Raw genomic sequence first — 44,506 nt, 5'->3', positions numbered from 1 at the left:
CTTTTTGGTTACTTTTTGTCGCTCGGACAAAAAGTGACTCGCCGGCTACGCCGGCGAAACAGCAGCGCCCGCCCCGCCAAGCACGACGAGCCAGTCACAGCCACAAACCTCCCATCATTCCCGAAAGCGCCAGCACCGCCATAAAGGCCCGAACTGGCTCGGGTTTGTCTGGGCTTGCAGGGTAATGCAATAATGTCGGGGCTATGCCGCCCGGCCAGGTCCGGCCCAGCCGTGTGGCAATCCTCGTGCTTTCCCAGAATGGAGCGTACTTACCATGGCAAAGAAGAATGAGATGAGCGTGAATATCGGCATCTCCGACAAGGACCGCAAGAAGATCGCCGAAGGCCTATCCAAGCTGCTGGCCGACACCTACACCCTCTACCTCAAGACCCATAACTTCCACTGGAACGTGACGGGCCCCATGTTCAACACGCTGCATCTGATGTTCGAGACGCAGTACAACGAACTGGCGCTGGCCGTGGATTCCATCGCCGAGCGCATTCGCGCGCTGGGCTACCCGGCGCCGGGCACTTACAAGGAATATGCGCGCCTGTCGTCGATCCAGGAAGAAGACGGCGTGCCGGAAGCCACCGAGATGATCCGCAAGCTGGTCGAAGGCCAGGAGGCCGTGGTGCGCACCGCGCGCTCGATCTTCCCGCTGGTCGACGCCGCCAGCGACGAGCCGTCGGCCGACCTGCTGACCCAGCGCATGCAGACGCACGAAAAGACCGCGTGGATGCTGCGCTCGATGCTGGCCTGATCGTCGCCTGACTGCCATGCCGGCACGACGCGCCGCAACCGTCCTGGCTGCGGCGCGTTTTCGTTCAGTGCCTCGCTGTGCGCTGAACCCGTGCCCCTCCGATGACTCCTGCCCCCGCTGCTGCCGTGCTGCTTTCCTGTCCCCGAGCTCCCATGTCTGAACGCCTTGCCCTCTATGCGCGCCTGGTGCGCATCGACAAGCCCATCGGCACGCTGCTGCTGCTGTGGCCCACGCTGTGGGCGCTGTGGATGGCGGCTGGCGGCCCGCCGGCCCTGAGCGTGTTCTGCATCTTCTTTGCCGGCACGTTCCTGATGCGCTCCGCGGGCTGCGCGATCAACGACTACGCCGACCGGGACTTCGACAAGCACGTCAAGCGCACGAAGGAACGGCCGCTGACGGCTGGCAGGATTGCGGCATGGGAAGCGCTGGCGGTGGCGGCGGTGCTGGCGCTGCTTGCATTCGCGCTGATCTTGCCGCTCAACAGCCTGACCAAGTGGCTGGCCGTAGTGGCCGCGGTGGTCGCTGGCACCTATCCGTTCTTCAAGCGCTTTTTCGCGATTCCGCAGGCCTACCTGGGTATCGCTTTTGGTTTCGGCATTCCGATGGCGTTTGCCGCCGTGCAGGCCCAGGTGCCGCTGGTGGCGTGGGTGATGCTGCTGGGCAATGTCTTCTGGGCTATCGCCTATGACACGGCCTATGCCATGGTCGATCGCGACGATGACCTGCTGATCGGCATCAAGACCTCGGCCATCACGTTCGGCCGTTTCGATGTGGCTGCGATCATGGTTTGCTATGCGGCCTTCCTGGCGCTGATGGCGTGGGCCGGCGTGATGCTGTCGCTGGGGTGGCCGTATTGGGTGGGCCTGGCTGCCGCTGCGGTTTGCGCGGGCTATCACTACTCGCTGATCCGTGACCGCGACCGTATGCGGTGCTTTGCGGCGTTCCGCCATAACAACTGGCTTGGAGCGTGTGTGTTCGCGGGGACTGCGTTGGCCTACGCGATCCGCTAATGTTCCTCCCCTCTCCCATGCATGGGAGAGGGGAGCAAGCTTGCGGAATGGCAGGCGGCGTTGGCAGAACGCCGCTAACCACGCCGCCCGCTCAATCCTTCCCGAACTCTTCCCCCATTTCCTTCCCGCGTGCCGCCGCCGCATGCATGGCGCGCACAAACGCGTCAGCGATGCCGGCGCTTTGCATGGCCGTCAGCGCTGCATAGGTCGTACCGCCCTTGGACGTCACCCGTTCGCGCAATGTGGACACCGCTTCCGGCGACTGGCCGGCCAGCGTGGCGGCGCCCAGGAAGGTCTGTACGGCCAGTTCCCGTCCTTGCTGCGCGCTCAGGCCGAGTTCGGTGGCGGCGCGTTCCATCGCTTCGATGAAGAAGAACACATAGGCGGGGCCGCTGCCCGAAATGGCCGTGACGGCATCGATCTGGTCGTCGCCTTCGACCCACGCGCACTTGCCCACGGCTTCGGCCACCGCGGTGGCAATGGCGCGGTCCTGCGCCGACAAGCCGGCGGGTGAAGCCAGTCCCGTCATGCCCATGCCCGACAACGCCGGCGTATTGGGCATCGCCCGGACCAGCCGCGTGCGCCCGCCGAGCCAGCGCTGCATGTCCTGCAGGCGGATGCCGGCGGCCACGCTGATCACAAGGTTGCCGGCGCCGCTTGCGGGCAGGTACGGCAGCAGGCTGGCCGCGGCTTCGCGGAACTGCTGCGGCTTGACCGCCAGCACCAGCACGTCGGACGCGCCGAAGGCCGCATCCGGCGCGCCGGACGTGTGCACGCCCAGGTCGCGCGCCAGGCGCTGCTGTGCATCGGGGAACGGATCGACCACGCGGATCGAGGCGGCGGGCACGCCGCGCGCGATCAGGCCGCCGATCAGGGCGGTGGCCATATTGCCGCCACCAAGGAAGCCGAAGGTCAGGGTATCGAGCATGTCAGTCTCTGGCTGGAATGGGAGAGGGGGAATGCAGTCGCGGCGCTCACGCGCGCGCGCCGAAGATGGCCGTGCCGATGCGCACGATGGTCGCGCCTTCCGCGATGGCGGCATCCATGTCGCCGGACATGCCCATCGACAGCGTGTCGAGCGGCAGGCCCGCCGCTTGCAGCGACTGCAACAGTCCACGCATCGCCGCAAACGGCCGGCGCTGCGCGGCGGGGTCGCTCGCGGGCTCGGGAATCGCCATCAGTCCGCGCAGGCGAAGACCGGGCAGGACGGCGACGGCGCGGGCCAGTTCCGGCACGTCTTCAGGCGCGACGCCGCTCTTGCTGGCTTCGTCGCTGATATTCACCTGGATGCAGACCTGCAGCGGCGCCATGCCGGCTGGACGCTGCGCCGACAGCCGCTGCGCGGTCTTGAGCCGGTCAACCGCATGCACCCAGTCGAAATGCTCGGCCACCAGCCGTGTCTTGTTGCTTTGCAGCGGTCCGATGAAATGCCACGCGACCTGGCTGCGCAGGTCGGCCAGCGCAACGATCTTCTCCACGCCTTCCTGCACGTAATTTTCGCCAAAAGCGCGCTGCCCGGCCTCGATTGCCTCGCGCACAATGCCGGGTGCAACGGTCTTGGAAACAGCCAGCAAGGCCACGTCTTCCGGGACTCTTCCGGCTTGTTGTGCCGCCGCCGCGATGCCGCGGTGCACAGCTTGCAAGTTGGCGGCAATTACAGACATAATCCGGCGGACATACAGAAGAAGTAAAAAGAAGTACGAAAAGTACTAACAATTAATCGGGTGGGGTCATTATAGATGGACATCGCGCAGCTATTGGCTTTCGCAGTCAAGAACAAGGCGTCCGATCTACACCTCTCGGCGGACATGCCGCCGATGGTGCGTATTCACGGCGACATGCGGCGCATCAACGTCGCCCACATGGCGCACAAGGATGTCCACGCCATGGTGTACGACATCATGAGCGACTCCCAGCGCAAGAGCTACGAAGAGCGGCTGGAAATCGATTTCTCGTTTGAAATCGCCGGCCTGTCGCGTTTCCGGGTCAACGCCTACAACACGCAGCGCGGCGCGGCCGCGGTATTCCGTACGATTCCCTCCAAGGTTCTCACGCTCGAAGAACTGCGCGCGCCGGCGGTATTCGCCGACCTGTGCATGAAGCCACGCGGCCTGGTGCTGGTGACCGGGCCGACCGGCTCGGGCAAGTCCACCACGCTGGCGGCAATGGTGGACCACCGCAACGAAAACGACATGGGTCACATCCTCACGGTCGAGGACCCGATCGAATTCGTCCACAACTCCAAGAAGAGCCTGATCAACCAGCGCGAGCTGGGTCCGCACACGCACTCGTTCGCCAATGCGTTGCGCTCCGCGCTGCGTGAAGACCCGGACGTGATCCTGGTGGGCGAGTTGCGCGACCTGGAAACCATCCGCCTGGCGCTGACGGCGGCGGAAACCGGCCACCTGGTTTTCGGCACGCTGCACACCAGCTCCGCGGCCAAGACCATCGACCGTGTGGTCGACGTGTTCCCGCCCGAAGAGAAGGACATGGTGCGCACCATGCTGTCCGAATCGCTGGAGGCCGTGATCTCGCAGACGCTGCTGAAGACGCGTGACGGCAACGGCCGCACCGCCGCGCACGAGATCATGATCGCCACGCCCGCGATTCGCCACCTGATCCGCGAGAACAAGATCGCGCAGATGTACTCGATGATGCAGACCAGCAGCGGGCTGGGCATGCAGACCCTGGACCAGTGCCTGTCGGACCTGATCAAGCGCAGCATGATCAGCTACAGCGACGCACGGGCCATTGCCAAGAACCCCGACGCCTTCATGGGCTGAGGCCCGCGCCTCGCCCTCCGGCCGCGCCACCGGGGCGGCCTCTTCTTCGCAGGACCACGCCATGCTCGACCGCGAATCCGCCGCCAAGTACATCAACGACCTGCTCGAGCTCATGGTGAGCAACCGCGGGTCGGACCTGTTCATCACCTCGGACTTCCCGCCCGCCATCAAGGTCGACGGCAAGGTCACGCCGGTCTCGCAGCAGCCGCTCAATCCGACGCAGGCGCTGGGCCTGGTGCGCTCGATCATGAACGAGCGCCAGGTCAAGGAGTTCGACGACAGCCGCGAGTGCAACTTCGCCATCTCGGCGCCCAAGGCCGGGCGCTTCCGCGTCTCGGCATTTATCCAGCAGGGCAAGGCCGGCATGGTGGTGCGGACCATCAACACGCGCATCCCGTCGGTGGCGGACCTGGACCTGCCGCCGACGCTGCATGAGATTGTCATGTCCAAGCGCGGCCTGGTGATCGTGACCGGCGCCACGGGCTCGGGCAAGTCGACCACGCTCGCGGCCATGCTGGACCACCGCAACGCGAATTCCTACGGCCACATCATCACCATCGAGGACCCGATCGAATACGTGCATGCGCACCAGAACTGCGTGGTCACGCAGCGCGAGGTCGGCATCGACACCGAGTCCTGGCATATCGCGCTGAAGAACACGCTGCGCCAGGCGCCCGACGTGATCCTGATCGGCGAAATCCGCGACCGCGAGACCATGGAATACGCGATGCAGTACGCGGAGACCGGCCACCTGTGCCTGGCCACGCTGCACGCCAACAACGCCAACCAGGCCATCGACCGCATCGTCAACTTCTTCCCCGAGGAAAAGCGCCAGCAGCTGCTGATCGACCTGTCGCTGAACCTGAAGGCCATGGTCTCCCAGCGCCTGCTGCCGCGCGCGGGCCGCAAGGGGCGCGTGCCGGCCGTGGAAATCATGATCGGCACGCCGCTGGTGGCCGACCTGATCTTCAAGGGCGAGATCCACGAACTCAAGGAAGTGATCAAGAAATCGCGCGAGCAGGGCATGATTTCCTTCGACCAGGCATTGTTCGACCTGCACGAAAGCGGCAAGATCACGTATGAGGACGCGCTGCGCAATGCCGATTCGCTCAATGACCTGCGGCTGATGATCAAGCTGCACAGCGCCGCCAGCAAGGATGCCGACCTCGGTGCCGGTACCGAACACCTGAACGTAATCTGATCCGCGCGCGCGTCCGGTCCAGGAGCCAAGTCCGCCATGAGCAATGTCTACCAGTTCGAAGCCAAGTCCCTTGCCGGTCAGCCGGTGCCGCTGTCGCAGTTCCGCGGCAAGGTGCTGCTGATCGTCAACACCGCCAGCGAGTGCGGCTTTACCCCGCAGTACGCCGGCCTGCAGTCGCTGCATGACGCGTATGCAGCGCGCGGGCTGGAAGTGCTGGGTTTCCCGTGCAACCAGTTCGGCAAGCAGGAGCCCGGCGACGCGCAGCAGATCGGCCAGTTCTGCGAATCGCGCTTTGGCGTCACGTTCCCGATGTTTGCCAAGATCGACGTGAACGGCGCCGATGCGCATCCGCTGTACCAGTGGCTGACCAGCGAGAAGCGCGGCGTGCTCGGCACGCAGGCGATCAAGTGGAATTTCACCAAGTTCCTGCTGCGCCGCGATGGTACGGTCTACAAGCGCTACGGGTCGATGACCAAGCCGGAAGAGATCCGCGCGGACATCGAGACGCTGATCGCCGATCCCGGCGCGTGAAGCTTACGTGCCGCTGGCCCGTACCGCGCGCAGGAAGCCATTGAGCGAGCGGTCCGGCGTTTCGTGGAAATGGTCGTCGAGCATGCGGATTTCGCGGCAGCGGTCCAGCCGGAAGCTGCGGTAGTCGGTGCGCGTCGTGCACCATGCCGCCAGCAGCCACGCATTGCCCCAGAAGAACAATCCCAGCGGCTGCACCACGCGTTCGGTGATGCGCTGTTCCGCATCGCAATAGTCGAGCAGCAGCAGCTTCTGCGCGCCCAGCGCGCCGTGCACGACGTCAAAGGCCTCGCGCACCTGCGCGCGGTTGACATACTCCGGCGCGAACACGCGGCTTTGCTGCGCGGCCAGCCGGCGCGGCGGCGGCAGCGCGGCCATCAGCTTTTCCAGCGCGGGGTCGGCCGCAGCCGCTAGCGCGCCGCCGCCCCAGGCCTTGAGCAGGCGCAGGCCGGCCACCAGCGCTTCGACTTCCAGAGCGGTGAACATCAGCGGCGGTACATCGAAATCGGCGCGCAGGCGGTAGCCGATGCCGGCCTCGCCCTCGACCGGCACGCCCGACAGCGACAGTGCCTGGATGTCACGGTAGACGGTGCGTTCGGACACGCCGAGCCGCTGCGCGAGCAGCGCCGCCGTGGTCAGGCGGCGGCCGCGCAGGACCTGGACGATCTGGAACAGGCGGTCGGCGCGGCGGCTCACATGCCCTCCGGTTCAGCCCGTGAACGGCTCATGCAGGCCGATGCGGTTGCCCTCGCTGTCGGCGATATGCGCGATGCGGCCGATGTCGCCAGGCAGCTGCAGCGGGCCAAACACGGTCTTGCCGCCCGCATGGGCGACGCGCTGCAGCAGCGCGTCGAGCCCCGGGGCATGCAGGTAGGGCAGCGTGCCATAGTGCTGGCTGGGCCGGTAGTCTTCACCGGCCACCAGCGCGCCGCCCGGGTCGGGGTTCGGGAACACCGCCATGTCGACCTGGCTCATGGTTTCGCGCCTGAGCGTCGTTTCGAACACCTGCTCGTAGAAGTGGATCGCACGCTTCATATCGACAACGGGGATCTCCAGCCAGTTGATCAGACCATTGCTCATGATGGACTCCTGGGTCACGGGGAAAGGAGTCCGCATCTTGCGCGGGGGCTCCTGACAGCGTCCTGTCAGGAGCGTGGCAGCAGGATCAGTGCGGCATCCACGCTGCCAGCACTGGCACCATGATGGCCGTCAGCACGCCGTTCAGGCCCATGCCGAGAGCGGCGAAGGCGCCGGCTTCCTGGTTCACCTGAAATGCGCGCGCGGTACCGATGCCGTGCGCCGCCACGCCGGTGGCGAATCCGCGCACGGTGTAGTCGCGGATGCGCAGCAGGTTCAGCACGCTGGTCGCGCTCACGGCGCCGATGATGCCGGTGGCCATCACCAGCACCGCGGTCAGCGACGGCAGTCCGCCGATCTTCTCGGCCACGCCCATCGCGATCGGGATCGTCACCGACTTGGGCGCGAGCGACAGCACGGTCTCGCGCGAGGCGCCGAGCAACCATGCGATGCCGACGGCCGACACTACGGCCACCAGCGACCCGGCCACCAGCCCGACCAGCAGCGGGAATACGTGCGTGCGCAGCTTGGGCAGTTGCAGGTAGAGCGGCACGGCGAGCGCCACGGTGGCGGGGCCGAGCAGGAAGTGCACGAACTGCGCGCCGTCGAAATAGGTCTTGTATGGCGTGCCGGTGACGGTCAGGACGGTCACCAGCAGCGCGACGGCGATCATCACCGGGTTGGCAAGCGGCGAGAAGCGCGAGCGCTCATAGATGCGGAACGCGAACACATAGGCAAGCAGCGTGGCGGTCAGGCCGACCAGCGGGCTCGCGGCGAGGTAGACCCAGATCTCGTTGAGGCGGGGCGTCATCATGCCTGTTCTCCGCGGTTGTCCGCGGCGCCGGCTGCCTGCGGCGCCGGTTCCTTGGGCTTGCGCATCAGCATGCGCGTGACCACGGCGGTGGTGGCGATGGCCAGCCACGTCGAGACTACCAGCGCGATCAGGATCGGCAGCCATTCGCCTTCGATGCGGCTGGCGTGGACCATGATGCCGACGCCGGCCGGCACGAACAGCAGCGACAGGTGCTTGAGCAGTTCGCTGGTGGTGCCCTGGATGATGGGCAGCAGGCGGTCGTCGAAGACCAGCCAGCCGAACAGCATGATCATGCCCAGCACGGGGCCGGGCACCGGCAGGTGCAGCGCGTAGCTGATCACCTCGCCGACGGATTGGAATACCAGGAGGATGGCAAAGGTCTGGAGCATGGGGCGTCTTGGCTTGTACTGTTTCTCCCTCTCCCGATGGGAGAGGGACGACAACCACACCGCCCCGTCCGGAGCGGCTCAGCCCAGCATCTTGTCCACCAGTTCGATCCAGTGCATGACCGGCGTTTCGGTGCCGCCCTGCAGGTGGGAGATGCAGCCGATATTGGCAGAGACGATGGCTTCCGGCTGGGTGGCCTCCAGTTTGGCGAGCTTGTCGTCGCGCAGGCGGTAGGCCAGTTCCGGCTGCAGCACCGAATACGTGCCCGCCGAGCCGCAGCACAGGTGGCTGTCAGCGCAGAGTTTGACTTCCACGCCGAGGCCGGTCAAGAGCGCTTCGACCTTGCCGCGGATCTGCTGGCCGTGCTGCAGCGTGCACGGCGGGTGGTAGGCCACGCGGCGGCCGTCGCGCGGCACCGCGCCGGCGCGCGCATGCAGCGCATCGGCAAAGTCCGGCAGGATCTCCGACAGGTCCCGCGTGAGCGCCGAGACGCGGCGTGCGCGCTCGGCGTACTTCGGATCGTTGCGCAGCACGTGGCCGTAGTCCTTCACCATCGCGCCGCAGCCCGAAGCGGTCATGACGATCGCTTCGGCGCCGGCTTCGATGTGCGGCCACCACGCATCGATATTGCGGCGCATATTGTCGAGGCCGCCGCCATGGTCGCCGGTGTGGAAGCGGATGGCGCCACAACAGCCGGCTTCTTGCGCCACCACCAGTTGTACGCCGACACGGTCGAACACGCGCGCCGTCGCGGCATTGATGTTGGGCGACATCGCGGGCTGCACGCAACCGTCGAGCAACAGCATCTTGCGCGCGTGCACGGTGCGCGGCCACTGGCCGGCTTCGGCGGTCTTGCCGAGTTCCGGCACCTTGTTGCGCAGCGTGGCCGGCAGCATCGGTCGCATCATCTGCCCGAGCTTCAGCGCGGTGCCGAACAGCGCCGGACGCGTCAGGCCTTCGCGCAGCACCCAGCGCGTCACGCGTTCGCGCGCGGGGCGGCGGATGCCGCGTGCCTCGAGCTGGTCGTCCACCACCTGCCGGCCGATGTCCACCAGCCGCCCGTAGCGCACGCCCGACGGGCAGGTCGATTCGCAGTTGCGGCAGGTCAGGCAGCGGTCCAGGTGCAGCCGCGTGCTTTCACTGACGGCATTGCCCTCCAGCACCTGCTTCATCAGGTAGATGCGCCCGCGCGGGCCGTCTAGTTCGTCGCCAAGCAGCTGGTAGGTCGGGCAGGTGGCGGTGCAGAAGCCGCAGTGCACGCATTTGCCGACGATGGACTTGGCTTCCTCGCCTTCGGGCGTATTGCGGAGAAAATCGGCCAGGGTCGTTTGCATGGTGTGGGGTGTGGTTGCCTTGGCGTTGAACGGGGCGCGCGGCTCAGAGGCCGGGGTACATGCGCTGCGGGTTGAAGATGCCGGCCGGATCGAAGCTGGCCTTCAGCCGCGTGTGGATCGCGGCCAGCGGGGAGGCCAGCGGCGTGAACACGCCGACCGACTTGTCGCCGTTGCGGAACAGCGTGGCATGTCCGCCGGCGGCCTGTGCGATGCCGCGCACCAGTCCGGCATGGTTGCCGTCCGGGCCGGCGTCGGGCAGCCACCAGCGTTGGCCGCCGCCCCATTCGACCAGCTGGGTCCCCGGCAGGTCCAGCGGCGCCGTCGTCGGTGGCACCGCCAGGCGCCACAGCGTACGGCCCTGCAGGGCGGGGGTGAAGAACGCATGCGTCTGCTCGCGCAGCGACTGCCAGAACGCGACGCCTTCTTCCTGCGCGACGGCTTCGCCGCCAAGCCTGGCGCGCGCCGCGCGCACAGCCGCGGTGGCGCCCGACAGCCGCACGTGCAGCAGGCCTTCATGCCAGGCCGATGCCGCGATCGGCAACGGCTGGCCACCCCACTGGTTCAGGCGGTCGATAGCCTCGGCCTGGCTCATTGCGAAGTGCAGCGTGGCGTCGCCGAACGGGGCCGGCAGCACCTTGACCGAAACTTCCAGGATCAGCCCGAGCGTGCCGAGCGAGCCCGCGAGGAGCCGCGACACGTCATAGCCGGCGACGTTCTTCATCACCTGGCCGCCGAAGCTCAGCACCTCGCCATTGCCATCCATCATCTGCGCGCCCAGCACGAAGTCGCGCAGCGCGCCGACCGATTGCCGGCGCGGACCCGACAAGCCGGCGGCCACGGCGCCGCCGAAGGTCGCGGTGCTGGGCTGGCCAGAGGCTGCGAAGTGCGGTGGCTCGAACGCCAGCATCTGGCGCTCTTCCGCCAGCGCGGCCTCGATCTCGGCCAGCGGCGTGCCACAGCGCGCGGTGATGACCAGCTCGGCCGGATCGTATTCGACGATGCCGCGATACGCACGCGTATCCAGCAACTGGCCGTCCATGGACTGGCCGTAGAAGTCCTTGCTGCCGCCGCCGCGCAAACGCAGCGGCGTGCGCGTCTCGGTGGCATGCCGCACGGCATCGCGGAAGGAGTCGAGAGTGGCTTGCATGTGGGTCCGTTTCTTGTGCTGGGTCGTGTCGCCGTGTCAGGCATCTTTGCGGCGCCTGCCGCCGCTGCCGCCCGGTACCTCGGGACGGTCGTTCTGGTATTCGGGCAGCTGGCTGCCGCAATGCTTGCAATACTGCGCATCCGGATCGTGCCCTTCGGTCAGGCAATGCGTGCAGCTGCGCGTGGTGAGCGGGCGCTTCATGATGCTGGCCGCCAGCTCGGCGCCGACGATGCCGGTCGGGAACGCGATGATGCCGTAGCCCAGCAGGATCGTCAGCGAGGTGAGGAACTGCCCCAGCGGCGTCTTCGGCACCATGTCGCCGAAGCCCGTGGTGGTCAGCGTCACGACGGCCCAGTACATGCTCACGGGGATGCTGGTAAAACCATGCTGCGGGCCTTCCACCACATACATCACGGTGCCCAGGATCACGGTGATGATGAACACCGTGCCGAGGAACACGAAGATCTTGCGCCGGCTGTTGGCCAGCGCGCGGTACAGGATCTCGGCCTCCTCGAAATACACCGTGAGCTTGAGGATCCGGAACACGCGCAGCAGCCGCAGCAGCCGCACGTCGATCAGGAATGCCAGCTCCGGCAGGAAGAACGCCAGCCAGGTCGGCATGATCGAGATGAAATCGATCACGCCATAGAAGCTGAACAGGTAGCGCCAGGGCCGTCGCACCACCAGGATGCGCATCACGTATTCCGCCGTGAACAGCAGCGTGAACATCCACTCCAGCACGGTGAATAGCGGACCCAGGCGCTCGTGCATGCCTTGCAGGCTGTCCAGCATGACGATCAGCACGCTGGCCACGATCGCGAACAGCAGCGCGATGTCGAACAGGCGTCCGTTGCGGGTGTCGGCCTCGAAGATGATGGTGTACCAGCGCTGGCGCCACCCCGATTCGGGGCGGCCCAGGCGCTGGCGCAGCATTTCGTTGGTCTGGCGCGGCATGGCTGGGTCGCGCCGGTCAGAAGCGCGGCAGGTCCGGGTGGGGCAGCAGGCCCTTCTTCACGTGCATCTTGCCGTATTCGGCGCAGCGCGCGAGCGTGGGAATGGCCTTGTCCGGATTGAGCAGGCGCGCCGGGTCGAACGCGGCCTTGACGCCGAAGAAGGCTTCGCACTCGGCGCGCGAGAACTGCACGCACATCGAGTTGAGCTTCTCGACGCCCACGCCGTGTTCGCCGGTGACCGTGCCGCCCAGTTCCACGCAGGCTTCCAGGATGTCCGCGCCGAACAGCTCGGCACGGTGCCATTCGTCCTGGTCCGCGCCATCGAACAGGATCAGCGGATGCATATTGCCATCGCCGGCATGGAACACGTTGATGCAGCGCAGCGCGTACTTGCGCTCCATTTCCTCGATGCGCCGCAGCAGCGTGCCGATGTGCTTGCGCGGGATGGTGCCGTCCATGCAGTAGTAGTCGGGCGAGATCCGGCCGGCCGCCGGGAACGCATTCTTGCGCCCGCTCCAGAAGCGCAGGCGCTCGGCCTCGTTCTGCGACACCACGATGCGCGTGCAGCCCGAGGCGGTCAGCACCGCGCTCATGCGCTCGATTTCCTCGGCCACTTCCTCGGGCGTGCCGTCGGACTCGCACAGCAGGATGGCGGCCGCGTCGAGGTCGTAGCCGGCGTGCACGAATTCTTCCACCGCGGCGGTGGCGGGCTTGTCCATCATCTCGAGCCCGGCCGGAATGATGCCGGCCGCGATCACCGCGGCCACCGCGTTGCCGCCTTTCTCCACATCGTCGAAGCAGGCCATGATCACCTGCGCGAGCTGCGGTTTGGGGATCAGCCGCACGGTGACTTCGGTCACCACGGCCAGCATGCCTTCGGAGCCGATCATCGCGGCGAGCAGGTCCAGGCCCGGTGCGTCCGGGGCTTCCGAGCCGAACACCACGACCTCGCCTTCCATCGTCACCGCGCGCACGCGCAGCACGTTATGCACGGTCAGGCCGTACTTCAGGCAGTGCACGCCGCCGGAGTTCTCGCTGACGTTGCCGCCGATGGTGCAGGCGATCTGCGACGACGGGTCCGGCGCGTAGTACAGGTTGTGGGGCGCGGCCGCGTCCGAGATGGCCAGGTTGCGAACGCCGGGCTGGACCACGGCGGTGCGCGCGTGCGGGTCCACCTTCAGGATGCGCTTGAACTTGGCCAGCGATAGCACCAGGCCTTCGGCGATCGGCATCGCGCCGCCGGACAGGCTCGTGCCCGCGCCGCGCGGCACCACGGGCACGCCCAGCTTGTGGCACAGGCGCAGGATCGCGCAGACCTGCTCCTCGGTATCGGGCAGGGCCACGGCCATCGGTACCTGGCGGTAGGCGGCCAGGCCATCGCATTCATAGGGGACGGTGTCTTCCGGCTTCCACAGCAGCGCCGCGTCGGGCAGGATCTGCGCCAGGCCCGCCAGCAGCGCGCTGCGGCGGCCGTCGTCGGCGCCGGTGCTGCCAGGGCTGGCGCTCAGTGGGGCTTCGTGCGGGGCATTCATGGCAACTCCTGTGGGGCCTGTCGGCGAGGCCGGCAGATGGTCTGCATATGGCCGGGAGGGGACGGGTGACTATAGCGCAGCGCTTGCGCCCCCGGCTCGCCGCAGTACGTGAATTCGGCGCGGCAGGCCGATCAAAAATGCTCATCATGCCGGCGCGTTCTGCGTCGCGCGGGCGGCCTGCAGTGGCAGCGTAGCACCGGGCGGCGCGTGCAGCAAAGGCCGCGCCGCGCCGGTTCAGGCGGCTGACGCGGCGGCAACCGGTACACCATGTCGACCTTGTCGTGGAAGTGCGGCGCAATGTACAGCGTCGGGCTCCAGCCCGAAACGCACGAAACGCACGAAACGCACGAAACGCACGAAACGCACGAAACCCTTCCTTTCTTCCTTACCAGTCCAGGCTCAACAGCCAGTCGACGAAGTAGCGCGCCTCGGGCTTGAGCGGCGCCTGTTCGCGCTCGACGATGTAGTAGCCGTGCGGCGAGACCGATTCGACGTCGAGCAGCCGCACCATCTGCCCCAGCGACAGCCAGTGCCGCGCCATGCGCTGGCGCACCAGCGCCACGCCCTGGTTGGAGGCGATCGCTTCCAGCATCAGGCCGATATCGTTGAACTGCGGGCCGGTCTGCGGCTCGGGCCAGTCCAGCCCGGCGGTCTCGAACCACGGTTTCCAGGGCTCCAGCGGGCTGCGCAGCAGTACCAGCCCGTGCAGGTGCTCGGGCCTGGTGATGGCGCGGCCGTTGACGCGCTCGTAGTACTCGCGCCCGCAGGCCGGGAACACCGGTTCGACCAGCAGCTTGGTCGTCTTCAGGTCCGGATAGCGGCCGGTGCCGTAGCGGATCTCGACATCGGTGTCCTCTGCCTTCACATCGAGGAACGGGATGGCCAGGTGCAGCTCGAGGTCGACATGCGGGTACAGCGCGCCGAACTCGGGCAGGCGCGGCACCAGGTGCTGGCGCCCGAACGTCGGTGGGATCGCCACGCGCAGGCGCGTGCGCAGCTTGTTGTACTCGGGCCGCGCGAGTTCGTTGAGCGACTTGAGCGCATCCTGCACGTTGCGCAGGTAGCGCGTGCCGGCCGCGGTCAGGCGCAGCGCGGCGTTGGAGCGCACGAACAGGTCTTCGCCCCAGAGCTCTTCCAGGTTCTTGATGCGGTGCGACACCGCGCTGGGCGTGACCGACAGCTCTTCGGCCGCGCGTGCGAAACTGCCCAGGCGCGCCGCGGCTTCGAAGGCCACCAGCAGGTGCAGCGGCGGGACGCGGTTGAACATCGACGCCATCCCGCTCAGCTGGCCGCGCCGCGCACGGAGCGGAAGATCTTGCCCGGGTTCAGGATGCCGTTGGGATCGAGCGCTTGCTTGATCACGCGCATCAGGTCCAGTGCGTCCTCGCCATGCTCGCGCACCAGGAAATCCATCTTGTGCAGGCCCACGCCGTGCTCGCCGGTGCAGGTGCCGCCCATCGACAGCGCGCGCTCGACGATGCGGCGGTTGATGTCCTCGGCCTCGGCCATTTCCTCCGGCTTGTCCGGGTCGACCAGGATCGCCACGTGGAAATTGCCGTCGCCGACATGGCCGACGATCGGGCACGGCAGCGACGAGGCGATCAGGTCCTGCTCGGTCTCGGCCACGCAGTCGGCCAGGCGCGAGATCGGCACGCACACGTCGGTGGTCACCGCGCGGCAGCCGGGCTTGAGCTGCAGCATGGCGAAGTAGGCGGTATGGCGCGCATTCCACAGCCGGCTGCGGTCCTCGGGCCGCGTGGCCCATTCGAAATCCTGGCCGCCGTGCTCGGCGGTGATCTGCTGCACGGTCTCGGCCTGCTCGCGCACGCCGGCCTCGGTGCCGTGGAACTCGAAGAACAGGTGCGGCATTTCCGGCAGCGTCAGGTTGTCGTGCCGGTTGATGGCGCGGATCGCCAGCGCATCGACGAACTCCACGCGCGCGATCGGCACGCCGAGCTGGATGGTCTGGATCACGGCCTGCACCGCGCTGCTCATGCTCGGGAACGCGCAGACCGCAGCGGAAATCGCCTCAGGCTGCGGGTACAGGCGCACGGTCACTTCGGTGATGATGCCCAGCGTCCCCTCGCTGCCGACGAACAGGCGCGTCAGGTCATAGCCTGCCGACGACTTGCGCGCATGCGTGCCGGTGCGGATCACGCGGCCGTCGGCGGTCACCACGGTCAGCGCCAGCACATTTTCGCGCATGGTGCCGTAGCGCACCGCATTGGTCCCGGACGCGCGCGTGGCGCACATGCCGCCCAGCGACGCGTCGGCGCCCGGGTCGATCGGGAAGAACAGGCCCGTGTCCTTGATCTCCTGGTTGAGCTGCTTGCGCGTGACGCCCGGCTGCACGGTCACGGTCAGGTCTTCCGGCTGGATCGCCAGCACCTGGTTCATCTGCGACAGGTCCAGGCTGATGCCGCCGGCCACGGCCAGCAGGTGCCCTTCCAGCGAAGAGCCCGCGCCGTAGGCGATCAGCGGCACGCCGTGCGCGTTGCACAGGCGCGCGACCTCGGCGACTTCTTCGGTGCTGTGGGCGAACACGACGCCGTCCGGCAGCGCCGGCGGGAACGGCGATTCGTCGCGGCCATGGTGCTCGCAGACGCCGGCGGAGGTCGAGAAGCGCTCGCCGAAACGGGCCTGCAGCGCGTCACGCAGGGCGGACGGCAACGGGCGGCGTGCCAGGGCGGCGGGTGGCGTGGGGTGGTTCATGCAGGGTCTCCGGCGGGTCGCCGCGGCGTGCGGCCAGGCTTCCGGAACCGTCGGCGGGTGTCGGCGGAGGAAGGGGCGCGGCCCGATTGTTGATTGGGGAATGCCGTCATTCTACGCCGCGCGGCGCCTGATGCACCCCCGCGCCGCATGGCCGGAACGATCGGGATTCTCTCGGGGGCGCGATCCGTTCGCGCGGGAGGCAAAGCACGCCATAATGCGCGCCATCCCCAAGACTTCCAGAGGAGACCGGCATGGGCCACCGCCTGTCCAAGATTGCCACCCGCACCGGCGATGCCGGCACCACCGGCCTCGGCGACGGCAGCCGCACGGGCAAGGACAGCCTGCGCATCGCCGCCATCGGCGACGTGGACGAACTCAATTCGCAGATCGGCGTGCTGCTCACCGAAGCCTTGCCGGCCGACGTGCGCGATGCGCTGCTGCATATCCAGCATGACCTGTTCGACCTGGGTGGCGAACTCTCCATCCCTGGCTACACCTTGCTCAAGCCCGAACAGGTGGCCCAGCTCGACGCCTGGCTGGACCACTACAATGCCGGGCTGCCGCGCCTGGCCGAATTCATCCTGCCGGGCGGCAGCCGGGCCGCCGCGCTGGCCCATGTCTGCCGCACCGTCTGCCGGCGCGCCGAGCGCGCGCTGGTCGCGCTTGGCGCCACGGAGGCGCTCAGTGAAGCACCGCGCCAGTACCTGAACCGGCTGTCCGACCTGATGTTCGTGCTGGCCCGGGTACTCAACCGCGTCGGCGGCGGGAATGATGTGCTCTGGCAGCGCGGGCGCGATACGGCGAATATCAGGGATAAAAGTGATTGATGATTTGCTTTTTGCTGCCGCAGATCGTTTTGACGGCAGCGCGGCGTGTATTGCTCAAGGACGGGAGCGGGCGCGCGATTGATCGGACGGCAGTAACCGAGAAAATTACTCGGATTTGCAGATTCCGCCCTTGAAATGGCCCCGGACGGCCACATTTCGCACTCAGGTTGAATTGCAGCCGCGCGGATAGCGATGGCTCAATAGGAGAGAATAAATGGGTAAGATCATCGGTATCGACCTCGGTACCACCAATAGCTGCGTGTCGATCCTGGAAGGCAACACGCCCAAGGTCATCGAAAATTCGGAAGGTGCTCGCACCACCCCGTCGATCATCGCCTACATGGAAGACGGCGAGATCCTGGTCGGTGCCCCGGCCAAGCGCCAGGCCGTGACCAATCCGCGCAATACGCTGTATGCCGTCAAGCGCCTGATCGGCCGCAAGTTCGAAGAGAAGGAAGTCCAGAAGGACATCGGCCTGATGCCGTATTCCATCGTCAAGGCCGACAACGGCGACGCATGGGTGGGCGTGCGCGACCAGAAGCTGGCGCCGCCGCAGGTGTCGGCCGAAGTGCTGCGCAAGATGAAGAAGACCGCCGAGGACTACCTGGGCGAGCCGGTGACCGAGGCCGTGATCACGGTGCCCGCGTACTTCAATGACTCGCAGCGCCAGGCCACCAAGGACGCCGGCCGCATCGCGGGCCTGGACGTCAAGCGCATCATCAACGAGCCGACCGCGGCCGCGCTGGCGTTCGGCATGGACAAGAACGAGAAGGGCGACCGCAAGATCGCCGTGTATGACCTCGGCGGCGGCACCTTCGACATCTCGATCATCGAGATCGCGGACGTGGACGGCGAGAAGCAGTTCGAAGTGCTGTCGACCAACGGCGACACCTTCCTGGGCGGCGAAGACTTCGACCAGCGCATCATCGACTACATCATCGCCGAGTTCAAGAAGGACCAGGGCGTCGACCTGTCGAAGGACGTGCTGGCGCTGCAGCGCCTGAAGGAAGCCGCTGAAAAGGCCAAGATCGAACTGTCGAGCTCGCAGCAGACCGAGATCAACCTGCCGTACATCACGGCCGATGCCTCGGGTCCGAAGCACCTGAACCTGAAGATGACCCGCGCCAAGCTCGAATCCCTGGTGGAAGAGCTGATCACGCGCACCATCGAGCCGTGCCGCACCGCGATCAAGGATGCGGGCGTCAAGATCAGCGACATCGACGACGTGATCCTGGTCGGCGGCATGACCCGCATGCCCAAGGTGCAGGAACAGGTCAAGGAGCTCTTCGGCAAGGAAGCGCGCAAGGACGTGAACCCGGACGAAGCCGTGGCCGTCGGTGCCGCGATCCAGGGTTCGGTGCTGTCGGGCGACCGCAAGGACGTGCTGCTGCTGGACGTGACGCCGCTGTCGCTGGGGATCGAGACCCTGGGCGGCGTGATGACCAAGATGATCACCAAGAACACCACCATCCCGACCAAGCACGCGCAGGTGTTCTCGACCGCCGACGACAACCAGCCGGCCGTGACCATCAAGGTGTACCAGGGCGAGCGTGAAATGGCGACCGGCAACAAGCTGCTGGGCGAGTTCAACCTCGAGGGCATTCCGCCGGCACCGCGCGGCACGCCGCAGATCGAGGTGTCGTTCGACATCGACGCCAACGGCATCCTGCACGTGGGCGCCAAGGACAAGGCGTCCGGCAAGGAAAACCGGATCACCATCAAGGCGAATTCGGGCCTGTCGGAAGACGAGATCCAGCGCATGGTGAAGGACGCCGAGGCCAACGCCGAGGAAGACAAGAAGGCCCGCGAGCTGGCTGACGCCCGCAACCAGGCCGACGCGCTGATCCACTCGACCAAGAAGGCGCTGACCGAGTACGGCGACAAGCTGGACGGCGGCGAGAAGGAAAAGATCGAAGCTGCGATCAAGGAACTGGAAGACGCCGCACGCGGCGGCGACAAGGCCGAGATCGACGCCAAGGTCGCTGCGCTGTCGGAAGTCAGCCAGAAGCTGGGCGAGAAGGTCTACGCCGACATGCAGGCCAAGGCCGGTGAGCAGGGCGCGGCGGGTGCCGCTGGCGCCGGTGCCCAGCAGGCCCAGCCGCAGGACGATAACGTGGTCGACGCCGAGTTCAAGGAAGTCAACGACAAGAAGTAATCGGGCAGGGCGGCGGCGCGCGCATGCGCCGGCGCCGCCCCGTCCCGACGCCGGGCGACGGACATCGGACCCAGCGGGAAACCGCGGTCGGATGCCTCGCTCGGCTTTTTTGCTATTCGCCGGGAACCGCTGCAGTGGCGGTTCCGGGCCAAAAGGTAATGAGCCACCATGGCAAAACGTGACTACTACGAAGTGCTCGGGGTAGGCAAGAACGCGAGCGACGACGAGATCAAGAAGGCTTATCGCAAGCTCGCGATGAAGTACCACCCGGACCGCAATCCGGACAGCAAGGATGCCGAGGAAAAATTCAAGGAGGTCAAAGAGGCCTACGAGATGCTTTCCGACCCGGAGAAGAAGGCGGCCTACGACCAGTACGGCCACGCCGGCGTGGATCCGAACATGGCGGGCGGCTTCGGCGGCGCCGGCGGCTACGGCGGGTTTGCCGAGGCCTTCGGCGATATCTTTGGCGACATCTTCGGCCAGCAGGGCGGCGGGCGCCGTGGCGCCGGAGGCCCGCAGGCGTATCGCGGCGCCGACCTGCGCTACAGCATGGAAATCTCGCTGGAGCAGGCTGCCCACGGCCACGAGGCCCAGATCCGCGTGCCGCACTGGGACGACTGCGACCATTGCCACGGCAAGGGCGCCGAGCCCGGATCGAGCGTGGAAACCTGCCCGACCTGCCACGGCAACGGCCAGGTGCGCGTGTCGCAGGGCTTCTTCACGATGCAGCAGACCTGCCCGAAGTGCCACGGCAGCGGCAAGTACATCCCGAAGCCGTGCACCAAGTGCCACGGCCAGGGCAAGCTGAAGTCGCAGAAGACGCTGGAAGTGAAGATTCCGGCCGGCATCGACGAGGGCATGCGCATCCGCTCGTCGGGCAACGGCGAGCCGGGCATCAACGGCGGCCCGCCGGGCGACCTGTATGTGGAAGTCCACATCAAGCAGCACGCGGTGTTCGAGCGCGATGGCGACGACCTGCACTGCCAGATGCCGATCTCCTTCGCCACCGCGGCGCTGGGCGGCGACCTGGAAGTGCCGACGCTGAACGGCAAGGCCACCTTCCCGGTGCCCGAGGCGACGCAGTCCGGCAAGACCTTCCGCCTGCGCGGCAAGGGTATCAAGGGCGTACGTTCGGGCTATCCGGGCGACCTCTACGTGCATGTGAACGTCGAGACGCCGGTCAAGCTGACCGAGTCCCAGAAGGACATGCTGCGCCAGTTCGACCGTTCGGTGCATGAAGGCGGCTCGCGCCACAGTCCGCAGGAGCAGTCCTGGCTGGACAAGGTGAAGAGCTTCTTCAGCTAAGCCGACCCCGCAAGACCGGCCACGCCAGCGCGTGGCCGGTTTGCTTTTGTGCCCGCGATGCGGGCCGGCAGCGCATAATGCAGGCGCTGTGTTTTCCCCGCTCCCCGCCGTGCCTTCCCCGCATTCCTGTCCCGATTCCGAACCTTTCGTGCTGCTGGACGATGCCACCGCATCGCCCGGCGAAGCGGCGTCGCGCCTGTACACCGGCCTGGTCCGCGAAGACCTGCTGCCAGCCGGCAGCAATCCCGCCGAACTCGACACCCTGCTCGCCGAAGGCTGGCGCCACGGCTGGCATGCCACGCTGTTTGCCCCTTATGAATTCGGCGGTGCGCTGGTCGGTGCGCCTGCCCATACGGATGACAGGCTGCCGTTCCATGACGGCGCCGTGCGCCTGCTGTGGTTCCGCGAGATGCGGCGGCTGGAATGCGACGCAGTGCGGGCCTGGCTGCCGGCGCCGGATGCCCAGGCGCCCGCCGGGCTCATGGATATCACCGCCGACACCGCGCGCGAATCCTTCGATGCCGCGATCGCGCGCATCCACGCATGGATCGAGGCCGGCGACACCTACCAGGTCAATTTCACGCAGCGGCTCGCGTTCTCGGCCTTCGGTGACCCGCGCGCGCTCTATGCCGCCCTGCGCGCCGCGCAGCCGGTGCCGTTCGGGGTACTGGCCTGCCTGCCGGGCGATGCCTGGGTGCTGTCCCTGTCGCCAGAATTGTTCGTCCAGCATGACGGCGATGGCCGCCTTGTCACGCGCCCGATGAAAGGCACCGCGCCGCTTTCCGGCGATCCGGCAAAGGACGCGCAAGCCGCGGCCGCGCTTGCCGCAGATGCCAAGAACCGTGCCGAGAACGTGATGATCGTGGACTTGCTGCGCAATGACCTGGGCCGCATCGCGCAGCCGGGCAGCGTGGCGGTGCCGGACCGCTTCGTCGTGCAGCCATTCGGTGCCGTGCTGCAGATGACCTCGACCGTCACGGCGACCGCGCGGCCGGATACGCGCTTTGGCGATCTGTTCGGCGCGCTGTTCCCGTGCGGCTCGATTACCGGCGCGCCCAAGCGGCGCACCATGCAGATCATCGCGGAACTCGAACCCGCGCCGCGCGGGCTCTATACGGGCGCAATCGGATGGCTGGATGCGCCCGGGCCCGGCGATGGCGGCCTGTGCCGCTTTGCCATGTCGGTGGCCATCCGCACGCTGGCGCTGTCACCGCGCGCGGCGGACGGCCTGCGTGCCGGCGAGATGGGCGTGGGCGGCGGTATCGTGCACGACAGCGTGGCGGCGGACGAGTTTGCCGAGTGCGGCTGGAAGGCGCGTTTCCTGACCCGCCATGATCCGGGCTTCACGCTGTTCGAGACCATGCGTGTGGAAGACGGCCATTGCCTGCGCCTCGACCGCCATCTTGCGCGCGTGGCTTCATCGTCAGCGACGTTCGGGTTTGCCTTCGACAGCGCGGCAGTCAGGGCAGCTGTCGAGGCCGAGGCAGCGCGTCTTGGCGCAGGCAACTGGCGTTTGCGGATGAGCGTCGATAAAGCTGGCAAGCTCGCCTTCGCCAGCGGGGCGCTGCAGCCGCTGGCGGCGCGGACCGTCATGCTCGATATCGCCGCCGAAGCGCTGCCGGATGCCGATCCCCTGCGCCGCCACAAGACCAGCGTGCGCGCGGTCTATGACGCCGGCTGGCAGGCTGCGGAAGGCGACGGCTGCTTCGATCGCTTGTTCTTCAATACGCGCGACGAATTGCTTGAAGGCGGCCGCAGTTCGATGTTCGTCAAGGTGGATGGCGAATGGCTGACTCCACCATTGGCCGCGGACATCCTGCCTGGCGTGATGCGGGCCGTGATGCTGGAGCACGGCGATGCCCTGCTCGATGGCACCGCCCGCGAGGGAATCGTGACGCGTGCCATGCTGATGCGCGCGCAGGCGATTGTGGCCGTGAATTCGCTGCGCGGGGCGATGCGGGCAACGGTGCGCTAGACCGGGGCAGCGGTCGCGCCACTAGCGATGGTGCGTATCCAGAACCCCATCCCCGAGCTTCCACCGCACCACGCCGGGCAGGTTGATCAGGTCGCGGTCATGGCAGATCATCACCACGGTGCGGCCCTCGGCCGCCAGTTCGCGCACCAGCGCAATGACCTGTTCGCGCGCCTGGCCGTCCAGGCTTGAGGTCGGCTCGTCGAGCAGCATCAGTTCCGGCTCCAGCACCTTGGCGCGCGCCAGCGCCACGCGCTGGATTTCTCCGCCCGACAGGCGCTCGGGCGCGGTGTCCTGCAGGTGCGCGACACCGGCCCAGGCCAGCGCCTCGTCCACGCGCCGCGCGATCTCATGATGCGGCAGGCCGCGCGCGCGCAGGCCGTAGGCAATGTTTTCGCGCACGGAAGTGCGGAACAGGTAAGGGTGCTGGTGCAGGTAGGCGATGCGCTCGCGCAGTTCGCGCGGCAGCGGATCCAGCGGTGCGCTGCGCGCAGCGGCGTTGCTGTCGGTCCAGTGCACGGTGGCGCCGGGCGCAGGTTCCAGGCCGGCCACCATGCGCAGCAGCGTGGTCTTGCCCGCGCCGTTCTGCCCCGTCAACACGATGGCCGTGGCGCGCGGAAAGGCAAGCTCGCCGACCTCGAACAGGCGGCGCGCGCCGATGCTGCGCGACAGGCCGCGCACAGTCAGCAAGGGCGTGGGCGAGGCGTTCATCGGCGGAAGCCTCCGGCGCCTTGCAGCCAGGCCATGGCAACATTCACCAGCAGCGCCAGCGCGACCAGCACGATGCCGAGCGCAATCCCCTGCGCGAACTCGCCCTTGCTCGTTTCCAGCGCGATCGCCGTGGTGATGGTGCGGGTCGAGCCTTCGATATTCCCGCCGATCATCAGCGCCGAGCCCACCTCGGCAATCACGCGGCCAAAGCCCGCCACAATGGCCGCCATCAGCCCGAAGCGCAGTTCACGGACGACCGTGAAAAAGGTGCGCCAGCGCCCCGCGCCGAGCACGCGCGCAGTCTCCTGCAGGCGCCGATCGGCGCCCTGCAGCGTGGACAGCGAGAACGCGAGGATCACGGGAAAACCGATCACCGCCTGCCCGAGCACCATGCCGGCTGGCGTGAACAGCAGCGCCAGGCTGCCGAGCGGACCCTGCCGCGTCAGCAGCAGGTAGAGGATGAGCCCGACCAGCACGGTCGGGAACGAGAGGAAGGCCTGCGCCACCACGACGACAGCGCGGCGGCCAGGGAACTGGTGCGTCGCGATCAGCCACGCAGCGCCCACCGCAGGGGCTGTGGCGATGGCCAGCCCCAGCACCGCCACCATCAGCGAGGTCCAGACAATGAACCAGAGCGCCGCGTCGCCGCTGGCGAGCAGGCGGAACGCGGCCAGCGTGGCGGCGCCGATCTCCACCGGTCAGGCGGAGAAGGTGTGCTCTGCGGCGGGGAAGCTGCCGTCCTTCACGGCGGCCACGTAGGCGCGGATCGCGCCTTCGATCGAGGTCTGTCCATCCATGAAATTGCGCACGAACTTGGCCTTGCGGCCCGGATAGACGTTGATCATGTCCTGCAGCACCAGCACCTGGCCGGAGCAGTCGGCGCCCGCGCCGATGCCGATGGTCGGCACCTTGAGCATTTGCGTGATCTCGCCGGCCAGCGTGGCCGGCACCGCCTCCATCAGCACGATCTGCGCACCGGCGCCCTGCAGCGAGAGCGCGTCGCGCTTGAGCTGGGCCGCGCCCTCGTCGGTCTTGCCCTGCACCTTGAAGCCGCCGAACGCATGCACGGACTGCGGCGTCAGGCCGATGTGGGCGCACACCGGGATGCTGCGTTCGACCAGGAACTTGACCGTCGGGGCGAGCCAGTCGCCGCCTTCGAGCTTGACCATGTGGGCGCCCGCGCGCATCAGCGCGACCGCGCTGGCAAAGGCCATTTCCGGCGTGCCGTAGGTGCCGAACGGCAGGTCGGTCACCAGCAGCGCGGTCTGGTTGGCGCGCGCCACGCATTCGGTGTGGTAGGCCATGTGCTCCAGCGTCACGGGCAGCGTGGTCTGCTGGCCTTGCATCACGTTGCCGAGCGAATCGCCCACCAGGATGACTTCCACGCCGCAGAAGTCCAGCAGTGCGCCAAAGCTGGAGTCGTAGGCGGTCAGCATGGCGATCTTTTCACCGGCGTCGCGCATGGCCTGAAGCCGGGTGATGGTGACGGTCTTGCGGGTGGGATCGAGGAGGTAGCTCATGGCAGTGGCGAGTCAGGAGAGTGGCGCCCGGCGTTGTGGCGGCCGGCGCGGCTGTCGTTATGGTTATGTGCCGCCCCGGGCGTCGCTTGGCGGGCCCGGCGGCGGTCAGGGCGCAGCCAGATTGAGAAAGGCCCTGCGACCGCGCATGTTCTCGATGCGCGTCAGTAGTGTACGGAAATCCCCATCGTTGTCCACCGGATTGAAATGGGCCGTGTCCACGATCAGCACCGGGGCTTCGTCGTAGCGATGGAACAGTTCGCCGTAGGCGTCGGTGAGCCGTTGCAGGTAGGGCTCGTCGATGCCGGCGGCCTCCCCGGGCGCCCCGCGCCGGGCAATGCGCTCGCGCAGCAGCGAAGGCGTTGCCTGCAGCATGATCACGAGATCGGTGCGCTGGGGCGGCAGCTGCAGCCGTGCGGCAATCGCGTCATACAGCGCCAGCTCGTCCTCGGGCAGTGTCAGCGATGCGTACAGGCGGTCCCGGACGAAGAGGAAGTTGCTCACCATGCGCTGACCTGCGAGCAGGGCGCTCTGCCATTGCTGGAGCTGGTCAGCGCGCTTGTTCAGGCAGGCGAGCTGCAGCGGCAGCGCGTAGCGGGCGGGTTCGCGGTAGAAGCGTTCCAGGAAGGGAGTGGTGCGGGCGCCATCGAGCAGTGCCGCCGCGTGCAGCGTGTGCGCGAGGCGCTGGGCCAGCGCGGTCTTGCCGGATCCGATCGGACCTTCCACCACGATGCGGCGCAGGTGTTCGAGCATAGCGTTGCGGCGCGGGTCGGGACTGTCCCGGCCAGCTCAGTCCTTGACGCCGGCGTTGCCGGCGGCCTGTGCACGCATGCACTTGCAGGTGGAAACTTTCTCGATGCGCTGATCGCCGACGCCCGCAAGGTAATCGATGGCACGGCCTGCGCCAGGGATGACGAGTTCCGGGGCCAGTTCCAGCAGCGGCACGAGCGTGAAGGCACGCACGGTGACTCGAGGGTGCGGCACCGTCAGCCGTTCGTCGTTGTGCTGTTCATCACCGAACACCAGCAGGTCGAGGTCCAGCGTGCGCGGCGCGTTGCGGAACGGGCGTTCACGGCCGAACTGGTCTTCGATGTGGTGGCAGATGCGCAGCAGCTGCCAAGCGGTGAACGAGGTCTGCACCTTGACCACCGCGTTGTAGTAGTCGTCGCCACCGGCATCGACGGGCGCGGTCCGGTACAGCGAGGACCGTGCCAGCACCGTGATGCCGACCTGCTGGGCCAGGCACACGATGGCGTCCTTCAGCGCCTGGCGGGCATCGCCCAGGTTGGCACCGATGCCGATGAAGGCGAGTGTCATTGATGTTCCTCCGGCTGGTCGCGGCCGGCATGGACTTCCTGCCCCGCGTCCGTGTCGCTCCGGGAAGAAACTTTATCCGATTTCCGCGGACCGCGCCGGCGGCGCTTCTTGCGTGCCGGGCCTTCGCCATCGGCCGCCGGGCCGCGAGCGTTGCGCACGTTGTCGATCAGGCCCTCGCGCTCGTCCGGCTCGGCGTCCTGGAAGTCCTGCCACCAGCGGGACAGCTCCTCCGGCAATTCGCCGGACTGGCAGCGCAGGTGCAGGAAGTCGAAACCGGCGCGGAAGCGCGGCGACTCCAGCAGGCGGAACGGCATGCGGCCGACGCGCTTCTCGAAGCGCGGCTGCATGCCCCAGATGTCGCGCATGTCGGTGACGAAGCGGCGCTGGATCGCGAGCTGGCCGGTCTGCTTTTCCAGCACGGCGTCCATGGCCGTGTTCAGGGCCGCGATCGCGTGCTCGCCGCGCGCGCGTTCGGCATTCCAGTGCTGCAGCACGTGGTGCCACAGCAGCGCGGCAAACAGGAAGCCCGGCGATACCGGCTTGCCGGCCTGCACGCGGCGATCGGAGTTGTCCAGCGCCAGCTGCACGAAGCGCTGGCCCATGGGCTGCTCCAGCGCCACGTCCAGCAGCGGCAGCAGGCCCTTGTGCAGGCCGGCCTTGCGCAGTTCCTGCAGCGATGCCCAGGCGTGGCCGGACATCAGCAGCTTGAGCATCTCGTCGAACAGGCGCGCGCTGGGCACGTTGTGGATCAGCGTGGCCAGGCCCGCGACCGGCTCGCGCGTGGCCTCGTCGATGCCGAAGCCGGTCTTGGCCGCGAAACGCACCACGCGCAGCATGCGCACCGGATCCTCGCGGTAGCGCGTGACCGGGTCGCCGATCATGCGCAGCGTGCGCGCGCGGATGTCTTCCATGCCGTGATGGTAGTCATGCACGGTCTGCGCGGCCGGGTCGTAGTACATCGCGTTGATGGTGAAGTCGCGGCGTTCCGCGTCTTCTGCCTGCGAGCCCCACACGTTATCGCGCAGCACGCGGCCCGAGGCATCGATCGCATGGGTCTTGCTGTCGAGTTCGGAGCGCTTGAGGCGCCGGCCCTCGGGCAGCGTCTCGCTGGCCACGGCATCGACCAGCGCGCGGAACGTGGAAACCTCGATGATTTCCTGCTCGCGCCCGCCATAGAACGTCACGTGGACGATCTGGAAGCGCCGCCCGATGATGCGCGAACGCCGGAACAGCGCCTGCACCTGCTCGGGCGTGGCGTTGGTGGCGACGTCGAAATCCTTGGGCTTGATGCCAAGCAGCAGGTCGCGCACGGCGCCGCCAACGATAAAGGCCTGGTAGCCCGCCTGTTGCAGCGTTGAAGTGACTTTTACGGCATTGCGCGACAGCAGGGTCGGGTCAATGCGGTGTTCGTCTGCCGTGACGATGCGCGGCGTGTGGGCGCGGCCGGTGCGGCGCTGCTTGGGGCCGGGGTTGCCCAGCAGCCGGTTGATGAGCTTCTTGATCACGTCAGAACAGATCCATGATGCGCCAGCCTGCGGCGGCGGCATGCTGGCGCAGGCGATCGTCCGGGTTGGTGGCGATCGGCTCGCTGGCCTTTTCCAGCAGCGGCAGGTCGTTGGCCGAGTCGCTGTAGAAGAAGGTCGTGCCGAAATCGTCCCAGTGCGCGCCCTGGCTCTTGAGCCAGGCGTCGACGCGGGTAATCTTGCCTTCGCGGAAGCTTGGCACACCATCGACGTCGCCGGTGAACTGGCTCCCGGGCTTGCCGTCGACGGTTGCCGGCTCGGTGGCGATCAGGTGCTTGATGCCGAAGGCGGACACGATCGGCGCCGTGACGAAGCTGTTGGTGGCGGTGACCACGGCGCACAGGTCGCCGGCTTCCAGGTGCTTGTAGACCAGCGCGCGGGCCTGCGGCGTGATGACCGGGTCGATCACTTCCTGCATGAAGCGCTGGCGCAGGGCGTCCAGGCGGTCGCGCGGATTGGCGGCCAGCGGCGCCAGCGCAAAGCGCAGGAAAGCCTGGATATCCAGGGTGCCGGCCTTGTAGTGGCCGTAGAACTCGTCGTTCTTGCGGCGATAGGATTCCTCGTCGACAACGCCCTGGCGCACCAGGAAACGGCCCCATTCGTGGTCGCTGTCAGTCGGGATCAGGGTGTGGTCGAGATCAAAGAGTGCCAGATTCATGGGGCGCGATTTTACCTTAAGGGAGGTGGGCCGGTCGGCGAGCCAGCACGCCGGCCATCGGTAGGCTGGTGGGCGACTATTCCCTGAACTCCGCGAACATTTCGCGCAGCAGGGGCAGGGTCACCGGACGCTTGCGCTCCAGCGAGTATGTGTCGAGGGCGTCGAGCAGCGCCATCAGGCTGGGCATGTCGCGGTAATGACGCGTCACCAGCCAGTGCGTGATCTCCGGGGAAAGTTGCAGCCCGCGCTCGCGTGCCGCCTGCAGCACTGCGGACATCTTGTCCTCGTCGGACAGCGGCTGCACCTGGTAGACCAGGCCCCAGCCGAGCCGGGTGCGCAGGTCTTCACGCACCGGCATGGCGCGCGGCGCGAGGCCTCCAGCCACCACCAGCGCGGTGCGTACGTGCGCGCGGACTTCGTTGTACAGCGAAAACACCGCGATCTGGCGTGCTTCGTCGAGCAGGTCGACATCGTCCACCGTATAGAGCTGACAGGACGGATCGAACAGGAAGTCCGAGAGCGGATGATGCGGGCTCAGGTAGCGGCAGTTGATGCCGGTCTGCGGCGTGGCTTCGCACACGGCGTGCAGCAGGTGGGTGCGGCCGCAGCCCACTTCGCCCCACAGGTAGACCAGCCGGTCCACGGCGCGCTCCTGCGCGACTGCGCCGGGCAGGTCGCGCAGGCGCTGCACCGCCTCGCGATTCGAGGCCACGACGAAATTGTCGAAGGTCGAAGGCGGAGGGCTGCCAAGCTCGAGGGAAAGTTGCTTGGGACGCGGGGACATGACGTATGGCTTGCTTGCGGGGGGCAGCTCGCGCGCTGCGCTTGGAATCGGCTCAAGCCGACTATTGTCCGTCATTTTTCCCGTTGTTACCGTCATTTCCGATAAAGGTCGCTGGCCAGGTACGCGCGGCGAAGCTGTCTCGCCCCGACCAGCAGCACCGCGCACGTTGGCAGCGCCAGCAGCACGCCGAAGAAACCGAACAGCTGGCCGAACGCGAGCAGCGCGAAGATCACCACCAGCGGGTGCAGCCCGATGCGCTCGCCGACCAGCCGCGGAGTCAGGTAGAAGCTCTCGATGAACTGGCCAAAGCCGTACACGACTGCCACCGCGGCCAGCCCGTACCAGTCGCCGAACTGCAGCAGCGCGGCCAGGATGGCCAGCGTCAGGCCGACGCCGAAGCCGATGTACGGGATGAACACCGCCAGTCCCGTGAACACGCCAACGGGCACGCCGACGTCAAAGCCGGCAACGGTCAGCCCGATCGAATAGATCGACGCCAGGATCACCATCACCAGGATCTGGCCGCGCAGGTATTGCGACAGCAGCACATCGGTCTCGCTGGTGAGTTCGCGTACCTTCGGTACCCAGCGGCGCGGCACCAGGCCTTCGATGCGCCGCATCACCATGTGCCAGTCCATCATCAGGTAGAACATGACGATGGGAATGATGAATACCATGCCGGCCACCTCGATCAACGCCGAGCCGGAGACCTTGGCGTAGTTCAGCAGCACCGCCAGCAGGTCTTCGGGGCTGGCCGTGAACCGGTCCGACAGCATGGCGCGCAGGCCCGGGAAATCGAAGCGCACGCGCACGCCAAAATCGGCCAGGCGCGGCGCCACCACGGCGTTGAGCTTCTTCAGCAGCATCGGCAGCTGCTCGCGGAACTGCGGGATTTCCCGTTGCAGCACGGCGATCAGCAGCAGCGCCAGGACCACGCAGATGACCGCCAGCAGCAGGATCATCAAGGCCACGGCGATGGCGCGCGGCACACGGCGGCGCGCGATCCAGTCCACGCCCGGGGTCAGGATGTAGGCGAAGATGAACGCCAGCAGGAATGGCGTCAGGATCGGCGCCAGCGCGACGATGGCCGCAAACAGGCCTGCGGCGACCGCAATCCAGAGCAGGATGCGCTTGGTCTCATCGTTCAGCAGGGGAGCGTTCATCGTGGGCGCATAGGGCGGAACCGGCGAAACTGGAAGCGGGGCGCCTGTATCCGTTAAAATCGCGATTCTACTGGACTCGCGCCCGCCCCCTGCCGTTGCCGGGGCTGTCGGAGCGGCGAAGTCTCCACTTTATCTCCTCTGACACAAGCAGGTTCCCATGAGCGCTTCCCCGACCGCTGGCCAGGCAGGCCTTTCCTACCGCGATGCCGGTGTTGACATCGATGCCGGCGATGCCCTGGTCGACCGCATCAAGCCGTTTGCCAAGCGCACCATGCGCGAAGGCGTGATGGCCGGCATCGGCGGTTTCGGCGCGCTGTTCGAGCTGTCGAAGAAGTACCAGGAGCCCGTGCTGGTGTCGGGCACCGATGGCGTGGGCACCAAGCTCAAGCTCGCGTTCCAGCTGAACCGCCACGACACCGTGGGCCAGGACCTGGTGGCCATGAGCGTGAACGACATCCTGGTGCAGGGCGCCGAGCCGCTGTTCTTCCTGGACTACTTCGCCTGCGGCAAGCTGGACGTGGACACGGCTGCGACCGTGATCCAGGGCATTGCCCGTGGCTGCGAACTGTCCGGCTGCGCGCTGATCGGTGGCGAAACCGCCGAAATGCCGAGCATGTACCCGGATGGCGAGTACGACCTGGCCGGCTTCGCGGTCGGCGCGGTGGAAAAGAAGAAGATCATCGACGGCACCACGATCGCCCCGGGCGATGTGGTGCTGGGCCTGGCCTCGTCGGGCGCGCATTCCAACGGCTATTCGCTGGTGCGCAAGATCATTGACGTGGCGAAGCCGGACCTGAACGCCGACTTCCACGGCCAGCGCCTGCAGGATGCCATCATGGCGCCGACGCGCATCTACGTGAAGCCGCTGCTGTCGCTGATCGAAACCCTGCCGGTCAAGGGCATGGCCCACATCACCGGCGGCGGACTGACCGAAAACGTGCCGCGCGTGCTGCCGCAGAACACCACGGCCGTGCTCCAGCGCGACGCCTGGACGCTGCCGCCGCTGTTCCAGTGGCTGCAGGCGCAGGGCCGCGTGGCGGACGATGAAATGCACCGCGTGTTCAACTGCGGCATCGGCATGGTCGTGATCGTGGCCAAGGAAGATGCCGAACGCGCGATCCGCCATCTGCAGGCGGCCGGCGAGGCCGTGTGGGAGATCGGCGAGATCCGCGAGCGCGCCGAAGGCCAGGCGCAGACCGTGGTGGTCTGATCGCCGCAGCGTTCTTGCCGGCCGGGCGCCGGCAGCGTTTGACGAGCAAAGGGCACGTGCGCAGCACGTGCCCTTTGCTTTTGGAATCCTGTCGGGCAGGGTGGTCTACCCCTTCAACCTGATCAGCAGCTCCATCATCCGCGCGACCTTTGCACCATAGGGCGGCTGGAACAGTTTCTGCACCATCGACACCCGTCCCTGATAAAACACCGGCCGCAGCTTGGAGAAGGTGTTGAACCCTTCCCGGCCGTGGTAGTGACCCATGCCGCTCGGCCCGACGCCGCCAAACGGCAGGTCATGCTGCGCCACGTGCAGCAGCGCATCATTCACCGAGACGCCACCGGACATCACATGCGTGATGTAGTACTGCTGCAGCGCCTTGTCATGCGTGAACGGGTAGATCGCCAGCGGCCGGTCATGCGCGTTGATGTAGTCGGCCACTTCCTGCCGGTCGCGATAAGTACGGACGGGCAGGATCGGTCCGAAGATCTCGCGTTGCGACACCAGCATGTCTTCGCGCGGATTGAGCACCAGGCACGGCGGGAACTTGCGCGTTGCGGCGTCGGGGGCCGGTCCCGCGGCAAGTTCGACGATCATGGCGCCCTTGGCCCTGGCATCCTCCAGCGATGCCCACAGGCGGTCATAGGCGCGCTGGTCGATGATGGCGGTGTAGTCGTTGCTGCCGAGATCGGGGAAGCGCTCGGCGATCAGCCGCCTGGCATGCGCGACGAACGCTTCTACCGCGTCCTCGGGCAGGAAGACGTAGTCGACATTGGTGCAGATCTGCCCGGCATTGAACATCTTGACCCACAGGATGCGCTCGGCAGCGGCCTGGACGGGAAAGTCGGGTGCCACGATCGCGGGCGCCTTGCCGCCCAGTTCCAGCGTGACCGGCGTGAGGTTGCGCGCCGCATTGGCCATGACCGCACGGCCCGTGGCGCCCGAGCCGGTGAACAGCAGGTGGTCGAACGGCAGCGAGGAAAAGGCTGGCCCGCGCCCGCCGCCGTCCTCGAAGAACTTCAGCTTGTCTTCGGGGAAGTATCGCGGACTGACGCGCGCCAGCAGTTGCGCGAGGTGGCGCGAGTTTTCCGACATCTTGACCATGGCCCGGTTGCCCGCCGCGAAGATCGCGGCAAGCGGGCAGAACGCGAGGTTGAGCGGAAAATTCCACGGCACGATGACCCCGACCACGCCCAGCGGCTGCGGGATGACGCGGTTGCGCGCGCCCGGGTACATCAGCACGTCGATATGGCGCCGTTGCGGCTTCATCCACTTGCGCAGCTGCCGGCGCGCGTCGCGGATCGATTCGAGCGCGACGAAGAATTCCGCGAAAAGGGTCTCGAACTCCGAACGGCTGCCGTAGTCGCGCCCGATCGCTTCGACGATCTGCGCGCGGTTCTCCGTGAGCAGGCGCGACAGCGTCTTCAGGTCGGCGATGCGCTGCGCATAACCGGGCGCCGGATCGGCGAGATACGCGCGGCGCTGCCGCGCGAAGCAGGTCTGGAATTCCTCTGGCATCACCGCGTGATCGGCAAGCAGGTCAATGGCACCCACGGGTTCTCCTGTTGATTCAAGTGCGATACGTCATGGATTGCCGGCAGCCGTGGCATCGGCGGCGGCGTCCTGGTCGCCGTAGGCCTGGCCGCCAAAGCGCAGCGCCGTATGCTGGCGTTGCGACTGGCGCAGCGGGTAGAACATCTGCGCGCCCCAGTGCTCGGCGCCGAAGCGGCGGTCGTCTTCGAGACCGACCTTGGCCGGGTACTTGCGCGTGATGTGGGCCGTGCCGAACAGCACATCCCAGAAGAACAGCAGGTTGCCGAAGTTGCCCTTGTAGTGGCCGATGCCGTCGGCATTGGTCAGCGCATGGTGGGCCCAGTGGGTGGCCGGCGTGGAGATGGTCCGTTCGACCACCCACATCAGCGGCCGCAGCACGCGGATGCGGTAGAGCGGCTCGTCCCAGCGCCAGGCGCAGTGCGCGCCGAGGATCACCATCATCTTGACCACGATGTACACGGCGTAGACCTTGCCGAAGCCGAGATACAGCAGCACCCCCGCGCTCCACAGCCCCGGCATCATCAGGTAGTAGAAGAAATTGTTCCGGTACGTGACGCGGATGCTCATGTACGACGCCGAATGGTGCGCGCGATGCAGCGGCCACAGCCACGGCGTATGGGACGCGCGGTGCCACCAGTACTGCGTCATGTCGTCGGCGACCAGCAGGATCGCCGTCATCGCCCACCACGGCAGGTGGGACCATGCGCCGCGCATGTCGGGCATGAGCCAGTTGCACAGCCAGTTGGCGCCCAGCAGCGCGAACGGCTGCGTCACGGCGACCAGGCTGACGAACATCAGCACTTCGAGCTTGGTGTCGTTGGCGTCGGCGCGCACGCTTTGCTGGTAGCGCCGCGTGGCGAATTCCATCACGGCAAAGCCGAGGATGATGCTGCCGATCAGCAGGTTCTGTAGCTGCAGGTTCATGTGCGTTGTCTCCGATATCTGCGGTCATGCCGGTTATGCGGAAACTCTAGGTTGGCGCGGTCAATGCGTCCAATGCATAATGAACATCGTTCCAATGCTTCAGACGCAATGAGGTTGTCATGGACCTTCGCCGGCTCAGCCACGTGGTGGCCCTTGCCGATACGCTTCACTTCGCGCGCGCGGCGGAGCAGGTTCACCTGAGCCAGCCCGCGTTCAGCCGCAGCATCCAGGCCATCGAAAGTGATCTCGGGGTACGGCTGTTCGAGCGCGAAGCCGGCGATATCCGGCCCACGCCGGCTGGGGAATTCGTGCTCGAACGCGCGCGGCGGCTGTTGTTCGAGGCGCGCTGCATGCAGCGCGATGTCGATCTTTACCTGGACTCCCGGCTTGGCGACACGGCGTTCGGGGTCGGGCCGTTTCCGGCGGCGACCCTGCTGCCGCGCGTGCTGTCGGAGCTTCGGCGCCTGCATCCACAGGTCGCCTTGCGCGTCGAGGAGAGCAACTGGGTGCTGTTGCTCGAGCGCCTGCGCGCGGAGGACATCGAGTTCTTCGTCGCCGACGTGCGTGACCTCACGGAGGACGCGTCGCTGGACGTGCGCCCGCTGCCCGCCCAGCCGGCGCGCTTCTTCGTGCGCGCGGGGCATCCGCTGACCGGCAAGGCCTGCACGATCCGCGACGCCTGGGAGTACGGGGTGGCAAGCGTCAAGGCGCCGCGCGTGGTCACGGCGGCATTCTCGCGGGCGCTCGGCCTGCCGGATGGCCAGGCGGCCGTGCTGGCGCTCGAATGCGACGACTTTGCCGTGATCCGGGCGGTTACCTTGTCCACGGACATGGTGCTTGGCGCAACCGATGCGTCGGTCAGGGCCGAGCTGGCCTCCGGCGAGCTCGTTGTGCTGGACGTGCAGGGATTGCCGGCGATGAAGGCCGGCATGGGCATTGTGAGCCTGCGCAACCGGACACCTTCGCCGATGGCGGTGAAGGCGATCCGCTGCATCGAGCGGGTGGCAGCGGAGATCAGCGGGGCAGGGGATGCTTTGCCGAAATAGGCAGGTCAGTCCGGCGCGCCGAGGCGGGCCAATGCGTCGCCGGTGACGCGGCAGATGCGCCAGTCCGGCATCACGTCCGCGCCCATCGCCTTGTAGAACTCGATGGACGGCGTGTTCCAGTCGAGCACCGACCACTCGAAGCGGCCGCAGCCGCGCGCCACGGCCAGCGCCGCCAGGTGTCTGAGCAGCGCCTTGCCAAGGCCATGCCCGCGCCAGGCCGGTTCGACGAACAGGTCTTCCAGATACAGGCCGGGTTTGGCGAGGAAGGTCGAGAAATTATGGAAGAACAGCGCGAAGCCGACGGGTTGCACGCCATCAGGCGTATGGGCTTCGACCAGCACGGCCTCGGCCTGCGGCTGCGCGCCGAACAAGGCCTGTTCCAGCTTCTGCGGCGTGGCTTCGACCAGGTGGGTCAGCTTTTCGTATTCGGCCAGTGCCGAGATCAGGCGGAACAGCGTGGTGCTGTCGGCTGGCGTGGCGGGGCGGATGGCAAAGGAAGGAGACGGCATGGCGCAGGGCATCATCGGGACGGGCGACGATTATCGCCGCTCTCGTCACATCCCGGCCAGCCGCGCGACCTGCGCGACATAGTCCGGCGCGAGGCAATCGACGGACAGGCGCTCCGGCGTGCTGCGCAGCCACGTGATCTGGCGCTTGCAGAGCTGGCGCGTGGCCGCGATGCCGCGTTCGCGCATGGTCGCGTAGTCGCTGTCGCCATCGAGGTACTCCCAGACCTGCCGGTAGCCCACGCACCGGATCGACGGCAGGCCGGGGTGGAGATCGCCGCGCCGGCGCAGGCGTTCGACTTCCTCGATCAGGCCGCCGGCCAGCATGGCGTCATAACGCGCGGCAATGCGCGCGTGCAGCACGCTGCGGTCCGACGGCTCCAGTGCGATCACGCGGTAGCGCTGGTCGGCGGTGCCCGTGAAGGTACGGCCGTCTGCCTGCCGTGCCAGCAGTTCGGACATGGGCTGTCCCGAGAGCCGGTGGATTTCCAGTGCGCGCTGGATGCGCTGGGCATCGTTGGGCGCGAGCCGGGCGGCCGTGACCGGGTCGACTTGCGCGAGCATCGCGTGGAGCGCGGGCCAGCCGCGTTCGGCGGCAAGTTCGTCGAGTTCGGCGCGCACAGCGGGATCGGCCTGGGGCAGGTCGTTCAAGCCCTGCGTCAGCGCCTTGTAGTACAGCATGGTGCCGCCCACGATCAGCGGCTGGCGCCCGCGCGCGCGGATCTCACCGATCAGCCGTTCGGCGTCCGTGACGAATTGCGCGGCGGAGTAGCTGTCGGCCGGATCGATGATGTCGATCAGGTGGTGCGGTACCGCGGCCAGTTCGTCAGGCGTGGGCTTGGCGGTGCCGATGTCCATCTCGCGATAGACCAGCGCCGAGTCCAGGCTGATGATTTCGACGCTCGCCTGCCGCGCCAGGGCCAGCGCGGCAGCGGTCTTGCCCGAGGCGGTCGGGCCGAGCAGGCAGACGACGGGCGGGTGTTCGGACGATGGCAAGGCGGACATCAGGGCTTGGGCAAGGCGTGGCGAGGCAAGGCGGGCTTACTGGCCGCGCAGGAACAGGCGGTCCAGCTCGGCCACGCTGAGTTGCACCCAGGTCGGGCGGCCGTGGTTGCACTGGTCGGCGCGCTCGGTCTGCTCCATCTGGCGCAGCAGCGCATTCATCTCTTCGAGCGTGAGCTTGCGGTTGGCGCGCACCGCGCTGTGGCAGGCCAGCGTGGCCAGCAGTTCGTTGCGGCGCTCGGCCAGCACGCGCGAGCCACCGTAGGCGTTCAGGTCGCGCAGCACGTCGCGCGCCAGCGCCTCGGCATCGGCCTGCTGCAGCAGCGCCGGCACGGCGCGCACGGCGAGCGTGGTCGGCGACACCGGCGCGATGTCGAAGCCGAGCAGCTCCAGCGTTTCGCGATGCTCCTCGGCCGTGCCGATCTCCACCGGGTTCGCGGGCAGGGTCACGGGCAGCAGCAGCGGCTGCACGGCGAGGTCGCGCGCATCCAGCGCATCCTTGATCTGCTCGTACAGGATGCGTTCGTGCGCCGCGTGCATGTCGACCAGCACGAGGCCGCGCGCATTCTGCGCGAGCACGTAGACGCCATGCAACTGGGCGATGGCGTAGCCGAGCGGGTGGTCGTCGGCGGTTTCCGTCGTGTCATCCGCGGGAGGGGCCGCGACCTTGGCCACGGCAATGCCATCGAGCAGGCCCGGCGGCTCTTCGACCCGCGCGGCCTGCGCATCGGCCAGCCATGCGGGCGGCTGGGACGAAGGCACATAGGGCCGCGGCGCCGTGGCGTCACGTACCATGCCCAGGTAGGCCTGGCGCGGCTGGGCGATGCCAAGCTCGGTCTGGCGCGCCGCCGAATAGTTGATCCACTGGCTGCCGCTGCCCCCGGCACCGCCGTAGGGGGCGCGCGGCTCTTGCAGCGGGATGGCGCCCGGCGCGGGCACGGGCTCGTCGTCCGTGCCGGTGTGCAGGCTGTCGCCGTTCTCGCCGGCCTGGCGTGCCAGGCAGCGCTGCACGGCGTGATAGACGAACTGGTGCACGGCGCGCGATTCCCGGAAGCGCACCTCGATCTTGGACGGGTGGACGTTCACATCCACCGTCTCCGGCGGCAGGTCCAGGCACAGCACGTAGGACGGGAAGCGGTCGCCGTGCAGCACGTCCTGGTAGGCGCTGCGCACCGCATGGTTGAGCAGCTTGTCACGTACGAAGCGGCCGTTGACGAAGAAGTACTGCTGGTCCGGCCGCCCGCGCGAGGCGGTGGGCAGCCCGGCGAAACCATAGAGATGCAGGTCGCCGGCCTCTTCATCGAGCGGCAGCCGAGCCCGGGCAAAGTCGCTGCCGAGCACCTGCGCCGTACGCGTGGCCACGTCGCCGGCATTCCAGTGTTCGAGCGGCTTGCCGTTGTGGTGGACCGAGATCGCCACGTCGGGACGGGCCAGCGCCGCGCGCCGGACCATTTCCAGGCAATGCCCGAGTTCGGTCTGTTCCGACTTGAGGAACTTTCGGCGCGCCGGAGTGTTGAAGTAGAGATGCTGGACATCAACCGTTGTGCCGACTCCGCCAGATGCCGGCTGCAATGCGCCGGTATCGGCACTGACTTGCGTGGCATGCGGGTCATGCGCGGTACGGCTGGTCAGGGTCAGCTGGGATACGGAAGCGATCGAGGCCAGGGCCTCGCCGCGGAAACCGAGGGTCAGCACCGCCTCGAGTTCATCCAGCGAAGCGATCTTGCTGGTGGCGTGGCGCATCAGCGCGACGGGCAGTTCGGCCGGCGGAATGCCGCAGCCGTTATCCGTGATGACGATGCGCCGCACGCCGCCTTCTTCCAGCCGGATGCCTAGCTGGCTGGAGCCCGCGTCGAGCGCGTTCTCGAGCAGCTCCTTGACCACGGAAGCCGGGCGCTCGACGACTTCGCCGGCGGCAATCTGGCTGATGAGCTGGTCGGGCAGGGGGCGGATCGGCCGCGGCGGCTGCGCGGTGCGGGAGGCGGAGGCTGGCATCCGGCGATTATACGTGCCGTGCCGCACGCGGGATGGCTGGGCCGGGCCCGGCAGGTGACCGATACGTCGGTCGGCTCTTGTATGATGTCGCGCTTGTTGGATCAACCTACAACACAACGGGGAAAGACTTGGATCTCGCTCTGCAGCTCATCGACATGCTGGTGCATGTCGACAAATACCTCGGCACGGTCATCCAGCAGTATGGCGTCTGGGTCTACGCCATCCTGTTCGCGATCGTGTTTGCCGAAACCGGGCTGGTGGTGCTGCCATTCCTGCCGGGCGATTCGCTGCTGTTCATCGCCGGGGCGTTCTGCGCCACGGGTGCCATGAACGAATGGGCGCTGATCGGCCTGCTGCTGACGGCGGCGGTCTCGGGCAATACCGTGAACTACTGGGTCGGCAGCTGGATCGGGCCCAAGGTGTTCGACCACCATTGGCGCTTCCTCGACCAGAAAGCGCTGCGCCGCACGCACGACTTCTACGAGCGCCACGGCGGCAAGACGCTGGTGATGGCCCGTTTCGTCCCGATCGTGCGTACCTTCGCGCCCTTCGTGGCCGGTGTTTCGCAGATGACGTTCGCGCGCTTCCAGTTCTTCAATGTGATCGGCGCGCTGGCGTGGGTGGCGGGACTGGTGTTCGCGGGTTACTTCTTCGGCAACCTGCCGTTCATCAAGCAGTACCTGAACCTGATCGTGCTGGCCGGTATCGGCGCGGCCGTGGTGCCGCTCGTGCTGGGCGGTCTGTGGAAGCTCGTGCGCGGCAACAAGGGCCGCGCGTCGAGCGTCGAGCGCTGAGCAGGCGCTGCCGCGGTCTCGGCGCGGTCTCAGCGCGGTTTCAGTTGAGGCTGCGGCTCATCATGCGCAGGGCCGGCATGCGGTCGCGGATCTGCGCAATGTCGGAGGCGTCCGGGCGCGCCTTCATATACGCTTCCAGGTCCTCCAGCGCAGGCCGGAAGCACTCCAGATTGGCGTAGGCCAGGCCGCGGTCGCGCACTTCCTCGATCGATCCGGGCAGCAGGATGACCAGGCGGTTCTGCACCGCGAGCAGCCGCTGCCAGCGTGACTCCTGCAGGTAGATGGCCTTGAGGTTGCGCAGCATGCGCGCAATGATCTCGCGGTGGCTGGCGGCCTGCAGGAACAGGCCCAGCGGCACCTGGCCGGGATCGGAAATCCCCTCCCGTTCGAGGTAGGGGTCAAGCATTTCCTGAAGCTGTTCTTTCGACAGGGTTTCGCCAGTCAGGGGGTCGAGGATGACTTCCCCGGCGGGGATCGTCATGCGTACCAGGAAATGGTTCGGGAAGGACACGCCCTTCAACGGCAGGCCGATCTGCTGGCCGAGTTCCATGTACAGCACGGCCAATGAAATGGGGATGCCGCGCCGCTGCTTCAGGACCACGTTCAGATATGAATTGTCCGGGTCGTAGTAGTCGTTGGCGTTGGCGCCGAAACCGAGGTCGCGGTAGAAAAAGTGGTTCAGCAGGCGCAGCCGCTGGATGGCCGGCGTACCTTCGGCGATCCGGCGTTTCAGGCGCAGCGCCAGCACGTCCAGCGCGGCCAGTTCGGCTTGCAGGTCCAGGTCGGGGTAGGCGTCCTGTGCGATGGAAAGTGCGGTTTCAGTGAGGGGGATGCCGTTCTCGTCCGCCACAAGGCTGGCGAAGTAATCAAGGACTTTCGTACTTGTCATTGCGGATTCCTGATGCGGCACGGCCGTACCGTGCCCTCGCGCTCACTTTGGCTAGGGCCGGATCCATCGATGAATGAGCATCGATGAAGGAGCCTAGACCGTCCGGCGCTTGAAAGCGGCGTATCGCAGTCCCATGAGCCACAGTGTACCGAAGTAGACCACCGCCGCAAGTACCAGGCAGGAAGCCAGCAGCGCGATGCGCAGAAGTGGCGTCGCGCCCAGCCCGACCCAGTCGAAATTGCGCACGAACCAGAGCAGCAGGCCCGACAGCAGCAGCACCGCGGTGAACAGCTGGGCCAGGAATAGCGACCAGCCGGGCGCGGGCCGGTAGTAGCCGCGCCGGACCAGGCCCGCAAAGAGCAGCAGGGCGTTGATGGTGGCGCCGACGCTGATCGAGAGCGCCAGGCCGGCATGGCTGAGCCACGGCACGAACGCGTAGTTGCAGGCCTGCGTGATGACGAGCACTACGATTGCGATCTTCACTGGCGTGCGGATGTCCTGCCGCGCGTAGAAGCCCGGAGCCAGGATCTTGATGACGATGAGGCCGAGCAGGCCGGTGCCATAGGACACTAGCGCCTGGCGCGTCATTTCGACGGCGTGGGCGTCGAACTTGCCATAGTTGAACAGCACCGCGGTCAGCGGCGTGCCGAACACGAACAGGCCCACCGCGCACGGCACTGCCAGAAGGAAGGTCAGGCGCAGGCCCCAGTCGAGCAAGCCCGAGTATTCGTCGCGATTGCCCTGCGCGCTCGCCTTCGACAGGCTTGGCAGCAGGATGGTGCCTAGCGCCACGCCAAGCAGCGCGGTCGGGAATTCCATCAGCCGGTCGGCATAGGTCAGGTATGACACGCTGCCCGCGGCCAGGCGCGAGGCAATGTTGGTATTGATGATCAGGCTGATCTGCGCCACCGACACGGCCAGCAGCGCCGGACCCATCTGCCGGAGGATGCGGCGCACGCCGGGGTCGGCCCAGGCCTGGCGCACGCTGAAGCTCACGCGCGGCATGGCGCCCAGGCGCTTGAGCGCGGGCACCTGGATCAGCAGTTGCAGGATGCCGCCGATCAGCACGCCCCACGCCTGCGCATAGATCGGCTGCGCCATGCGCGGGCCGACGAACAGGGCCGCGAAGATGAGGCAAAGGTTCAGCAGCACCGGCGTGAAGGCCGGCACGGCGAACTTGCGCCACGTGTTCAGGATGCCGGAAGCCAGAGCGACCAGCGAAATCAGGCCGATGTACGGGAACATCACGCGCGTCATGAAGACGGCGGCGATGTAGGTCTCGCCTTGCCCGCGGAAGCCGGTTGCCACTACGGTCATCACCAGTGGCGCACCGATCACGCCCAGCAGCGACACGCCCATCAGCGCCCAGGTCATGACCGTGGCGACCGCGTCGATCAGGTGCTTGGTTTCGGCATCGCCGCGCTTGGCGTGGTATTCGCCCAGGATCGGCACGAAGGCTTGCGAGAACGCGCCTTCGCCGAAGATACGCCGCAACAGGTTGGGAATCCGGAACGCCACGTTGAAGGCGTCGGTCATGTCCGAAGCGCCGAACGCACGGGCAATTAGGATTTCGCGCACCAGGCCCGTGATGCGCGAGAGCATGGTCAGGCTGCTGATGGTGGCGAGCGCTTTGAGCAGGTTCAAGGTGAGTGGGCGGGAAGCGGTGGATCGGGCAGGCGCGGGCTGGCGGGCATGGTGGCGTGCGGGCCGCGGATCGCGCGCAGGCGCCGGGATGGCGGTTCAGACGCCCGGCGCGCGGCAAAGTTGCCGCAACTGCACGCCGCGTGCGACGAAAGTGGCGCCTATTATACGGATCGTCCCGGCTGCAGCCCGGCGTCGCGTGGTATACCGAGGTCGGCCTTGCGTGTGGCTTCTGCGTGTGTGTATAATTGCCGATTCACAAGGACAGCTGCGTTCCGGATTCGTGTGTCAGTGCATCCCGGGTCGCTTGATATGACTTAATTGTTGTGTCCCCCGCGGCACGCATCTGAATTCAGGATATTTATTTAAATGGCAAATTCCGCACAAGCCCGCAAGCGCGCTCGCCAAGCCGTTGCTCAGAACGCTCACAACTCCAGCCTGCGCTCGCGCCTGCGCACCGCCGTGAAGGCCGTTCGCAAGGCCATCGACGCCGGCGACAAGGCTGCAGCTGCTGAAATCTTCAAGAATTCGCAAGCTACCATCGACAGCATTGCCGACAAGAAGATCGTGCACAAGAACAAGGCTGCACGTCACAAGTCGCGTCTGTCGGCCGCCATCAAGGCCATGGCTGCCTGATAGCTGCCAGGCCGCTGCGGCGGCCTCCTGCGGGAACTGCATAGGGCCCGCCCAACAAAAAAGCTCGTCATCCGACGAGCTTTTTTGCTTTCCGGTCGCCGCATCTTCTGCGGCTCCGGCTGCTTATTCGAGCGAGCAGGCCTCAACCAGTTGCAGGTTGTTGTCGCGGGCGAAGTTCAGGACGAAATCCAGGGCCTTGGGCTCGATCTCGCGCAGGCGCACATCGACTACCACGCATTTGGTGTTGCCGGCGAAGATCGGGCGCACGTAGGGCGAGTAGGTCAGGCGGGGATCGCCGGTATCGCCTTCGGGGCGGAATTGCGCCATCACGCCGCACAGTCGTTCTGCCCAGTCGCTTGGGCGGAAGGTCTTGCCCTCCTTGGTAATGCCTTGGATGAAGTATTCGCGAACATTGGGGTTCATGAGACTGGGCGACTGCGGGTGAGGCGAGGTGACTCGACGGAAAACCCGCGGAACGGGCGCCCGTTTGACGCGGCCGGCGAACGTTTGGTTCGCTCTTTCCGGCCGGGGTGGCGGGGCGTCGGTGTCTGCGGGGGCACTTTTGATGCCGGCGGCGGGCAGCGGCAAGGGTATGCCGGGCCCCGCGTGAATCAGCGAGTATTATATCTTATATAAGACTTGCGCATAAGCCCGAATTCCTGTCAGGAAGCTGTCAGCGGGTGCCGGGCCGGATTCTTCCGGACTCGCCAAAGCAGAAATAATCCCTTATGATCGTTGCACGTAAATTGCGTATGCGACGCGAAAGGCGGCTCCGCGACGCGCTTCTGTCATGCAGGCCGTGACGGCGTGTCTCCTCTGGGCCGCCTTCTTTTGTTTTATGAGCTCAACCCCGATCAAGCATTACCTCCAGTTCAGCGACTTGACTCCCGACGAGTACGAGTACCTGCTGGACCGCGCACGGATCCTCAAGGCCAAGTTCAAGAACTACGAAACATGGCACCCGCTGCACGACCGCACGCTGGCCATGATCTTCGAGAAGAACTCGACGCGTACGCGCCTGTCGTTCGAAGCCGGCATCCACCAGCTCGGCGGCCACGCGGTGTTCCTCAACACGCGCGATTCCCAGCTGGGCCGCGGCGAGCCGATCGAGGATGCGGCGCAGGTGATCTCGCGCATGGTCGACATCATCATGATCCGCACCTTCGGGCAGGACATCATCGAACGCTTCGCCGCGCATTCGCGCGTGCCGGTCATCAATGGCCTGACCAACGAATACCATCCTTGCCAGGTCCTGGCCGACGTGTTCACCTACATCGAGCAGCGCGGCAGCATCCGCGGCAAGACCGTGGCATGGATCGGCGACGCCAACAACATGGCCTACACCTGGATCCAGGCGGCCGAGCGCCTGGGTTTCACCTTCCATTTTTCGGCGCCTCCGGGCTACCAGCTCGATGCGGCAATGGTGCCGGCATCGGCCGCAGGCCAGCTCAAGGTGTTCGACGATCCGCTGGCGGCCTGCCAGGGTGCCAGCCTGGTGACCACCGACGTGTGGACCAGCATGGGCTTCGAGGCCGAGAACGAGGCGCGCAAGCGCGCCTTCCAGGACTGGATGGTGACCACGGCCATGATGGACCGCGCCGAGCCGGACGCGCTGTTCATGCACTGCCTGCCCGCCCACCGTGGCGAGGAAGTCGAGGCCGCGGTAATCGATGGCCCGAAGAGCGTGGTCTGGGACGAGGCGGAAAACCGCCTGCACGTGCAGAAGGCGCTGATGGAATACCTGCTCTGCGGCCGCTACTGAAGCGCACGCCGGCAGGCACAAGGGGAGGGGCCGCGATGGCCCCTCTTTTTACGTGACCGCATCCACATGAATGCAATCAAGGAGATGGAAGTGAGCCAGTTCGACAACGTATCGGTCGTCAAGAAGGCCAACCTGTATTTCGACGGCAAGTGCGTGAGCCACACCGTGCTGTTCGCCGATGGCACGCGCAAGACGCTGGGTGTGATTTTCCCGTCGACGCTGACGTTCAACACCGGCGCCCCGGAGATCATGGAAGTCAACGCGGGCGTATGCCGCGTGCGCCTGGCCGGTTCGGATGCCTGGCAGACCTATGGCGCCGGCCAGCAGTTCAGCGTGCCGGGCAACAGCAGCTTCGATATCGAAGTGCAGGAAACCCT

General features: G+C 66.7%; 44 protein-coding genes (1 of these 44 running past the window's edge). 15 read left to right on the top strand and 29 right to left on the bottom strand.

Annotated elements, in window-relative coordinates; translation table 11 throughout:
• Positions 1 to 274: 274 nt before the first annotated feature.
• Positions 275 to 760: a Dps family protein gene (locus tag AC3FNH_RS22465; RefSeq protein ID WP_276098429.1), complete on the top strand. Its 486-nt coding sequence runs from the start codon at positions 275 to 277 to the stop codon at positions 758 to 760.
• A 152-nt stretch (positions 761 to 912) separates the two neighbouring features.
• Positions 913 to 1,770 (top strand): 4-hydroxybenzoate octaprenyltransferase, encoded by an 858-nt coding sequence (gene ubiA, locus AC3FNH_RS22460; RefSeq protein WP_488721606.1) that lies wholly within the window; start codon positions 913 to 915, stop codon positions 1,768 to 1,770.
• Positions 1,771 to 1,861: 91 nt separating this feature from the next.
• On the opposite strand, the gene proC is transcribed toward ubiA, so the two are convergent.
• Both proC and AC3FNH_RS22450 read right to left on the bottom strand, forming a co-directional pair.
• On the bottom strand, positions 1,862 to 2,698 hold the full coding sequence (gene proC, locus AC3FNH_RS22455) for a pyrroline-5-carboxylate reductase (RefSeq protein WP_488721605.1): 837 nt from the start codon (positions 2,696 to 2,698) through the stop codon (positions 1,862 to 1,864).
• 46 nt (positions 2,699 to 2,744) lie between these two features.
• Positions 2,745 to 3,434 (bottom strand): YggS family pyridoxal phosphate-dependent enzyme, encoded by a 690-nt coding sequence (locus tag AC3FNH_RS22450; RefSeq protein WP_276098426.1) that lies wholly within the window; start codon positions 3,432 to 3,434, stop codon positions 2,745 to 2,747.
• A 75-nt stretch (positions 3,435 to 3,509) separates the two neighbouring features.
• Here AC3FNH_RS22450 and AC3FNH_RS22445 point away from each other — a divergent pair, with 75 nt between their 5' ends.
• The 3 genes from AC3FNH_RS22445 to AC3FNH_RS22435 all read left to right on the top strand — a co-directional run bounded on the left by AC3FNH_RS22445 (position 3,510) and on the right by AC3FNH_RS22435 (position 6,285).
• Positions 3,510 to 4,553 carry a type IV pilus twitching motility protein PilT gene (locus AC3FNH_RS22445; protein ID WP_276098425.1) on the top strand — a complete coding sequence of 348 codons (1,044 nt, stop codon included), beginning with the start codon at positions 3,510 to 3,512 and terminating at the stop codon, positions 4,551 to 4,553.
• Positions 4,554 to 4,614: 61 nt separating this feature from the next.
• Positions 4,615 to 5,754, top strand: a complete 1,140-nt coding sequence (locus AC3FNH_RS22440; protein WP_488721604.1) for a PilT/PilU family type 4a pilus ATPase — start codon at positions 4,615 to 4,617, stop codon at positions 5,752 to 5,754.
• A gap of 36 nt (positions 5,755 to 5,790) precedes the next feature.
• Entirely contained in the window at positions 5,791 to 6,285 is a 495-nt protein-coding gene (locus AC3FNH_RS22435) for a glutathione peroxidase (protein ID WP_488721603.1), read from the top strand.
• Between the two features lie 3 nt (positions 6,286 to 6,288).
• On the opposite strand, the gene AC3FNH_RS22430 is transcribed toward AC3FNH_RS22435, so the two are convergent.
• The 10 genes from AC3FNH_RS22430 to AC3FNH_RS22385 form a co-directional block, all read right to left on the bottom strand.
• Entirely contained in the window at positions 6,289 to 6,978 is a 690-nt protein-coding gene (locus AC3FNH_RS22430) for a helix-turn-helix transcriptional regulator (protein WP_488721602.1), read from the bottom strand.
• A gap of 12 nt (positions 6,979 to 6,990) precedes the next feature.
• Positions 6,991 to 7,362 carry a VOC family protein gene (locus AC3FNH_RS22425; RefSeq protein ID WP_276098421.1) on the bottom strand — a complete coding sequence of 124 codons (372 nt, stop codon included), beginning with the start codon at positions 7,360 to 7,362 and terminating at the stop codon, positions 6,991 to 6,993.
• A gap of 85 nt (positions 7,363 to 7,447) precedes the next feature.
• Positions 7,448 to 8,173, bottom strand: a complete 726-nt coding sequence (locus AC3FNH_RS22420; RefSeq protein ID WP_211945709.1) for an LrgB family protein — start codon at positions 8,171 to 8,173, stop codon at positions 7,448 to 7,450.
• Positions 8,170 to 8,562, bottom strand: coding sequence for a CidA/LrgA family protein (locus AC3FNH_RS22415; RefSeq protein WP_488721601.1), 393 nt, complete (start codon positions 8,560 to 8,562; stop codon positions 8,170 to 8,172). Before AC3FNH_RS22415 ends, AC3FNH_RS22420 begins: the two co-directional genes overlap by 4 nt.
• A 78-nt stretch (positions 8,563 to 8,640) precedes the next feature.
• On the bottom strand, positions 8,641 to 9,894 hold the full coding sequence (gene glcF, locus AC3FNH_RS22410) for a glycolate oxidase subunit GlcF (RefSeq protein ID WP_488721600.1): 1,254 nt from the start codon (positions 9,892 to 9,894) through the stop codon (positions 8,641 to 8,643).
• A gap of 43 nt (positions 9,895 to 9,937) precedes the next feature.
• The gene (glcE, locus tag AC3FNH_RS22405) at positions 9,938 to 11,041 is read right to left on the bottom strand and encodes a glycolate oxidase subunit GlcE (RefSeq protein ID WP_488721599.1); all 1,104 of its coding nucleotides are present in this window, start codon (positions 11,039 to 11,041) and stop codon (positions 9,938 to 9,940) included.
• 36 nt (positions 11,042 to 11,077) lie between these two features.
• Positions 11,078 to 11,995 carry an ion transporter gene (locus AC3FNH_RS22400; protein WP_488721598.1) on the bottom strand — a complete coding sequence of 306 codons (918 nt, stop codon included), beginning with the start codon at positions 11,993 to 11,995 and terminating at the stop codon, positions 11,078 to 11,080.
• Positions 11,996 to 12,011: 16 nt separating this feature from the next.
• The gene (locus tag AC3FNH_RS22395) at positions 12,012 to 13,526 is read right to left on the bottom strand and encodes an FAD-linked oxidase C-terminal domain-containing protein (RefSeq protein WP_276098417.1); all 1,515 of its coding nucleotides are present in this window, start codon (positions 13,524 to 13,526) and stop codon (positions 12,012 to 12,014) included.
• A 385-nt stretch (positions 13,527 to 13,911) separates the two neighbouring features.
• Positions 13,912 to 14,802 carry a LysR substrate-binding domain-containing protein gene (locus AC3FNH_RS22390; RefSeq protein ID WP_276098416.1) on the bottom strand — a complete coding sequence of 297 codons (891 nt, stop codon included), beginning with the start codon at positions 14,800 to 14,802 and terminating at the stop codon, positions 13,912 to 13,914.
• 5 nt (positions 14,803 to 14,807) lie between these two features.
• Positions 14,808 to 16,238 carry an FAD-binding oxidoreductase gene (locus tag AC3FNH_RS22385; RefSeq protein WP_488721597.1) on the bottom strand — a complete coding sequence of 477 codons (1,431 nt, stop codon included), beginning with the start codon at positions 16,236 to 16,238 and terminating at the stop codon, positions 14,808 to 14,810.
• A 251-nt stretch (positions 16,239 to 16,489) separates the two neighbouring features.
• Between AC3FNH_RS22385 and AC3FNH_RS22380 the strand changes: the two genes are divergently transcribed.
• The 4 genes from AC3FNH_RS22380 to AC3FNH_RS22365 all read left to right on the top strand — a co-directional run bounded on the left by AC3FNH_RS22380 (position 16,490) and on the right by AC3FNH_RS22365 (position 22,500).
• Positions 16,490 to 17,065, top strand: coding sequence for a cob(I)yrinic acid a,c-diamide adenosyltransferase (locus AC3FNH_RS22380; RefSeq protein WP_488721596.1), 576 nt, complete (start codon positions 16,490 to 16,492; stop codon positions 17,063 to 17,065).
• A gap of 214 nt (positions 17,066 to 17,279) precedes the next feature.
• Positions 17,280 to 19,220 carry a molecular chaperone DnaK gene (gene dnaK, locus AC3FNH_RS22375; RefSeq protein WP_488721595.1) on the top strand — a complete coding sequence of 647 codons (1,941 nt, stop codon included), beginning with the start codon at positions 17,280 to 17,282 and terminating at the stop codon, positions 19,218 to 19,220.
• Positions 19,221 to 19,388: 168 nt separating this feature from the next.
• Positions 19,389 to 20,525 (top strand): molecular chaperone DnaJ, encoded by a 1,137-nt coding sequence (dnaJ, locus tag AC3FNH_RS22370; protein ID WP_276098412.1) that lies wholly within the window; start codon positions 19,389 to 19,391, stop codon positions 20,523 to 20,525.
• 148 nt (positions 20,526 to 20,673) lie between these two features.
• Complete coding sequence (locus AC3FNH_RS22365; RefSeq protein WP_488721594.1) at positions 20,674 to 22,500, top strand: chorismate-binding protein; 1,827 nt, start codon at positions 20,674 to 20,676, stop codon at positions 22,498 to 22,500.
• Between the two features lie 21 nt (positions 22,501 to 22,521).
• Here the strand turns inward: AC3FNH_RS22365 and AC3FNH_RS22360 are convergent, their stop codons facing one another.
• The 9 genes from AC3FNH_RS22360 to AC3FNH_RS22320 form a co-directional block, all read right to left on the bottom strand.
• Positions 22,522 to 23,208: an energy-coupling factor ABC transporter ATP-binding protein gene (locus tag AC3FNH_RS22360; protein ID WP_276098410.1), complete on the bottom strand. Its 687-nt coding sequence runs from the start codon at positions 23,206 to 23,208 to the stop codon at positions 22,522 to 22,524.
• Positions 23,205 to 23,903, bottom strand: a complete 699-nt coding sequence (locus tag AC3FNH_RS22355) for an ABC transporter permease (RefSeq protein ID WP_276098409.1) — start codon at positions 23,901 to 23,903, stop codon at positions 23,205 to 23,207. Before AC3FNH_RS22355 ends, AC3FNH_RS22360 begins: the two co-directional genes overlap by 4 nt.
• A 3-nt stretch (positions 23,904 to 23,906) precedes the next feature.
• A complete protein-coding gene (gene panB / locus AC3FNH_RS22350; RefSeq protein ID WP_276098408.1) occupies positions 23,907 to 24,728 on the bottom strand; it encodes a 3-methyl-2-oxobutanoate hydroxymethyltransferase in 822 nt (273 codons plus the stop codon).
• Positions 24,729 to 24,833: 105 nt separating this feature from the next.
• On the bottom strand, positions 24,834 to 25,478 hold the full coding sequence (locus AC3FNH_RS22345; protein ID WP_488721593.1) for a deoxynucleoside kinase: 645 nt from the start codon (positions 25,476 to 25,478) through the stop codon (positions 24,834 to 24,836).
• Between the two features lie 36 nt (positions 25,479 to 25,514).
• On the bottom strand, positions 25,515 to 26,042 hold the full coding sequence (gene folK / locus AC3FNH_RS22340) for a 2-amino-4-hydroxy-6-hydroxymethyldihydropteridine diphosphokinase (RefSeq protein WP_276098406.1): 528 nt from the start codon (positions 26,040 to 26,042) through the stop codon (positions 25,515 to 25,517).
• A complete protein-coding gene (gene pcnB, locus AC3FNH_RS22335; RefSeq protein WP_488721592.1) occupies positions 26,039 to 27,547 on the bottom strand; it encodes a polynucleotide adenylyltransferase PcnB in 1,509 nt (502 codons plus the stop codon). The genes folK and pcnB overlap by 4 nt, the downstream gene beginning before the upstream one ends.
• 1 nt (position 27,548) lies before the next feature.
• Entirely contained in the window at positions 27,549 to 28,223 is a 675-nt protein-coding gene (locus AC3FNH_RS22330) for a histidinol-phosphatase (protein ID WP_488721591.1), read from the bottom strand.
• Positions 28,224 to 28,299: 76 nt separating this feature from the next.
• On the bottom strand, positions 28,300 to 29,007 hold the full coding sequence (gene hda / locus AC3FNH_RS22325) for a DnaA regulatory inactivator Hda (RefSeq protein ID WP_276098403.1): 708 nt from the start codon (positions 29,005 to 29,007) through the stop codon (positions 28,300 to 28,302).
• Positions 29,008 to 29,099: 92 nt separating this feature from the next.
• Positions 29,100 to 30,170, bottom strand: coding sequence for an AI-2E family transporter (locus AC3FNH_RS22320; protein WP_276098402.1), 1,071 nt, complete (start codon positions 30,168 to 30,170; stop codon positions 29,100 to 29,102).
• Positions 30,171 to 30,327: 157 nt separating this feature from the next.
• On the opposite strand from AC3FNH_RS22320, the gene purM reads away from it, so the two are divergent.
• On the top strand, positions 30,328 to 31,380 hold the full coding sequence (gene purM / locus AC3FNH_RS22315; protein ID WP_276098401.1) for a phosphoribosylformylglycinamidine cyclo-ligase: 1,053 nt from the start codon (positions 30,328 to 30,330) through the stop codon (positions 31,378 to 31,380).
• 105 nt (positions 31,381 to 31,485) lie between these two features.
• Here the strand turns inward: purM and AC3FNH_RS22310 are convergent, their stop codons facing one another.
• Positions 31,486 to 32,934, bottom strand: a complete 1,449-nt coding sequence (locus AC3FNH_RS22310) for a coniferyl aldehyde dehydrogenase (RefSeq protein ID WP_488721590.1) — start codon at positions 32,932 to 32,934, stop codon at positions 31,486 to 31,488.
• Between the two features lie 30 nt (positions 32,935 to 32,964).
• On the bottom strand, positions 32,965 to 33,858 hold the full coding sequence (locus AC3FNH_RS22305) for a sterol desaturase family protein (RefSeq protein WP_488721589.1): 894 nt from the start codon (positions 33,856 to 33,858) through the stop codon (positions 32,965 to 32,967).
• Positions 33,859 to 33,977: 119 nt separating this feature from the next.
• Here AC3FNH_RS22305 and AC3FNH_RS22300 point away from each other — a divergent pair, with 119 nt between their 5' ends.
• The gene (locus tag AC3FNH_RS22300; RefSeq protein WP_276098398.1) at positions 33,978 to 34,904 is read left to right on the top strand and encodes a LysR family transcriptional regulator; all 927 of its coding nucleotides are present in this window, start codon (positions 33,978 to 33,980) and stop codon (positions 34,902 to 34,904) included.
• Positions 34,905 to 34,909: 5 nt separating this feature from the next.
• Here AC3FNH_RS22300 and AC3FNH_RS22295 read toward each other — a convergent pair whose 3' ends face one another.
• From AC3FNH_RS22295 to mutL, 3 genes are read right to left on the bottom strand one after another with little or no spacing between them, the layout of a single operon-like run.
• Positions 34,910 to 35,413 carry a GNAT family N-acetyltransferase gene (locus tag AC3FNH_RS22295; protein ID WP_488721588.1) on the bottom strand — a complete coding sequence of 168 codons (504 nt, stop codon included), beginning with the start codon at positions 35,411 to 35,413 and terminating at the stop codon, positions 34,910 to 34,912.
• 45 nt (positions 35,414 to 35,458) lie between these two features.
• Positions 35,459 to 36,415, bottom strand: a complete 957-nt coding sequence (gene miaA, locus AC3FNH_RS22290) for a tRNA (adenosine(37)-N6)-dimethylallyltransferase MiaA (protein ID WP_276098396.1) — start codon at positions 36,413 to 36,415, stop codon at positions 35,459 to 35,461.
• A 36-nt stretch (positions 36,416 to 36,451) separates the two neighbouring features.
• Positions 36,452 to 38,407, bottom strand: coding sequence for a DNA mismatch repair endonuclease MutL (gene mutL, locus AC3FNH_RS22285; protein ID WP_488721587.1), 1,956 nt, complete (start codon positions 38,405 to 38,407; stop codon positions 36,452 to 36,454).
• 140 nt (positions 38,408 to 38,547) lie between these two features.
• Between mutL and AC3FNH_RS22280 the strand changes: the two genes are divergently transcribed.
• Positions 38,548 to 39,201: a VTT domain-containing protein gene (locus tag AC3FNH_RS22280; RefSeq protein WP_276100807.1), complete on the top strand. Its 654-nt coding sequence runs from the start codon at positions 38,548 to 38,550 to the stop codon at positions 39,199 to 39,201.
• A 40-nt stretch (positions 39,202 to 39,241) separates the two neighbouring features.
• Here AC3FNH_RS22280 and AC3FNH_RS22275 read toward each other — a convergent pair whose 3' ends face one another.
• Positions 39,242 to 40,090 (bottom strand): SirB1 family protein, encoded by an 849-nt coding sequence (locus AC3FNH_RS22275; protein WP_276098394.1) that lies wholly within the window; start codon positions 40,088 to 40,090, stop codon positions 39,242 to 39,244.
• Between the two features lie 93 nt (positions 40,091 to 40,183).
• Positions 40,184 to 41,734, bottom strand: coding sequence for a murein biosynthesis integral membrane protein MurJ (murJ, locus tag AC3FNH_RS22270; protein ID WP_488721586.1), 1,551 nt, complete (start codon positions 41,732 to 41,734; stop codon positions 40,184 to 40,186).
• 366 nt (positions 41,735 to 42,100) lie between these two features.
• Here murJ and rpsT point away from each other — a divergent pair, with 366 nt between their 5' ends.
• The gene (rpsT, locus tag AC3FNH_RS22265; RefSeq protein ID WP_011298911.1) at positions 42,101 to 42,367 is read left to right on the top strand and encodes a 30S ribosomal protein S20; all 267 of its coding nucleotides are present in this window, start codon (positions 42,101 to 42,103) and stop codon (positions 42,365 to 42,367) included.
• A gap of 123 nt (positions 42,368 to 42,490) precedes the next feature.
• On the opposite strand, the gene AC3FNH_RS22260 is transcribed toward rpsT, so the two are convergent.
• On the bottom strand, positions 42,491 to 42,790 hold the full coding sequence (locus tag AC3FNH_RS22260) for a DUF3579 domain-containing protein (RefSeq protein ID WP_276098392.1): 300 nt from the start codon (positions 42,788 to 42,790) through the stop codon (positions 42,491 to 42,493).
• A gap of 415 nt (positions 42,791 to 43,205) precedes the next feature.
• Here AC3FNH_RS22260 and argF point away from each other — a divergent pair, with 415 nt between their 5' ends.
• Together argF and ppnP are read left to right on the top strand one after the other, a co-directional pair.
• The gene (gene argF / locus AC3FNH_RS22255) at positions 43,206 to 44,129 is read left to right on the top strand and encodes an ornithine carbamoyltransferase (protein WP_488721585.1); all 924 of its coding nucleotides are present in this window, start codon (positions 43,206 to 43,208) and stop codon (positions 44,127 to 44,129) included.
• A gap of 90 nt (positions 44,130 to 44,219) precedes the next feature.
• Positions 44,220 to 44,506, top strand: partial view of a pyrimidine/purine nucleoside phosphorylase gene (gene ppnP, locus AC3FNH_RS22250; RefSeq protein ID WP_211945889.1) — the 5' portion only. 25 nt of this gene lie beyond the right edge of the window; 287 of the gene's 312 nt are visible here — the first part of the coding sequence; its start codon is at positions 44,220 to 44,222; its stop codon lies beyond the right edge, outside the window.

The sequence above is a fragment of the Cupriavidus sp. 22TCCZM01-5 genome (genome assembly GCF_057798915.1).
The sequence above is the reverse complement of the archived record's forward strand: the minus strand, read 5'-3'. Positions and strand labels throughout refer to the sequence as shown.

Bases quoted from the DNA above. Each gene is read 5' to 3' on its own strand.
- AC3FNH_RS22465 (WP_276098429.1), top strand. From the start codon at position 275: ATGGCAAAGAAGAATGAGATGAGCGTGAATATCGGCATCTCCGACAAG.
- ubiA (WP_488721606.1), top strand. From the start codon at position 913: ATGTCTGAACGCCTTGCCCTCTATGCGCGCCTGGTGCGCATCGACAAG.
- proC (WP_488721605.1), bottom strand. From the start codon at position 2,698: ATGCTCGATACCCTGACCTTCGGCTTCCTTGGTGGCGGCAATATGGCC.
- AC3FNH_RS22450 (WP_276098426.1), bottom strand. From the start codon at position 3,434: ATGTCTGTAATTGCCGCCAACTTGCAAGCTGTGCACCGCGGCATCGCG.
- AC3FNH_RS22445 (WP_276098425.1), top strand. From the start codon at position 3,510: ATGGACATCGCGCAGCTATTGGCTTTCGCAGTCAAGAACAAGGCGTCC.
- AC3FNH_RS22440 (WP_488721604.1), top strand. From the start codon at position 4,615: ATGCTCGACCGCGAATCCGCCGCCAAGTACATCAACGACCTGCTCGAG.
- AC3FNH_RS22435 (WP_488721603.1), top strand. From the start codon at position 5,791: ATGAGCAATGTCTACCAGTTCGAAGCCAAGTCCCTTGCCGGTCAGCCG.
- AC3FNH_RS22425 (WP_276098421.1), bottom strand. From the start codon at position 7,362: ATGAGCAATGGTCTGATCAACTGGCTGGAGATCCCCGTTGTCGATATG.
- AC3FNH_RS22420 (WP_211945709.1), bottom strand. From the start codon at position 8,173: ATGATGACGCCCCGCCTCAACGAGATCTGGGTCTACCTCGCCGCGAGC.
- AC3FNH_RS22415 (WP_488721601.1), bottom strand. From the start codon at position 8,562: ATGCTCCAGACCTTTGCCATCCTCCTGGTATTCCAATCCGTCGGCGAG.
- glcF (WP_488721600.1), bottom strand. From the start codon at position 9,894: ATGCAAACGACCCTGGCCGATTTTCTCCGCAATACGCCCGAAGGCGAG.
- glcE (WP_488721599.1), bottom strand. From the start codon at position 11,041: ATGCAAGCCACTCTCGACTCCTTCCGCGATGCCGTGCGGCATGCCACC.
- AC3FNH_RS22400 (WP_488721598.1), bottom strand. From the start codon at position 11,995: ATGCCGCGCCAGACCAACGAAATGCTGCGCCAGCGCCTGGGCCGCCCC.
- AC3FNH_RS22395 (WP_276098417.1), bottom strand. From the start codon at position 13,526: ATGAATGCCCCGCACGAAGCCCCACTGAGCGCCAGCCCTGGCAGCACC.
- AC3FNH_RS22390 (WP_276098416.1), bottom strand. From the start codon at position 14,802: ATGGCGTCGATGTTCAACCGCGTCCCGCCGCTGCACCTGCTGGTGGCC.
- AC3FNH_RS22385 (WP_488721597.1), bottom strand. From the start codon at position 16,238: ATGAACCACCCCACGCCACCCGCCGCCCTGGCACGCCGCCCGTTGCCG.
- AC3FNH_RS22380 (WP_488721596.1), top strand. From the start codon at position 16,490: ATGGGCCACCGCCTGTCCAAGATTGCCACCCGCACCGGCGATGCCGGC.
- dnaK (WP_488721595.1), top strand. From the start codon at position 17,280: ATGGGTAAGATCATCGGTATCGACCTCGGTACCACCAATAGCTGCGTG.
- dnaJ (WP_276098412.1), top strand. From the start codon at position 19,389: ATGGCAAAACGTGACTACTACGAAGTGCTCGGGGTAGGCAAGAACGCG.
- AC3FNH_RS22360 (WP_276098410.1), bottom strand. From the start codon at position 23,208: ATGAACGCCTCGCCCACGCCCTTGCTGACTGTGCGCGGCCTGTCGCGC.
- panB (WP_276098408.1), bottom strand. From the start codon at position 24,728: ATGAGCTACCTCCTCGATCCCACCCGCAAGACCGTCACCATCACCCGG.
- AC3FNH_RS22345 (WP_488721593.1), bottom strand. From the start codon at position 25,478: ATGCTCGAACACCTGCGCCGCATCGTGGTGGAAGGTCCGATCGGATCC.
- folK (WP_276098406.1), bottom strand. From the start codon at position 26,042: ATGACACTCGCCTTCATCGGCATCGGTGCCAACCTGGGCGATGCCCGC.
- AC3FNH_RS22330 (WP_488721591.1), bottom strand. From the start codon at position 28,223: ATGAATCTGGCACTCTTTGATCTCGACCACACCCTGATCCCGACTGAC.
- hda (WP_276098403.1), bottom strand. From the start codon at position 29,007: ATGTCCCCGCGTCCCAAGCAACTTTCCCTCGAGCTTGGCAGCCCTCCG.
- AC3FNH_RS22320 (WP_276098402.1), bottom strand. From the start codon at position 30,170: ATGAACGCTCCCCTGCTGAACGATGAGACCAAGCGCATCCTGCTCTGG.
- purM (WP_276098401.1), top strand. From the start codon at position 30,328: ATGAGCGCTTCCCCGACCGCTGGCCAGGCAGGCCTTTCCTACCGCGAT.
- AC3FNH_RS22305 (WP_488721589.1), bottom strand. From the start codon at position 33,858: ATGAACCTGCAGCTACAGAACCTGCTGATCGGCAGCATCATCCTCGGC.
- AC3FNH_RS22300 (WP_276098398.1), top strand. From the start codon at position 33,978: ATGGACCTTCGCCGGCTCAGCCACGTGGTGGCCCTTGCCGATACGCTT.
- AC3FNH_RS22295 (WP_488721588.1), bottom strand. From the start codon at position 35,413: ATGCCGTCTCCTTCCTTTGCCATCCGCCCCGCCACGCCAGCCGACAGC.
- miaA (WP_276098396.1), bottom strand. From the start codon at position 36,415: ATGTCCGCCTTGCCATCGTCCGAACACCCGCCCGTCGTCTGCCTGCTC.
- mutL (WP_488721587.1), bottom strand. From the start codon at position 38,407: ATGCCAGCCTCCGCCTCCCGCACCGCGCAGCCGCCGCGGCCGATCCGC.
- AC3FNH_RS22275 (WP_276098394.1), bottom strand. From the start codon at position 40,090: ATGACAAGTACGAAAGTCCTTGATTACTTCGCCAGCCTTGTGGCGGAC.
- rpsT (WP_011298911.1), top strand. From the start codon at position 42,101: ATGGCAAATTCCGCACAAGCCCGCAAGCGCGCTCGCCAAGCCGTTGCT.
- AC3FNH_RS22260 (WP_276098392.1), bottom strand. From the start codon at position 42,790: ATGAACCCCAATGTTCGCGAATACTTCATCCAAGGCATTACCAAGGAG.
- argF (WP_488721585.1), top strand. From the start codon at position 43,206: ATGAGCTCAACCCCGATCAAGCATTACCTCCAGTTCAGCGACTTGACT.